We start from the raw sequence: 47,591 nt of genomic DNA on the forward strand, positions 1-47,591 counted from the left end.
AAAAATGAAAGACCTGCAATGTCAAAGAAAAGTGACTTAACCAAAAACTTTAAAAAGTTCTTGCTATCCTTTTCTTCACCAAAATATCTCATTCTCAGTCCAATATTTATCACACCACCAAATCCAATTAAGTTGTTAAAGGAATTTACAGTGATAGATCTTTTTATTATGTATTCTTTATCTCTATCTAATTTTAAAAAATTATTCAAGAGAATATCATAAAAAATCATTGGTAAAAAGGCAACAAATCCCAATACTGCCATTGCAAAAATTTTTATTATAGAAATTTCATAAAAAATATTTGAAACCTCTTCAAAAGAAATTTCCTTTCTCAGTTTTGTAAATTCAAGAATTACTAAAAGAATTACACCAAATAAAAATATTGGCTTAATTCCCTTAGCAAACTTTTTTAATTTGTCCATTACTTCACCTCTTTTTTCAAAAAATTAAGGACTACTTTGTTGTACTCGTCAGGGTTTGTCCTAGCAACTTTATGTCCGTGATTTTTAACTATATATAATTTAGATTTTTTTATTTTTTTCGCAATCTTGTAAAAATTTTTAAGGTATATTAGATCTCTTTCACCGGCAATAATTAAAACTGGAAAATCAAATTTTTTGTAGTCGCTATCTATAATTTTTATTTTATCAAAAATTAGTTTATAGACGGAAAAATAATTTCTAAGACCTGTAAAAATTTTGGATAAAATCTTTAAATTGTAATAAAAAATGTAACTTAAAATTCTTGGAATAAATTTCACCTGCGAAAAATCTTTATTGGGAGAATTTAAAACAAGTCTTTTAACTCTTTTTGGATAATTTTTCGCAAAGGTAAGGGCTAGATTTGCTCCATCAGAAAAACCCAAGATATTCGCACATTGAATTTTCAAATCATCTAATAAGTCTAACACATCCCTTGACAAGTCTTCTAAGTTTAAATTATAGCCCTTGTCGCTTTTGCCATGACCTCTAGTGTCCATGGCAATGACTTTATAATCCCTTTTAAACTCATTAATTTGCTTGTCAAAAAAACTAGAATCATTTCCATTTCCATGGAGAAGTAAAAGTGGTTCACCACTTCCCACAATTTTTGCAAAAATCTTTGCTCCATCGCGCATTATAAAAAACTTATTCAAATTCCTCACCTCCATTTATTTTAACACCTTTAAAGTATTTTATTCCCTTTTACACAAAAAAGATTATGCGAAAGATCTTTAATAAAGAGTTAAATATAAAATCATGAAATCAAGTTAGATATTACCAGTGATTTTCACCCAGTAATCTGTAATATCTTTAAAAGTTTTGCTATTATTTCTTCTGACAAAATCCATATCATATTTTACTATAGCAGAAAATCCAATTAAATCCCTTTAATTAGTATCATCTAAAATATTGTGATTAAAAAAGTTAGATATATCGTAAAAAAAAGAGCAAACTTTATAAGTCCGCTCTTTAAGTGTTTTTTAATTTTACTCAAATAATTTTTTAATTTGTAAGCAAAAATTATTCTTCAATAGCAATTTTTGATGCTCCATCAATTTTAATATTTAAGTCATAATATTTTGTAAGTGCTTTAATCATATAAACTGGATCCATTGCGCCAGCTGTTTCATAGTTTGAGTGCATTGCAAGTTGTGGAAGTCCAATGTCAACTGCGTGAAGTGAAACTTGTGTGTTAGATAAGTTTCCAAGAGTTGATCCGCCTTGCATATTGCTTCTATTTGCAAAGTGTTGAACTGGTACATCTACTAAAGCACAAATCTTTTTAAATACTGCTTGTGAAAAAGCATCTGATGTGTATTTTTGATTTGCAGCTTCTTTTATGACAATTCCCTTGTTTATGAAAGTTCTATTTTCATCATCAGTTAATTCTTTGTGATTTGGATGAACTGCGTGAGCATTGTCTGCACTTACTAAGAAAGATTTTGCCACAGCCTTGTGGTATTCTTCTTCGTCAAATCCAAGAGATGCGTTAAGTCTTTTTAATGTATCGTGAAGTAATGTACTCATTGCACCTTGTTTTGTATTTGAGCCAACTTCTTCGTTGTCAAAGCAACAATATACATTTACAGCCTTATCATTTGATCCTTGAATAAATGCTTTAAGTGAAGTGAAGGCACATTCTAAATCGTCAAGTTTAGGTGAAGATACAAATTCATCCTTGTATCCCCAAATTTTTCCTTCCTGCCTATTTACTAAAAATAAATCCTTAGAAATAATTTGATCAACATTTACTCCAAGTTCATCTGCAATCATTTTATCATAATCGCCCTTTTTCATTGCTCCTGTTGTAAATAATGGAAGCAAATCTACTTGTCTATTATAATTATAGCCCTTATTTACATCTCTATTCATGTGAATTGCTACATTTGGAATAATTAAAATATCTTTGTCGATGTATAAAAGTTTAGATACAATCTCATCTTTTTCTTCAACTAATACTCTTCCTGCTATTGTAAGAGGTTTGTCAAACCAAACGGAGTCAATTGGTCCACCATATACTTCGACATTTAATTTTATATAATCTTCTGGACCTTCAAGCTCTGGAATACTCTTTACTTTAAATGTTGGAGAATCAGAGTGAGAAGCTACTAGTTGGTAGTGATAATCTGAAAGGTCCTTACCTACTTTAAAAGCAATTACACTTGAACCATTTCTAGTTGTGTAATAATTTTTGCCCTTTTCAATGTTCCAGCTTTCGCCTTCCCTTAGTTCAATAAAGTTTTCTGCATCAAGATAAGATTTCACAGTATCAATTGTGTGGAACATACTTGCGCTTTTTCTAATAAATTCTAACAATTCCTTTGAAGTTTCTAAATAATTCATTCTTCCTCCTTTAAGAAATTAGCTAAGTTTTCTGTCTTCATTTGCTCTAATCTTTGGTAAAATTACTCCAAGTGCAACAAGTACAAGTGGTGTTATTACATTAAGTGCCATTTGCATTGGGTCATCTGAAATCATACCCAATATACAACAAGCTAATGTCACTATAAAGCACCAGAATCCGAAGAATAATGCAATGCCTTGGTTACGAGTAAAGAAGAAATCTCTTTTTACATCTTTTCTATTTTTTCTCAAGTAAATATATGCCAAAAATACCCATAGGTAACGAAGTGGCATTGTAATTGAATTAAGCTTTGTAAGTTGTCTCAATACAGTTGCAGCACCTGGTACAAGAATTTGTGCAAGAATAATAGAACCTGCAAGAACTATAATAAGTTTAATACCATTGATGTAAGCTCCGTATTTATTCTTCTTAAGAAGCTTTCTTGGTATATATTTGTTTGTTCTGTCATCGTCAAGTAGCATTCTTAGTGGTGCATCAATACTTACAACAAGTGTAGAGAATTGACCGATCATGTTACATAATGCGTAAATAATCATAATGGCATTGCCAACGCCATAATATTCTCCTAATTTTTGGAAAGCCCAATAAGCACCATTTGCTGCATAAGAGTCAAAAGTTGCTGGATCAGAATTAATTATAGCAGGGTCAAACATCATACCCATTGCAATAGTACCAAATATAGCTGAAATAACTACCATTACTGCCGCAAAAATCATTGACTTAGGAAATTCAGTTGAAGAATTTCCATCCATATGATTTACATAAGGACTCATTTTTTCAATTCCACCAACGGCAAATACAAGTATTGATAAACTTGTAAAATACTTCATATCAAATGTTGGAATTAAATTGTCAAGTGACCAGTCCATAGCTTGATAACCACCATTAGGATTAATTTTTGGTGCAGCGAACATCATTAAAATATAAAGAATTCCCATTACAAACATACTAGAACCAGCAATAGTTGCCAAGTTTTTAAGTGGATTAAGTCCCTTGCTGGCTACCCAACAAAATATTAAAAATACTGCTAGAGTTGCAAGTTGAACATACACAGTAGGTAATGAATCATAAACTTCTGCATTTTGGAAGAACATCCAACTCATTGCCTTTAGTCCACCAGAACCCTTAGAAGCAATGTATGTGATATGACATGCCCAATAAGTCCAACCTGCATAATAAGCTAACTTATCGCTTGAAGTTGCTCTAATCCATGAAGTAACTCCACCACCCTCGTCCTTGAAGGCTGAACCAAGTTCCCCTACCATTAGGGCATTAGGTATAAAGTAAAGTGCGAACATTAGGACCCATGAAAATATTACTTGAATTCCGTTAAAGAATACGAAACCGTTAACAACATTTCCAAAGCCCCATAAAGTGGAGAATGCCATAAATGACAGCATATACCACTTGATTTTCTTTTGTGAATCTTGCATTTTTTGTCTCCTCTCATATTATAATTGCATGATTAAGTTAATTATATCCAAAAAGAAATATGTAGTCTAGTATATTTAAAGAATATTGAAAACATTTTTACATTTAAATAAACTTCAATATCTGTTTAAATCAATTCTTGTATGAAGTTTAGGATGTAGTTAAATACATAACTATTTCAATTTATTGTGTGAAGTAAATGCTTTTATTTTAAAATTATTTTTAATAATTTTTAATTAAAAAATACAATTTTATTTTTAACTTGTTTTTAATTAAGATAAAATAATTATAAGTTTCCTTCTATGTATGTGCATATATAAAACAAAAATAAAATCCCCGAGAACTCGAGGATTTTGTAATTATTATGTTTAAAATTATTCTAAAATTTCTTCTGCAACTTCTTTTAATAGTGCAATTTTTTTCCATTGATCTTCTTCTGTCAATGTATTTCCTTCTTCTGTTGATGAAAAGCCACATTGTGGTGAAATACATATATTTTCTAGTGGTATATATTGTGATGCTTCTTTTATTCTTTCCTTTAATTTTTCTTTGTCTTCAAGTTCTGGTCTTTTGCTTGTTACTATGCCAAGGACTACCTTCTTGCCTTCTGGAATTTTAGAAAGTGCTTTAAAATCGCCACTTCTTTCGTCATCGTATTCAAGGTAGAAGGCAGATACATTTTCTCTTGCAAGTACATAATCAGCTACTGCATCGTAGCCTCCCTTAAAGTGATAGGATGATTTGTAATTTCCCTTGCAAATATGAGTTGTAATATTTAATCCCTCTGGTGCATTTTCTATTGCTCTATTGTTTATTTCTAGATAAATTTTCTTTAAGTCCTCAATATTCTTGCCGTCAGATTCGTAAATTTTTGTGGCGTCTTCGTCTACTAATGCACCCCATGTACAATCGTCAATTTGTAAATTTCTGCAACCCAATTCATAAATTTCGTGGAAAAATTCTCCGTAAGCTCTAGCCACATCTTCTACAAATTTATTTTCATCTTCGTAAACTTCTCCGCTGCCTATTTGCTTATAAACAGTTCTTAGAAGTTGTGCAGGGGCTGGAATTGTTTGTTTTGCTAAAGTATTTTCATCTTCAAAGCCTTTTATGAATTTATAATGCTCTAAGAAAGGGTGATTTTTTCCGCCAATTTTTCCTACTATTTTTACTCCTTCTGGTCTTAATGTTTCGCCATGGAAGTGAATTAGCTCATCTTCTTTTAAAATATATTTTTCAATTCCTTCTAGTCCCCAAAAGAAATCGTAGTGCCACCAGCTTCTCCTAAATTCTCCATCAGATATAATTTTTAATCCAGCTTCTTTTTCTTTTCTAACTAGTTTTTCAATTTCTCTGTCTTCAACTTCTTTAAGTTCTTGGGAATTTATTTCTCCCTTTTTAAATTTTTCTCTTGCTATTTTTAGTTCAACTGGTCTTAAAAAAGATCCTACTACATCGTACTTACTTGGTGCTAAAATTTTTGTCATTTTCTTTCTCCTTTTCAATCCATCTTGAGAATGTATAAAAAAAGTCCTTACTGTTTTAAAAAAACAATAAGGACGAAATTTTCCGCGTTACCACCTATTTTGCATAAATGCCACTCTCAAGTACCAACATACTCTATCTCTATAACGGGAGCTCCCGTAAAAGTCTAATATCGACTAATCCCATCAGAGGCCATGTTCATCTTTCTTTTCCTTTGCCCCTTTCACCAAACGGGGTTCTCTGTAAAATTCTAAGTAAGATTACTCTTCTCTTCAAATGGTTTATTTTTTATTTTTAACTATGTTAGCATCTTTAATTTTTTCTGTCAAGATTTAATTTAATTTTTTTAAAATTTCTTCAACTCTTTCACGAAGATTGTATAAATTTTCTCTTATCTCTTTTATTTCTCTATTCACTCGAAGGTCTGTAAATATATTGTCAAAAATTATATCTACAAAAAAGTCGTAGTATGTATCGCTTATTTCCTCGTCTAAATTTAATCTTAAATCGCCAAGTTCCTTTTTTGCAATTTCTAATTTTTCTCGAATAATTTCTAAACCTTTATTGATGTCCTTTATTTTTGATCTTTTTACAAATCCCACTATGCCGGAATCTGCAAAAATGTCAAACATACTCCACCTGCTTGCACTTTCTGTGTTTTTTATAACTTCATCAATTTCATTTCTTAAATCCAAAAGTGCATCCCTAGCTTCATTTATTTCTTTAAAATCCGACATAATTCCTCCTATTTTGGATCTTCTATTTCATTTGTTTCTTTAGAAATAACTGCTCTATCTCCAGGATTTAAAACAGTGTCGCCCCTTGGCACAATTATATCTCCACTTGGAGTTTGCACCATAATTATAAGCTCATGCTTATCTATGTGAAGGTCTTTTACTCTTTTTCCTGCCCATTTGTGCGTTTCAGAAATTTTTATTTCTAATAGATCCTGACCTGTTGAATCAAAGTAAGCTTCGCCACCTAACACAACTACATCTCCCTCTCTGAGATAGGTGTTGCCCCTTGGTACAATGCTCTTTTTATCTCTTTCGATTTTTGCAATAATTATATTAAAAGCTATTTCTATCTCTGATATTTTTTTATTTACCCATGGAGAATTTTTTGCAACATAGGTTTTTATAAATTCAAGATCTGTTTTATCTGAATAATAGTTAAATGTCCTTAAAACTGAGTCGTCGGGATCATACATGTCCAGCTTCTTAGTTGCAAAGGGCAGCGCTGTTCCCTGTATTAAAAGTGAAAATATACAAATCACAAAAACTATGTGGAAAATGTCAATGGAAATATTTAATCCAGAGTTCACAACCATTATAGCAAAGGCAATGGCTGCTGCTCCTCTAAGTCCTGCAATGGAAATTAATGTCAACTGATTTTTCTTCATTTTGAAGGGTGCCATTAGTCCAAAAACTGAAAGTGGTCTTGCTACAAGCAACATAAATATTGTAATTATAAATCCAATTGGAATTGCCTTTATTATTAAATGTATGTCAGATAAAAGTCCCAATAAAAAGAACATGGCAATTTGAAATATTGTTGAAAGCCCATCGTAGAAAAAAACTACATCTCTTTTTCTTCTAAATTCGTGGTTTCCAATGTAAATTCCAAGGATGTATAGTGCTAAATATCCATTGCCACCAACAAGTGATGTTAGAGAATAAGTCCCCAACATCATCGTTGCTATAAAAACTGAGAATAGACCTTCTTCGTCAAGGGATAATATTTTTATAATCTTTATAAAAATAAATCCAAGTAAAAATCCACCAAGAACTCCAAGGACAACTTGTTGCAAAATAATTATTGGAACTGAAACACTATAACCAGATAAAATTGACAAAAACACCATTGTCATTGTGTATGCAGTAGGGTCGTTAGAGCCACTTTCAATTTCGAGAAGTGATGCCGTGGAATATTTTAAGTTTAAATTCTTTGAAACTAAAATATTTGATACAGAAGCGTAATCTGTTGAAGCAACAACTGAACCAAGTAGCATTGATTCCAAAAAATTAATTTTTAAAATGTAGTGGCAAAAAAGTCCAGTTAATATTGCAGTTGCAAAAACTCCCAAGGTAGCAAGACTTATAGCCTCTTTAGCAGTAGGACGACCCATTGTCCAATTTGTTCCAAAACCACCGTAAAAAATTATTATCATAAGTGAAATAGTGGCAATATTTTCTGCAACTTTATAATTGTTAAAATCATATCCCAGTGCTGAAAATAAAACTCCAAGTGCCAAGAATAAAAGCAGTGCGGGAAGACCTGACCTATTTGAAATTTTTGTGGCGATTATCGCCAATAATAGTACCAATGTTATAAGTAATAGATTCATAATTCTCCTCTTTTTTAAAAAAGGAACTGCCTATGACAGTTCCATATATTTTAATTATAACATATTTAGCTAATTAAAGTTGAAAAATAATCCACTTTAGATTTTATTTGCAGATTTAAATATAAAAAACAAAATTCCCGTCAAAGCATAAAATCCTATTAAAATAAAAAACAATGCTCTATTTTTATTGATACCTGCCATTAAAAGAGTTAACAATACTATCACGATTGCGAGAATAATTTGTACCATTCTTAAGCTCTCGTTTATCGCTCCTGCACTTGTCTTTATATATTGATTTGCTAAAACTGAAATCATTATAAGTGTTACTAAAAAAATTAGAATCTTTTCTAGAATTTTTAAAATTTTATCTTTTTTCATTTTCACTCACATAAGCTTTAATGCCTTCTTTTAAAATTTTCATGCTTTTTTTAAGAGCATCTGTATTTAATATAAAAGCAAGTCTTATCATTTGCTTTCCGTCTTCTTTGTTTTTAAAAAATCCCTTTGCTGGTGCAAATACGAGAGTTTCTCCGTCAATATCAAAATTTTCAATCATCCAAATTGCAAATTTTTCTGTGTCGTCAACGGGAAGTTTTGGCATTACATAAAAAGCTCCCTTTGGTTTTTTTACTTTTACTCCTGGAATACTAATTAATTCTTCGTAAATTACATCGCGCCTTTTTTGATATTCTTTATTTACTTCTTCAAAATAACTTTTGTCAATTTCATATAACTTTGCAGCAGCCATTTGTTCAATAGTTGAAGCAGCAAGCCTGCAGTTGCAAAGTTTATTTATTCCATCGTTAAAAGCTTTGTTTTTTGATGCAATTGAACCAATTCTTGCACCACAAGCGCCAAATCTTTTTGAAATTGAATCGATTAAAATTAAGTTTTCTTCTATTCCTTCCACTTCTCCAAAGGATTTATAAGTATTGCCATCGTAGACAAACTCTCTATACACTTCATCTGCTATAATGAATAAATCATATTTTTTTGCAAGATTAACTATTCTAGTAATTTCTTCTTCAGAATAAAGCGCTCCTGTTGGATTAGTTGGGTTTGAAAGTAAAATTGCCACAGTCTTGTCTGTAATATGCTTTTCAATTTCCTCTTCTTCAGGAAGCGCAAAACCCTTGTCTGGATCAGTTTTAAAAGCATCTAACTCAACGCCAAGTTGCTCAAAAACTGTCATATAGTTTGTGTAGAAGGGGTCAGTTGTAAGAACGCTAGCTCCCTCATCAGCAATAACTTGAAAGGTAAATAAAATAGCTTCACTTGCTCCATTTGTAATGTAAATATCGTCTGCATCAAAATTTATATTTCTATTTTTATAATAATTTGCAGTTGCCTCTCTTAATTCACGAAGTCCTTGTGCATGAGCATAGGGAAGTGGTCCCTTTCTAAATTGGTGGAATGTATCATAATAAATATCTGGCACGTCAATATCCGGTGCACCAATGTTAAGTTCATAAAGTTTTTTACCCTCTTTTTTAGCCTTGTCAACATAGGGTGTAAGCTTTCTTATTGCAGAATACTCTACCTCTTCAATTCTCTTTGATAATTTCATCTTTTCTCCCTTCATTGCCATCTAAGGTCCGGTCCAAAAAATCTAATTGGCACAAATTTTTGAAAAACTCGCGAAAAAACTCTATCAGTATAAGTTTCTGAAAGTTCTTTAGGCGATAAATTTGTAGAAATTAAAGTTTTTCTTCCTCGCAAAAGTCTTGTATTAATAATGTTAAAAATCTCTGAAGTTGTAAAGGAATTTACAAGTTCAATCCCAAGGTCATCTACGATTAAAAGATCGGACTCAAAGTACAAATTGTACCTATCATCATCTATATTCTTAAACTTTCTATTTTCAATTGTATTTAAAATTTCATAGGCTGTCTGATAAATGACTATTGCGTCTTTATTTATAAGTTCAGAAGCTATGCAATTGAGTAAAAAGGTCTTGCCCTGACCTGTTGGCCCCCATAAAAGTAAATTTACATCATTTTTTTCATCAAAATTATTTATAAAACTTTTTGAAATGGCAAGGATATTTTTCATATTTTCTCTTGGCGACATGTTAAATTCTTCATAAACTTTTTCAGAAAAAACATTCAAATCAAATTTATCGAAATTTTCTTTGTCAAGCATATAGGAAATTGAGCTCATGTCGTATAGTTCAGATACAATTAATTTCTTTAAGCAGTGGCATTTCTCATTGTCTTCGTTGATTCCTGTATCATGACAATCCTTGCAAGTGTATATCTCTTCTAGGTAATCTCTAGGATAACCCATTTTTTCTAAAAACTCCATCTTTTTAAGTTTTAATTTATAAATTTTTTCTGACTGCTCTATGGATTTATCTTGATTTGGATTTTTTATCTGTTCAATGGAAGCCCTTAGAGCAATATCTCTAATAAGTCCGTCGATTTCTCTCACTTCTGGAATTTTTTTGTAAATTTCTTCCACTCTTTTTTCATGAGTTTCAATATTTTTCTTTCTCAAGTTTTCGTAATAATTACTTATCTTTGCCGTGAGTTCCATAATCAACACCTAATTTTTTAAAACCTTCACGCTGTTTTCGCATTGCAACATCAACTAATTCATCTTCTGAATATTTATCTGTAATTTGCTTAAAATTATGAAAAGCAGTTGGTTTTCTCTTTTTCTTCTTTTGGTCCTTTTCTTCAATCTCTTCAACTGAATTAATGTTAAGTTCCTTCCATTTTCTCAAAATAGCGTCAACATAATTTACATTTGGCTTAGAAATTTTTGAAGTTCTATTGCAAGCGGCGAGGATTAAATCCTTTGAAAAATTAAATTCATCAAACCAAGAATTAATAATATTAAAATCAGCTTGAGAAAATTTTTTGTCCACTCCAATATACCTCATGACCTTTTTATATCTATAATATTTTACATCGTGTTCAATGTAAGATTTTTCAACATCTTCCATGGTCCTAATATTCTCACGGGACCAATTTCTTACAACTTTTTCAGCATAGGAAACACTGTAAATTCCCTTAATTTCCGTTGTATAAAAAAATGCCTCTTCGATTAAATCAGCTGGCATATTGTATGATGTAATCCAATTAATAATATCAATTTTTTTCATTGGAGCAATAGGTTCTCTCATCAAAAATTCTACTCGAGTAAGTAAATTTGCATAAACGGGATTCTCTACGATTTCCGAGTAACCCTTGTCCTTCTTTTTTTCTTCTTTCAAATTGTAAACATTTTTAATATAAAGTTCCTTTAAATTAACAAACTTTATCTTTTCATTTTCTATTTCAACTATGCCCATCTTCTGCCAATATTGCCAAGCTCTATTGACATCAGATTCCAGTATGCCAAGGTAATCGGCGAGTTTTTCATTAGTCAAGTCTTCTCTATTTTCCTTTGCAAATTTGTATCCGAGGATATAAACTTTAACAAATTCACCATTGGCACCTGGCATAAAATCATTTATAAAAATATTTTCTATGGAAGTTTCTCCAAGGTCATATTTATTTTTTTCAAGTAAAAACATATCTCACCAATCTCTTTCAAGGTCTAGTTCCATTTTTATGGCGTAATAAAAAGTTCTATTAAAAATAATTTTAAAGGATTTGCTGTTATTTTTAAAATCCAAATTATTTTCCTCATATTTTCCATTAGTAAAGCGCATAAGGAACTCATACTTTTTTGTAAATCCAAGGCTATTGTAAACTTTTTTTGCTCTTTTGTTGTAATCTGCTACAAATAAAATTATCTTTTTAAAATTTCTACTCTTTAGATAATCTAAAAATATTTTTAGGATTTTTTTGCCAATGCCCTTATTTACATAATTTGGGTCAAGCACTATTCCAAGTTCTCCTCTTTTTAAAAAAATATTAATATTTTTTAAAGACAAGTAGCCAATTACTTTTTCTTCTAAAAGAATTACATAATACTCTGAAAAAGGTCTCTTAGTCTTCCAATTAAACCAAGCAATAATATTTTCTTCTCCATCTTCAATAAAATTGTATTCTAAAAACAAAATTGAATTATGTTTTCCCCAATTTCTAAAAGTAAAAACATCCTCTACTTCCATTTTTCTAAAACTAAGAGCTGAAAAATTTTCCATAAGAGCCTCCGTACAAGTTATTATATACTATTTTATAATCTCTATAAAGATTTATCGCTTATTAAATATTAATTTTGTAATTTACATAATCTTTTACAGTGTTTAAATATATTTTATTTTTTTCAATTTATGTTAAAATAAAGTAAGGTTAGTAAAAAAAAATTATACAATTCGTAACAGGGAGAATCTTTATGAAAAAAAATGAAAATTTAGATGAAATAGATATCGAAATTTTAGAGCTTTTAAGAAAAAATGGAAGAATGAGTCATGAAGATATTTCAAAACAGTTAAATCTTACAAGACCTGCAATCCACAGAAGAATATACAAAATGGAAGATGCTGGTTTTATTAAGGGATATAAAGTCTTAGTTGATTGGCAAAAAATTGGCTACAATGTAGACACTTATGTCCTTGCAAAAGTTAATACAAATAACTTTCAAAATTTAATTTCTAAAATAATGGAAATAAAAGATGAAAAATTTAAAATTTTTGAATGTTATAGAGTTACAGGCGAACATTGCATTATGTTAAGAATAAAAACTGTAAATACTTCCGACCTCACAAGGTTTTATGATATGATTTTAAAGATAGATGGAATACTTGATACAAAAACTCTATTAATTCTCTATTCAGAAAAGGGAAGCAACGAAATTTTCACAAGAATTGATAAAAAATAATAAAGGATGGTTTTATGGAAGAGAAGATACTCGTAGTAGACGACGAATCTGCAATTTCTGAAATTATAAAATTTAATTTCGAAAAAGAAGGATATATAATTGACACTGCCGACAATGGCAAAAGTGCAATTGAACTTGCAGGCGAGAACAATTACGGTTTAATTCTACTTGACATTATGATGCCAAAATTAAATGGGTTTGAGGCCCTTAGAGAAATAAGAAAATTTTCTGATGTACCTGTTATTATGCTAACAGCTAGAGAGGATGAAGTTGATAAAGTCCTTGGGCTTGAGCTTGGTGCAGATGATTATGTGGTTAAACCTTTCTCTATGAGAGAACTCCTTGCAAGAGTAAAGGCAGTTCTAAGACGCTTTGATTCACAAGAAAAAAAGGAAGAAGATACAAAAGTCTTAAAGGTAATGGACCTTGAGATCGACTTAAATAAATATCAAGTTAAGAGAAATGGTGAAAACATCGAACTCACTCTTCGCGAATTTGAACTTTTAAAATATTTAGCTTCACATCCCGGTATAGTTTTTTCAAGAGAAGAACTCCTTGAAGAAGTTTGGGAATATGAATATTATGGAGATATAAGAACAGTTGATGTAACTGTAAGAAGACTCCGTGAAAAAATCGAAGATGAAAACAAAGATTTTAAATACATCAAGACTAAAAGGGGAGTTGGATATTTATTTGCAGCAGATAGTGGAGAATCCTAATGAGCCACTCTATTAAATCGAGATTTATTTTAATTTACGTTGTACTTGTTTTAATCTCCATGTTTATCGCTTCTACCTTTATAATAGATAGACTTGAAAATGTGCAGATAGAAACTGCAACTACTGCCATGGTAAAAACCATGGACACACTTGCAACTACAACTTCAGCTTTTTTTAGAGATAATAATTATAAAACACTACCCCAGCTTGATGCAACCCTAAAAGACTGGGGTATTTCCAGTGAAGAATCTGCTTACATTATTTCTTCTGAAGAAGCCCCAAAAATACTCGCAAGCACAAAAAATATTTCATCCGATGATTTAAAGGATGCCTATAACTATAAATTTATTGAGCCAAAACTTGTAATGGATGCATTAAAGGGTAAAACTCGCGAAAAAATTGTTGAATATAAAAACGAAGGCAGCGTTGAAAAGCATATTGCAAGACCAATTTTATCTGGCGACGGAAAAATTCTTGCAATTATTTATATGACGAGAAATTTAAATTCTATTTATTCTGTAATAGAAGACTCAAAAGTAATAATTACTTATGCAACTATTATTTCTCTTATCACCACATCAATTTTGGGATATTTTATTGCAAACTCTATTACAGACCCAATTCGTGCTCTCACAAAAAAGGCAAGAGCCATGGCAAAGGGAAATTTTAACCAAAGTGTTGAAGTAAAAAGCGACGACGAAATTGGCGAATTAGGTATGATGTTTAACTTTTTAACAAAGGAACTTCGCGAAACCATAGAAAAAATGGACCTTGAAAAGTCAAAGCTAAACACAATTTTTAATTACATGGCTGAAGGTGTAATTGCCATTGACAGAAATAATAAATTGATCCACGCAAACTCTATTGCCAAGAAAATTTTAAATATTTCTGAAAAAGACTTTAACCGTGAAATAAATTTAAAGAGTATAAATCTTTACAATATCGACTACAAAAATGAAGATACTTTAAAGGGCGAAGAGCTTACAAAAATTTCGGACACTTTCTACAAAATTAAGTATGCCCCTTATAAATCCGATGCCCTTATAAACTCTGGACTAATAATTGTACTCCAAGATGTAAATAAGGAACACTTGCTTGATATTATGCGCAAGGAATTTGTGGCAAATGTAAGTCATGAATTAAAAACTCCAATTACTACAATTAAATCTTACACAGAAACTCTTTTGGATAGCGACCTAGACTCTGATTCTGAAAAGAAATTTTTAAAAGTAATCGACAGAGAAAATTCAAGAATGTCTAGGATTGTTACAGATCTTTTATCTCTATCAAATATAGACTACAACAAGGACAATTTGAATTTAGTAAAATTTGATACCTATGAATTTATTGACGAAGCTATTGAATCTCAATCACTACTTATCACGCAAAAGCATCACAAAATCGAATTCGACATTGCCATGGACATAAAGGACATTTACGCCGACAGAAATGGTGCTGACCAAATTCTTACAAATATTATTTCCAACGCCTGCAAGTACACTCCAGACTTTGGAAAAATTTCAATATTTGCAAAAAATGTTGGAGATTTTGTTGAAATAAAAGTCTCAGACAATGGCATTGGCATACCAAAGGAAGATCTTCCACGAATTACAGAAAGATTTTACCGCGTGGAAAAGGGCAGAAGTAGAGAAATGGGCGGCACAGGACTTGGACTATCTATTGCCAACGAAATGATAAACTCCCTTGGTGGAAATTTAAAAGTAGAATCAGTTTTTGGAGAAGGCACAACAATTACTCTACTCTTTAAAACAGGTGAAAAAGATGAAGAAATTTCATAGATATTTATCCACTTTTGCAATAATATTTTTAATACTCCTACTGGTTTTCCAATCAAAAAACCTTTGGCTATCCTTTGACACGAGAGACGAAAATAAAAAAACAGTTGGAGATGTAAATGAATTTTTAAAAGAAATCTTAACTCCACAAAGAATTATTGCAAACTTAGGTGATAGAGAACATTACATGACTACGGACCTTTCTGAATATTGGAAAAAAACTGCCCAAAATATTTCTGAAAAACTACAAAAGGCAACTTCTGAAAATTTAAAATTAATTGATACTGAAGAATATTTGAATCTGCAAAAGAAAAAATCCATTGTCTTTAAATTTAATTCACCGTTATCTGGATCAGTTTTTGTAAATTTAATTGGCGACAACAGAAATAGCAACGACATAAACCTTAGTGTAGACTCCATATATATATCTAATCTTGGAGAAATTTACATCTCTGGTAGCAAAAACTTTTATAAATTATTGGATATTAAAGTAGATTTCTCCATAGACGACATTATAGCTGAAGTTAAGGAGAAGGGAATTCGCTCTGTAAATTTTTATGAAGCTTATGGAATTAAAAAGGATATTTACATTCCTAATGAAGACTATGTTTCTCTTCAAAAGGTTTCCTACATATCTGGACTTTATAATCTTGAAGAAGATAAAAAATCAACTCTTGCCGAAAGATTTTTGAACGTACCCATTGATTATATTAGAGAAATCACTGTTGATGGCAAAAATACTTATATCTACGAAAACGAGTACCTCTCACTTTCTTATGATGGCATAATAGAATACTCTCTGGAATCACTTTTTGATGTAAAATCGAGAGATTTAAATAAATCCCTTAATAGAGCAGTGGAATTTATTGCACAAAAAACCGGAATTAGCAATGGAATTTATCTTGAAAAAATTGAACCTTGTGACTACAACGGTAATCTTGGATACAGGTTTTATTTTAACCTAAAGGACGGACAAATTCCTCTTGTACTTCCTTCAAAGAAACATAGCTTTATCGAAATTGATGTATATTCTGAATTTGTAAAAAATTATAGAGAGTATTACATTAGGAAGGATAACAACCCAATTTATAAAAAAGAAAAAATTTATCTTAAAGAAATTCATAGAATTATAAATCAAAATAGAAATCTATTTAATAATAATTCAACTATGGATATTTTAAATTCAATAGAGAATTTGAATTTAGTTTATTTAAGCTTTAGTGATGTCGAGGCAACTGAACCAATGCTTGCCTACGAAATTATCTATATGGGCAATATTTATTATTTTAACACAGCAACTGGAAAGTTAATGATGGTTAGGTAGTATTATGGATTGGAAAAAAATTAAAAAAATTTTAATAATAGCACTATTAGTTGCCAATGCAACTTTGTTTTTCTATACAAATTATACAAATTTCAGACTAAGAAATGAATCTACAACAAGGGATTTTGTAAGAGAAGTAACCAAACTTTTAGCTGAAAAAAATATTAATCTAGATACAAAAATCCCAAGGAAAACTAAAAAACTTCCATCAGTTTTGGTTTCCTTTGAAACTTCAACAGAAGAAGACATCAACGATAGATACTTTAATGGAAAGGGTCAAATTGCAAGGCCAAGTACAGATCTTGCAGAGATTTCTTGTGGCAGCGAATATATAAATCTCGTTAACGGAAGACGAGCCTTCTACGAAAATAGAACTAAGGAAAATAAATATAAAATTGACAGTTTAGAAGAAGCCCAAAATATTGCCCAAAAATTTTTATTAGACAAAAAATACGACACAAGGGATATTTATCTAAGTTATTACAAAATTGATGGCGATAAATACATTTTAAATTACACAAAAATTTTCGACAGCATACCAGTAGAAAGTTCCTACACAAATTTTGTCATAGACTCGCGAGGTGTAATGTCAATGGATAGACTTTGGCTAAATGTAATGGATAAATCTGACCAAAAAATATATCTAGCACCTGCACCACGTGCACTCTTGACACTATTAAATAAGGTGGATTATTACAACAAGACCATAGAAAAAATTATCCCTTGCTTTTATTTTAATCCCGAAGACCAGGGCTATATTGAAGACATAACTCGTGCAGTAAATGGTCGTGCAATCCCAGCTTGGAAAGTAGAATTTGCTGACGGAGAATACACAGTCCTATCCAATTACTAAGCTTAACAAATAAATGGCGCTGTGTTAGAATAAGCTTGGAGGTTTTTATGAAATTTTGCTCATTGGCAAGTGGCTCTAGTGGCAACTGCCAATATATTGAATATAAAAATACAAAAATTATTATAGATGCTGGACTTTCAGGCAAAAAAATCGAAGACAACTTAGAAAAAATTGGAGTAAAGGCAAGCGAAATCGATGCAATTTTAGTTACTCACGAGCACATTGACCACATAAAATCTGTGGGAGTTTTGTCGAGAAGACATAATATAAAAGTTTTTTCCAATATGATGACTCTCGATGGAATGCTTCCTATTGTGAAAAAGCTTGACCCAAAAAACACTTTTATCTTTGAAAATGGAAAGAGCTTTACCTTTAAAGACTTAGAAATTATGCCTATTTCTACTTTTCACGACTGTGCAAGTGGTTGTGGTTTTGTGGTAACTGGCGACAAAAAAATTTCGCTTCTCACAGACACAGGTTGGGTAAACGCAGATGCAATGGAAAAAATGGACGGTTCTGACCTTTTTTATCTTGAATCAAATCACGATGTTGATATGTTAATAAACGGAACTTATCCTTATCCCACAAAACAAAGAATTTTGTCTACAAAGGGACATCTTTCCAATGAAAATGCAGCAGAAGTCCTATCAATGATGTTAAAGAAGAAAAAAGAAAAAATTTTATTGGGACACCTTTCATCTGACAACAATTTGCCAGAATTAGCACTAAAGACAGTTAAGGATTTGCTCTCAGCCGAACATAAAGAAAATAATGTAGACTACACAATAGATGTTGCACCAAGATTTTTGCCATCGGAAGTGTTTGAACTTTAAAGGGAGGAAAATTTGAATATACTAGTTACTAATGACGACGGAATTAACGCCGAAGGTATAGAAGTCCTAGCAAAGGCACTTATTAAAGAGGGACACAAAATTACAATCGCAGCACCAAATGTTGAAAATTCAGGAAAATCCCATGCAATAACTTTTAAAAGTCCACTAATTGTACAAGATACAAAATTAGAAGGACTTGAAGATGTAAGAAGCCTTTGCGTATATGGCACACCAGCTGATTGTGTAAGAGCGGCAGTACATCTTTTAGACGAAAAATTCGACTACTGTTTCTCTGGGATTAACTCTGGATTTAACACAGCCACAAATGTACTCTACTCAGGCACAGTTTCTGCAGCCATCGAAGCAAATTTATTTAACATACCGGCAATTGCAGTATCAGCTCAATGGGTTAAGGGTCATTCAAAATTTGAAACAGCAGCAAAAGTTGCAATGGATGTTTTTAATAAGCTTGAAGATTTTAAAAAGTTGCAAGTTTTAAATATTAATGTTCCCTATCTCGATTACGAAGAATTAAAGGGAATAGAGGTCTGCAAAGTTGGTGCCGATGTCATGAGCATATATGACATATCAGAAGACGGAGAAGGTTACAACATGAAGCTAAGGGGCTTTCCAAAGGAAAATAGCACCAATGATTCAGATGTATATTTTCTTGGACAAAACTATGCCACAGTAAGTCCACTTTTATACGATGTTACAAACTTAACTCTAATAAATGAATTAAAGGAAATTTTAAAATAAATTCTAGGAGAAAATCGTGAACTACAAATTTACCCTAATATTTTTAATAATTTTAATTTTTGGAATATTTTTAAGAACTATAATGTAAGCTATGCACCTAAAAAGTCCTTGTGACTTTTTTTTATTTTTGCTATGCTTTAATAAAGAGGTGGATTGAAATGAAAAGATTTAACTTAGTACTTTTTATTGCTGTGATTTTTATTTTTTCAGCTTGTCAAAAAAAGGAAAAGACAATATACGATTTTAAAACCGATTTTGTTGGCGACAACTCAAAAGTTTCCCAAATAATTAATATGCAAGCATATCCAAAAAATTTTCAAACAAGTGAAATAAAAATTTTATCAGAAAAAGAACCCTATGGCTTAAAAGTCTTCTGTAAAAATTATAAAAATTTAGAGAAAAAAGATTTGTTTAAAAATGTAGCCACAACTCTTGCCCTAATAAAAAACTTAGACAATTTATATTATGTAGATGAAAATGAAAGAGAAATCTTTACATATAATCGAAAAGAAGTAGAAGAAAATCTAAAAAAAGAAAATACAAGTCTAGAAAAAATATCAGAAAGCAGAGAAAACTTAGAAAATTTTATAAATAATTAAAAGGGGAGACTACAATTAGTTTCCCCTTCTTTAAGATTTACCAAAGCTATGCCAAAATATTTAGCATAGTTTTTTACATAATTTTTTGTCTTCTAATTTTTATTTATCTGAATTTGTAAAAATTTGTGTAGGCTCGTCTGCTCCACCAATCATTTGTACATCTCCATCTCTAGTCATTTTTTTCCACTCATCTTCGGAAATCTTTCTATTGATTAATTTTTCCATTTGAGTTTTTGTCAATCCTTGGTCTTCCTTTGCAATAGTCTTATTTGTAAAAAAACCTGCAAAAAATGATAGACAAACAAGAAGAATAGTTAAACCTTTTTTCAAAACTTCACCCCCTTATGAAATTCTAACTAGCCGTAATGATTAAACCTTTACTCCATCTTATAATATTATACATAGCTTTTCTTATACCTTTGTAAATTTAAAAATATCATATATTTTCATCTTAAAAATATACTATTGCTTTATTTGTGTCAAGTATTAAATTTTATTTCCCATTAAAAAAGAGGAAAACTTTTAAGTCTTCCTCTAACTTTTATTTAAACACCTATTAAAACTGTTGCAATTTCAAAATATACAAATAATACTAGGGTATCTACTATTGTTGTGATAAGTGGTCCAGCCATAATAGTTGGGTCGATTTTCAATTTTTCTGCAATTAAGGGAAGTATTCCGCCAATTATCTTTGACAAAACTATGGTAGTAAGCAGTGTAGCTGATACTGTTAGAGTTACGCCAATATCCACAGTGTCTAAAATTGACATCCTAATTATATTTACTACTACTAAAATTAATCCCACAATGAGTCCAATGCGAAATTCTTTAAACATTACTTGTAAAAATTCTTTAAACTCAACTTCACCTGTGTAAATTCCACGAATTATTGTAGTGGATGATTGTGTTCCTGCATTTCCACCAGAGTCCATTAACATTGGAATATAAGCTGCAAGTGCAACACTTGATGCTAAAAGTGCTTCATATCTTTTTATTATAAAACTTGTAAAAGTTGCTGTTACAAGACAAATTATAAGCCACATAGTTCTATCCTTTGCAAGCCTAAATACAGATTTGTCCCAATAATGTTCTGGTGATGATTCGCTAATACCGTGGATATTCCCCAAGTCTTCTTCATATTCGTCATGCATTACGTCAATTGCCCATTCAACTGGTACAATACCTACAAGTCTTCCTTCAGAATCCGTTACTGGAATTTCTGATAGGTCGTATTTATGTGCAAGTTTTGCTACAACTTCTTGGTCATCTGTTGCATAGACGCTAGAGTTTATTGGGTGCATAAATTCTTCAATATTTTTATTTTTGTTACGAAGTAAGTCTGCCAAGTTTACATAGCCAATTAGCACAAGGGACTCATTTGTAACCCAAACTTGTTCCAATCTATCTGCGTCTAAGTCTGAATGAATAATTTTTTCTAGGGCCTGTGTTGGAGTTGCTGTCTTTTTTACAAAGATAAATCCAACGGACATAATTGAACCAACAGATTCCTGAGGATAGCCCAAAAGTTCATTTATAACTGGTCTTCTCTCTTCTTCTATAAAGTGGTTCATGAGCTTTCTAACCATATTAGCTGGCAATTCTTGCAATGTGTCTACAAGTTCATCTTCTTCCAAATCTTTCATAAGAGATAATATTTTATCTTGGGAAAGGGAACCTATTATTTCAACTTTTTTATCTCCTGGCAATAGGGAAAAGGCGTCTGCCAAGAGGTCTTTGTTTAAAAGTTTTATCCAAATGGCGACATCTTCCTTTGGAAGGTCCTCTAGTTGTTCTGCGATATCGACAGGATCCATTTTATTGATGGTATCTTGTGTCTTTAATAATTCTTCTCTATTGTATTTTTTCATAAAGCCTCCTTAATTTTTATGACTTTTTTGCATAAAAAAAGCCGCTGTCTAAGCGGTAAAGAGGCATGATTAAATAGACTTATGAATTTATAAGCCTTCTGAATTTCTCCTTTATCGCATAGACTAATACATTTTTCCAGGGTCGACTGGTATCCATGTAAACACCTCCATATAAAATTATTTTAACATAAAGGAGATTTTAAATCTATTTTAAGAGAAAATTTTACAAAAAATATACTAAAAACTAGATTATTTATTCTTTATAATGAAGTATAAAACAATTATTGGTGCAAAAATATAAACTACGGGCAGAACTACCTTTGAAAATAACATGTAATCAATGTTTTCTATTTTCTTTGCCACAAATTTATAGGCTTGGGAAAAGGCGATTGTTCCAATTATCATATAAATAGTCAAAATTATTTGGGGGAAGTCTTTAGGGTCAAGTTTTAAAAATTCTTCCATAAGTAAATAATAGGCTGCAAAAAATATTATTCCTAGAAAACATAAAACTATATAAAAGAAGAAACTAAAAACTTCTTTTTTTATTATTTCATTATTGCCTAATTTATTTTTTGATTCTTTTTCTCCTTCGCAAATAAAATATGACATATCAACACCATAAATTTTAGAAAGTTCTTTTAAATTTTCCATAGTCGGCGATGCCTTATCATTTTCCCACTTTGAAATTGCTTGTCTAGTTACAAAAATTTTATTAGCTAAATCTTCTTGTGATAAATTTAATTCTCTTCTTTTGTCTTTAATTTTTTGTCCATACATTTATGTATATCTCTTTGTGATTTTTTCAATTCTAGGTTTTCTATTTAATTTATTATTAGCTATTTTCTAAAATTTTTGTATATAGTTATGAAAATATTTCTTATGTATTTTTACTTTTTATTATTTTTTCTATACTCTTTTGGACTAATTCCATAAGCATCTTTAAAGGCTTTAGAAAAATATGAGTACTCATTAAAACCAACTTCAAGAGAAATATCATAAATAGATTTGTCAGAATTTTTTATTAATTTTTCTGCCTTCTTTATTCTAATGTCAATTAAATATTTTGAAAAATTCATTCCAATTTCTTTTTTAAAGCTTCTGGAAAAATAACTCCTACTATAACCTGCGACCATAGATATTTCATCAAGACTTATGTCTTTCATATAATATTTTTCTATATAAGCCTTGGCATTATTCATGGCAAGCTCTAGTTCGTCTTCTCTTTCAAGTCCAGAGCTAATGAGATCAAGTGTGTTTTCAATAGACTTTTTTACGTCCTCTATGTTGTTTGAATCAACTATGGTTTCTATGCTTTTTACTGTTATTAGAGAAAGATCCGATTGTAATTTTCCCCTGCTAAAATAGTTTATTACTTCAACAAGAAGTCTAATTATATTAGATTTTACATATTCTTGAGTCATATTCCTTGATACCATATCTTGCAAAACTTCATCAACAATTTCGTAGGACCCAGCCCTATCTTGAAAACCAATTTTTATTAATAACTCAAAAATCTTCTTGTCTATCTGCGACTTATATTTTTGGTCAACGTGAATATCCCTTGGATTAGGTCTTAAAATCTTGCCTCGTCCTTTGTTAAAAATATTTTCAAGTGAGTTAAATGATTCTTCATAACCTCTTACTAGATCTTTGTTACTTCTACAATAAGAGCTTATTCCAATGCTCACAGTGTTAGATATGTTATCTTTTAGTTCACAAATAATTTTTTCTGCAAGTTCTTGACTCATGATATAAGCATCTTTTTCGTTTTTATCTTGGCAATCTAAAAAAATTATTATTTTATCAGTTCCTGTAAGAGTTGTAGAAATAGTTTTGTAGTCCTTTATTATTTCTCTTGTATAATCCAAAAGCTTTCTTTTGATAATATATCTATAATGGTTATCGCGATTTCTACAAATTTTCCAAAAATCATCATACATAATTGTCAGTACATAATTTGTATTTAAGTCTAGCTCATATTGACTAAAGGTGGACATAAATAATTTTGCCCTCGATAGGTCACCATAAATCAAGTTATGTATGTACTCTTTTGTAATTATGTCATATAAAAGTAAGTTTTCTTCCAATTTTGATTCCTTTCTGTAAAATAATATATCTAATAATCTGGTAAATCACTTTATCACAATTACATTATAAAGCAAAAACTTTAAAATCCAAAGCAATATATTCCATGTATTACGTTCTGGGAAAATCTTATTATGTAGTTAACAAAGGAGGAAAATCTATGAATGAAAAAATAATACGTAGAGAAGAGAAGCTTTACAAGGATCCGAAATTACTGTTAAAGTTTATAATTCTCAGTGCAATTGGAATCTTTGTCTTTTTTATACCAATAAAGGTCAATGGTTCTTCCACAATTCCACTGGAATATGTAATTTCATTATTTATAAACAACTTACCTAAAGTTGCTACAGCTTATGCTTTCATTATTATAATGATTGGAGCATTTAGGCCCTTTGTCAAGGGAACTTGGAAGGCTGATAAGGTAACAGTTATATTTTCCATCACAAAATTAATAGGAGCCTTTTTCACACTTTACTTATTCTCTGGCTATGCACCAGAAGCAGTGGCAAGAAACGATCACGGTCCCTTCTTATTTAATTCATTAGCTATTCAGGTGGGTACACTTATTCCTGTTTCTGCAATTTTTATAACTTTCTTGATGGACTATGGATTTATTGATTTTATAGGAAACTTTTTAAGACCTATAATGAGAACTGTTTGGAAAACTCCTGGCAGAACAGCCGTTATTGCAGTAGCTGCCTTTATGGGATCAACTGCTGTTGGAGTTATGATGACTGATGATTTATACAGAGAAAGAAAATACACTCAAAGAGAAGCCGTAGCAGTAGTAACTGGTTTTACTACAGTTGCCATATCTTTTTTAATAGTTATTGCTAATACAACTGACCTCATGGCTTATTGGGGAGAATATGTTTTTGTATCTTTATTTGTTACCTTTGCCCTAAGTGCAATCACAGTTAGAATTCCACCAATTTCTACTACACCAAATAGAAATTACAAAGACATGGAAGGCTATCCTGAAGAAAAGCTTGAAGGAAATTTATTCACAGCATCGCTAAACGAAGGTCTTACACTTTGCAAAGAAGCTGGACCAGTTATCCCAAGAACTATAAAAAATGTTTTGGATTCCTTTAACCTAGCTTTTGAAGTTTTACCAAACTTTATGTCAATTGGTTTAATAGCTCTAATTATTGCAAACTACACTGAGGTCTTTGACTACTTTGGATATGTTTTATATCCACTAACACTTTTACTTAGAATACCTGAGCCACTATTATCTGCAAAAGCTGCTATGTTAGGACTTGCTGAAATGTTTTTACCAGTAATGGTCATCACAAAAGCTCCTCTAGTTACAAGATTTATAATCTCTGTAATGAGTGTCGCTCAAGTAATTATGTTTTCAACTACAATCCCTACAATTGTAGCATCTGAAATCGAAGTTTCTATTAAGGATTTAGTAATAATATGGTTTGAAAGAACTGTATTTTGTTTCTTAATCACAACACCTATCGCATATTTAGTAATAAAATAAAACTTTAAAGGAGAGAATTATGTTTTACGAACCTAAAAAAAATAATCATGGTCTTAAAAAAAATCCATTTAAATCATGTACAGTACCTAGAGCAATTGGCTGGATTTCTACAAAAAATCCTGATGGAACAGATAATATTGCGCCATATTCACAGTTTACTAACTTAACTTTTGACCCACCACTAGTATTATTTTCAGCTAATCAAAATGTTTTTGACGATAGAAAAAATACTGTAAAAAATATTGAAAGAACTGGTGAATTTGTTTACAACATGGTTTCAGAAGATCTTGCAGAAGCAATGAACAAATCATCAATTGCAGAATTACCTAAAGGATTTAAAGATAAGTTTGAATACTGTGGGCTTGAAAAAGTTAGTTCAGAAATTGTTGATGTAGCAAGAGTTAAGGCTTCACCCGTTCAATACGAAATTAAATATGTTCAAACATTAAGACTTCCAGGTATCGACAAAATTAACACAATTGATATTATAATTGGAGAAGTTGTTGGAATTCATATTAAAGACAGATTTATAACAGAAGAAGACAAGGTTGATGTAACAAAAATTAGACCAGTTGCAAGACTTGGTTACTTTGACTTCACTGTTGTAGATAATTCTTTCACTATGGACACTCCAAAAATTGATCCAGCAAAACAAGCTCTTGTTGACAAAGGACTTGAGGGTATTGCTGGAAAATAATTTAATATTTTTTTATAAATGAAAATTAATAAGGCGTGGTATATTTAATGCTACGCCATTTTTAATAAATTGATAAATCTAGTTTTTCTGATAAGTATTCTAGCATTCTAACGCCACTGTAAGAGTTGCCATGTTTATCAAGCCTTGGTGCGTATACTGCAAGTCCTGTTTTATTTCTTGAAGCAGTAACTATTCCTCCACCCACTCCAGATTTAGCAGGTAGTCCAACTCTTATTGCAAAATCTCCTGAATAGTCATAAGTTCCGCAAGTTGCCATAAGTGCTCTTAAAACTTCTGATTCTTTCTTTGTAACAATTTCTCTACCCTCGAGATCCATTCCATTGTTAGAAATTACATAAGACATATGTGCTAAGTTTTCAGTATTTACAAGAATTGAACATGATTTAAAATATGTATCTAATACTTCTTCGACCTTTGTATCGCTTGGCAAAATTTCCTTAGCTAGCATTAAATAAATTAGCGTCCTGTTAGTAAAGGAAGATTCTTTTTCTGATTGGGCAATTTCTCTGCTATAATCAACTTTTTCTCCTAGAAATTCTCCCGCTTTTTCAAGTATTACATCAAAAGTTTTTTCTCTATAAACATTATATAAAATAGCTACTATAATAATTGCACCAGCATTTATGAAGGGATTAACTGGAATTCTTTTTTCTGAAAGTTCTAGTTCTATAACAGAATTAAAAGGTTTTGCAGATGGTCTTACGCCAACATATTTTTTAAGCTCTGATAATCTATAATTTTTCATTGCAAGTGCGTATAAAATTACTTTTACAATAGATTGGATTGAATATTTGACTTTAAAGTCGCCTACACTAAAAAGCTCTCCATCTTCAATTTTTGAAATTGCAATCTTATTGGGGTCAACTTTTGCAAGCTCAGGAATATAATTTGCAACAGCTCCTTCATGCAAATATTTTCTGCCTATATTAAGAGCTTCTTCTAAAACTTCTTCTGTAAAAATCATTATTCTCACGCCTTTAATTTTATTTGGGATTGTTTTCCCGGTCATAATAGGTTACCATATCACAAAATTTTTTTCAATCTATTTCTAAAACTATATCCTTAAAATTACATACTATTTTATATTTACAAAAACTGCTAAAGGACCTAAAAGCACCTTAGGTCCTAACATCATAACAATTTTTTATTTAACAAAAATTTTGTAATCACAATATCCTCTTTCATCCATTTCTTCATAGGGAATAAATTCAAGTGCTGCACCATTTATGCAATACCTAAGTCCACCTTTATCTACTGGACCGTCATCAAATACATGACCAAGATGTGAATCCGAAGATTTTGATTTAACTTCAGTACGAATCATTCCAAAGGAAGTATCTTTTATTTCATCTAAATAATTTGAAACAATGGGACGAGAAAAAGAAGGCCATCCGCAACCTGCGTCGAATTTGTCAGTTGATGAAAAAAGAGGTTTCTTTGAAAGTTTATCGACATAAATTCCCCTTCTATATTCTTTATTAAGTTCACTAGTAAAAGGTCTTTCAGTGCCTGCCTTTTCCATTACATCATAGGAGATATCGTCTAAAAATTCCCTTTTGTTTTTCTCAACAAATTTTCTATCATCGTCTATTATTGGGTCTTCAGCTAAATTTAAATTTACATGGCAATATCCATTAGGATTTTTATCTAAATAATCTTGATGATAATCCTCTGCTTTAACAAAATTTTTTATAGGAGAGATTTCAACAGCAACTTTTCCTATTTTTTCTTCCTCATATTCTATAAAATCTTTTACAATTTCTTTAGAATTAGTATCTTCTTCATCCCAATAAATTCCAGTGCGATATTGTCTTCCAATGTCATTACCTTGTCTATTTATAGATTTTGGATTTATAATCCTAAAATAATGTAAAAGAATCTCAGTTAAAGAAATTCTAGAGAAATCATAATAAATTTTTACAGTTTCTGCGTGATCTGTCCTTGATACAATTTCATAATTAGTTTCATCGCTGTCGCCATTTGCATATCCTACAACAGTTTTAACAATTCCCTTTATTTTTTTTAAATAGGCTTCTGTTCCCCAAAAACATCCGCCTGCTAAATATATAACTTTAATATTTTTCATAAAATCACCAGTAATACTATACCCAAATTTTATAAAATCAATTTCTAAACAATAATAATTATTATTTATTAAATAAATTTTAATAAATACTTTAATATATTTCTTTTTAAATTGATAAACTATGTATTAAGTGATAATTTATATCAATTTATGATTTGTTTTATTTTATGAAATTTTAAGCTTTAATAAAAATCTTTGACATATTTTCAAATAATAAATCCCATAAACTTTTTAATAATATAATTTTACTGATTTTAATTATAAAATTTAGCTAATTTTCATATCTTAATCTTAAACAAAATCAAAACTTAATAATTAGGAGGAATTATGAAGAAAAATTTTAAAATGTCCTTAGCTGTTGTTCTCATGTCTTCAGCTTTACTTGTTGCTTGTAATAAAAACAACTCAAGCAATTCGACAGATAATGCAAGTCCAAAGGAAAACAACACTAAGGTAGAACAAAATGTAACTGCCAAGAATGGTGAAGAGAAATCTCAAGATGTTGCTCTTTCTGATTGGTCTGGTGAATGGAATAGTATTGCAAATTATATTGACGACGCAGGTTTAAAGGGAGCCTACGAGGAAGTTGCTAAGAGAGATAATATTACAGAAGAGCAAGCTAAGAAAAATTTTGCTGACCATGTTGCTGTTGATTTCGGTGCAATGAAAGTTGATGAGGATAGCATTACATTTTTCTCTAAACCTGGTGGAGAAGAAATAGAAAAAGCTAATTTCAAATATGTTGACAAACATCCTATGGAACATGGCGGAAAAACACTTTATTGGTATGAATTTTCTTCTAATGGAAAATATCCTACAATTTTAATGATGCCTGTCCATGGCGAAGACCATATGCCACACTTCCACTTGAGAGTAGGCGGAACTGCAGAAGAAATGTTAGCAAAAGACACCTGGTATCCTACTTTTGTAAGTCCAACAGTTACAATAGATCAAGTTTACGAAGAAGTTGCTGAATAATATTTTATCTTTTTCTTATCCTCGATTTTTATCGGGGATATTTTTCTGAGAGGAGTAATATGTCAAAAATAATAAAAATTATGTTGGTAATTCTATTGGCATCTTCTTTAATTTCTTGCGAAAAAGAAAAAAATACAATAGATAAGCCTATAATCTACACTTCTTTTTATCCAGTTTATAGTCTTACTAAAAGTGTAGTTGGCGATACTGTTGACCTTAAAATGTTTATGCCAAAAAATCAAGATCCTCATTTATGGGAACCTACTCCTAAAAAAATTAAAGAATTATCTAAGGCAGATCTTTTAATAATAAATGGAGCAAACTTAGAACATTGGTCAGATTCTATTTCAAAAACTCTTCCAAATTTAGATATTCTAAACTTGGCAAGTGGTGTAAATCTTATTTCTTATAAAGGTGCTGCAGCAATCGGCGACTTTCAATACATGGTTATGGGTGATTTCGATACAGAAACTTACTCCTTTGATTTTGGACACACTCACGAAGAAAATATGAGAATTGCATTTTTATATTGCGACAAAAAGTATTCTGAAAGGGAACTCGTTAAAATTGGAAGAAAATTAATGGAAAATACTGGCGAAGATATTCCACAAAAACACTTAATTAACGTAGAGAATAGAAAAGTCTATAAGCTGGAGATGGGGCATGAACATGGCGAAATTTATTACAAGTTGCCTAAAAAAGGTGAGTGGATAATGTTTAGCGACAGAGTTTCCACAGACTTACTTTCATATAAAATGCTTGACCTACATGGCAATGACCTCAATTTAAAGGTCTTGCGAGACACTTCCACTACTAATGAGGATAAAATAACCTATGATCCTCATTCATGGATGAGCATTAGAAATGCAAAAAGATATGTCAATGATATTGAATACAAAATGAGCCAATTATATACTGAAAATAAAAACATTTATAGAAAGAATGCTTCAAAAACTTTGAGAGAGCTCACAGCTTTAGACTATAAATATAGAGATCTCTTTAAAAATACAAAGAGAAAAGAATTTATAGTAAGTCATTTTGCTTTTGCATACTTGGCAAAAGACTTTGATTTAATTCAATATCCATTACAAGGACTCACAAACGCAGATTCTCCAAGCATTAAAAAGCTTATAAAGGTCATTGAAGATTCTAAGTCTAGACATATTAATACTATTTTCTATGAATATGGAATGCCCAAAAATGGAGCAGATATTATTGCAGAAGAAATTGATGCCGATTTAAAGGGGCTTATTTCTATGGAATATATAAATAAAGATATTGAAAATGACATTGGCAAAGATTATATTGACATGATTGAATACAATTTAAAAACTATTTATGATTCATTGAGGTGATATATGAAGGCAATAGAAATAAAAAATGCCTGCTTTTCCTATGATAGAGATCCTATATTGGTTGATTTGAATTTAATTGTTAAAAATAAAGAAAAAATCACTATCATCGGTGGAAATGGCGTTGGAAAAACAACTTTAATAAAAATAATTGTGGGTGAACTTAAACTTGACAGTGGCAGCATTAAAATTTTTGAGGAAGATTTTAATACTGATTTACTAAAAAGAATTGGCTATGTGCCACAATCGCAAAAGGAAAATTTATATACTTTTCCAATTACCGTTAAGGAACTTGTAACCTTGCAGTTATACGACAGTCTTGGCATGTTTAAAATACCGAGAAAAGAACATTACCTCAAGACTATGAATTTATTAAAAAAAATGAACTTAGAAAAATATGCTGACTATCCCATAAGAGAATTATCAGGTGGACTTAGACAAAGGGTAGTAATAACTCGCGCTCTTATGAATGATCCCGATATTTTAATATTTGACGAACCAACTTCTGGCGTCGACGAAAATTCCAAGGCACAGTTTGCAAAAACTATTGAAGAATTAAACGAAAAATTTGACGTTTCAATAATTTTAATAACACATGAATTGGACTGGATAAAGAATAATTTAAAAATGGACTCTATTTATGAACTAAAAAAGGGAGGTCTTGTAGATGTTACAATATAGCTTTATGATTAGAACTCTTTTAGTATCAGTTATGATTTCCATAATAATACCACTTATTGGAATAGTAATAGTAAATCGTGGCACTGCCATGATTGGAGATGCCCTTTCCCACGTATCTCTGGCAGGAGTTGCTATTGGTCTTATTTTTTCTATTAATCCACTAATAGGTGCAATAATAGCTTGTATTATAGGTGCCTTTTCAATTGAAAAAATAAGAAAAAAATTTCCTCAGTTCGGCGATATGGCAACTGCTATTATAACTTCAGTAGGTCTTGGACTTGCAGCAGTGCTTTCAGATTTTTCTCCTGGAGGAAATAGCTTTGATGCTTATTTATTTGGAAGCATTGCATCTGTTTCTAATGTTGATGTAGTAATAGTCCTTATAACCTTTATTTTTGTAGTTGCAATATCTTTTGTTTATTATTTTGGACTCTTGAGCATAGCTGTAGATAAACAACTTGCAAAGATGAGTGGAGTTAATGTAGAAAGAATAAATGCAATTTTCACCTTCCTTTCTGCAATTACTATTGCACTTTCATCAAAGATAATTGGTGCACTTATGGTAACATCGCTAATAGTTTTACCTGTGGCATCCTCACTTTTAATAAGTAGAAGCTATAAAAAAACTTTTTTAAATACCATAGTCTTGGGAATTGTCTACACTCTTTTAGGCGTAACTCTTTCTTATTACTTTGATGTAAAACCAGGTGGTTCAATTGTAATAATTGCATCCTTAGGAATGTTAATATGTCTACTTATTTCAAAAATTAATCATAAAAATAATTCTAAAATTTTTTCAAAAATTCAAAATACTGATATCTGTAAAGTTTAACTTTGCAGATATTTTTTTATGAAAATTAAATACAATAATTTTAATTGCTATTTACCAAAATCATTGTACTTTATTAAAACATTGACACTATGATATTCTGGTGGTAATTTATATTTATAAATTCTCTTTAAATTTGTATTTATACATAAGGAAAACATTTTATAAAGAGAAATTTTTATAAGGAGGTTGCTATGAAAAATAGTAAGAAAAAATTATTAGTGGCAGGTCTTGCCTCTACACTAGTTATGTCTATGGCAATACCAACTTTTGCTTGCACAGGAATTATTGTAGGAAAGGACCTTACAGCTGACGGATCTTTTATCTTTGGTAGAACTGAAGATTACCAAAGAAATAGAACTATGCGACTTGTAACTCATCCTCGTGGAGAATTTAAAAAGGGCAGCAAATTAGTTGACGTAAACAACGGATTTGAATACATACACCCTGAAGATTCATTAAAATTCTTCTCTACTCCAGATTCAAGTGTTAAACCAAAGGATATGGAACAAGGAGTATACGATGCTGCTGGTTATAACGAAGCTGGTGTTGGTATTTTCTGTACAGTTTCTGCTGATCCATCTGAAGAAATTGAAAAAACTGATCCTTTTATTAAAAATGGCGTAAATGAAGCAAGCATGACTACATTTTTACTTGCACACGCAAAATCTGCTAAGGGAGCAATTGAACTTTTAGCTGATACAATTGACAAACAAGGTGCTTCCATGGGAGATATAGTTGCTTTTGGTGACCAAAATGAAGTTTGGTACATGGAAATTTATTCTGGACATCAATATGTTGCAATTAAATACCCTGCAGATAAATTCAGTATTTTCCCTAACGATTTTTGGCTAGGTGGAGTTGACCTTAAAGATAAGGAAAATGTAATTGCTTCCAAAGATATTGTAAAAATTGCAAAGGATGCAAAGACTTATAAAGAAACTGAAGAGGGTTTAATGGACATGGCTGGATCTTACGGACCAAAGGAAATTTCTGATACAAGCCGTTCAAGAATTTGGTCAGGCATTCACGACTTAGATCCAAATTCTAAAATTCCTTACGACGCTAAGAGATTTGACCTATTAAACGATCTTTCTAAAGATTCAGAAAAAATTACAATTGATCATGCTCTAAACGTATTTAGAAATAGATTTGAAGGAACAGATTATATTCCATCAGATAATAAGGCTGAAAGAAAAGCAAATCCAAAGACTCATAAAAGACCAATTGGCAGCATTAACACAATGCAAGCTCACATTTTCCAAATCAAAGATGGTTATCCAAAGGATGCTCCTGGCATTATGTGGATGACTCTTGGAAGTCCTCTAAATATTCCTTGGATTCCAATTTTCCCAGACATAAATGACTCAACTGATGAAGCTAAAAATAATTCTGCAACTTATGATGCAAACTCATATTACTGGGTTGGATCATCTGTAAATGATTTAGTTTCAGGAAATAGAGAAGAACTTGGTGAACCTACTCGCAAGAAAATAAATGAATTCGAAGAAAAAGTTAAAAAAGAACTTCCAGAAGTTGAAAAGGAATGGATCGCTCTTTATGCAAAGGATAAAGAAAAAGCAGCTGAATTTTCTACTGCAAAGACAATGGAATGGGAAAAAGAAGTATTTGAACTTGAAAAATCACTTCAAAGCGAACTTTCTAAAGTTTCAAAGGCTGACTTAATCGATCACTGGGCAAGAAAACCAATAATCGAAGCTATAAACAAAAAATTAATGGTTGGCACATCTGATCTTTACTTCTCTCCAAACGAAAAAATTTCTCGTGGAGAATTTATTACAATTTTAGGTAGACTTGGCAAAGTTGATACCGAAAAATATACTGAAATTAAAGATAAAAATATCGAAGCAGGAAAATTCTATACTGAGTACATGAACTGGGCAGTTTCTAATAACCTCCTTCCAAAAACTTCAAAGGCAATAGCTTCTGAAAAAATCACTCGTGAAGAAATGGCACATATTTTAGCATCTTATCTAAAATTAACAGGCGACGACACTTCAACTCTTAAATTAGTTAATTTTGCTGACGAAAAAGAAATTTCTGATTGGGCTTATGAAGATATTCAATTCTTAGCAAATAAAGGAATTTTAACGGGAACTTCAGAAAATAAATTCTCTCCAAAGGCAAATCTTACAAGAGCAGAAGTTGCTCAAATTATTTCTAAACTTTCTAAATAAATTTATGTTTAAATAAAATTTAATTATCTATTAAAAAAATCCTAGAAAATTCTAGGATTTTTGCATATATAAAAATTTACAAACTAAAATTAATTTCTAAACCTATTGGCAAAATTTTTCTCTATTTAAAAGAGCATCTAAAGGGTCTGTCTGCTTTTATAGAACTCATGTCTTTAACTTCATCTATCCACTTGCCTAACTAATATCCTTTTATCACTTTCTTTTACTTACTATTTCATACACTGAAATTTCTGCAAAACAAAGGGCAGCCTAAGCCGCCCTATTATTTAATCATTTTTTTCATCAAAGTCTTTATATTTTAATAAAATTTCCATAAACTGTTTACCAGTAATGGTTTCTTCTTCAAGCAAGAACTCGGCAAGTTCCTTCATTGCATCTCTGTTGTCGGCAATTAGTTTTCTTGCTTCCTCTTGTGCGCTTTTTACGATTTTTACAATTAAATCGTCAATTTCCTTACGAGTTTCTTCAGAGCAATTCATATTTCCTGAATCACCCATATATCTCGAACCATTTTCTTGGAACTTAACCATTCCAAATTCGTCAGCCATGCCATATTGAGTTATCATTGCCCTTGCAGTATCTGTCGCCTTTTCGATGTCATTTGCAGCACCAGTTGATACTTCATTAAAGATTACTTCTTCTGCCGCACGACCACCACATAAAGTTGTAATATGATTTATGAGGTCTTCTCTCGTGTATAGATTCTTTTCGTCCTTTGGAACCTGCATTGTATAACCAAGTGCACCAGAAGTCCTTGGGATGATTGTAATTTTTTCCACAGGCTCAGATCCAGTTTGAAGTGCCGCCACAAGTGCGTGGCCAATTTCGTGATATGATACTCTCTTTTTTTCTTCTGGAGATAAAATATCCTGCTTTCTTTGTGCACCTGCAATTACAACTTCAATGGACTCTTGGATGTCCTCTTGTTTAACTTTATCTCGGCCCATTCTAACTGCACGTAGGGCAGCTTCATTTAAAATATTTGCAAGTTGAGCTCCAGAAGCACCTGCTGTTGATCTAGCAATTAGTGAATAGTCTATATCCTCTTCCATTTGATATCTTTTTGCGTGAACTTTTAATATTTCAATTCTATCTTTAAGAGTAGGAAGTTCAACTCGAATTTGTCTGTCAAATCTGCCTGGTCTTAAAAGTGCAGGGTCTAAAATTTCTGGTCTATTAGTAGCAGCAAGCATTACAATTCCAATATTGCCATCAAATCCATCCATTTCAGTCAAAAGTTGGTTAAGAGTTTGCTCTCTTTCATCATTTCCAGAAATTCCAGCAGCATCTCTCTTTTTTCCAATTGTGTCGATTTCGTCGATAAAAATAATACAAGGTGCATTTTTCTTTGCTTCGTCAAAAAGTTCTCTAACTTTTGCAGCTCCTCGTCCTACAAACATTTCTACAAATTCTGAACCTGCGATAGAGAAAAAGGGCACATGACTTTCTCCGGCTACTGCTCTTGCAAGTAATGTCTTACCTGTTCCAGGAGGTCCAACTAAAAGTGCTCCCTTAGGGCATTTCGCGCCAATCTTTGTGTACTTGCCAGGGTTTTTTAAGTAATCCACAATTTCTACAAGAGATTCCTCTGCTTCCTCCTGACCTGCAACATCGTCAAAGTTTACTGTTTCTCCATTAGGCTCGTACTTTTCAATTTTCTTTCCTCCGCCAAAAATTCCGCCAGCTCCACTTGTCATACCTTGCATTCTCTTTGCAAAAGCTCTTTGTAAAAAGAAAAATAATAGAATTGGAATTCCCCAAGTCATTATAAAGGACATAAATAAACTTGGCTTTTCAGGAATTTCTGAAGAATAATTTACATTTTTTTCTTCTAGATCCTTTACTATGTTTGGATCTTCCATTTTTCCCGTTTTATAAACTTTTTTATCGCCCTTTAAAGTGAAAAGAATTTGGTCTTGTTTAAAGTTAACATCGTCTATTTTTCCTTCACTTAAATTTTTTCTAAAATCGGAATAATCTGCATTCTCCATGCTATTTTGAGAAAGCATGGGAAGAATTAACCAATTAAGTGCAAAAACTACCAATATTACAATTAAATAATATCTAAGCAAATTATACTGGGGTCTTTTATTTTTATTGTCTTTATCATCCATTAATTTAACCTCCTGGTTTATTGCGATATGTAGAAAATTTTTAATTAAAAAGCCGGACACAAAATCCGGCTAAAATTTATTTCTTATCAAAGGTCATCTTCAATTACAGAAGATTTTGAATATGCAGATGGTTTTGCTTCAAAAAAGTCTGTTTTTATTTGGTTTGGATCAGAATATTCACTAACCCACTTCATTGATTCAGGTTCTTCAATATTTTCATCAAAAAGATTTCCAAAACCTAAGTTTCTTGAACGCAAATTGCCAAGATACATTATATAATCTTCGATCATTTTTTCATTTAGACCTCTAATATCATCGCCTATAACATATTTACCCCAAGATATTTCTTCTTCAACACCTTTTTTAAGCATTGTTTTATATTTTTTTATGTTTTCATCTGTAAATATTTCTGAATTTTCCTTTTTCATTTCCAAAATAATACTTCTGAAGAGCCAAAGATGTGTGTTCTCGTCTCTATTGATGTATCTAATTTCAGAAACTGTGCCAGGCATTTTTCCCATTCTTCCGAGATTGTAGAAGAAAGAAAAACCTGAATAAAAATAAATTCCTTCCAAAATATAATTTGCAATTAATGCTTTCATAAAATTATCTAAATTTTCATCTTCATAAAAATCTTGATATTGGTCGCCAATAAATTTATTTCTCTTTAAAAGAACTTCATCGTCTTTATATTGGTACAAAATTTTCTCTCTCTCTTCTGGAGAGCAAATTGTATCCAAAATATAAGAATATGATTGAGAGTGAATAGACTCTTGATAACCTTGGATTGAAAGGCATAAATTTATTTCATTTGCAGTTACATAGGATTGAAGCTTAGGAATTTGTGCAGTTTGAAGAGAATCTAAATATATCAAAAAAGACAAAATTTTGTCATAGGCAGTCTTTTCGTGCACATCTAAAATCCTATAATCTTTCACATCTTGAGAAAGATTTATTTCCTCTGGAATCCAAAAATTATTCATAGCTTGGCGATACCAGTCGCTAGTCCAACTATACTTCAAATTGTTAAAATCATTTAAGTTTGTAGTGTTACCATTAATAATTCTTCTCTTATATGTTTCAATATCTCCCTTTTCGTTAAAGAGTCCTCTTTTTGAAAGTTTCATATTTCCTCCTAATTCTAAATTATGATGCGCAATAATCGCAGTCTTCAACTTCTAAAGACTTGCTTCTAACATAATAAACTGACTTTATTTTTTCCTTTGCAGCCTTGATATAAAGGTTTAAAATCTTTCTCATAGTAAAGTCCGTAGTAATATAAAAATTAATTGACTGACCTTGGTCAATATGTCTTTGCCTTATTGCTGCAGCTTCAATTACAAGATTTTGGTCTAGCTCGTGAGCATTTTCATATAGCCAAAAATTTTGTGGTGTTAAATCTGGTGCAACTCTAGGCAAAATTGAACCCTTTTTTTCTTCTAAGAAATATCTATTCATTACAGGGTCAACACCTGCAGTAGTTGCAGAAATTATAGAAGTAGAACCCGTTGGTGCAATTGCCATTATATATCCATTTCTAAGTCCATTTTTATTTACATCTTCGCGAAGTTTTTGCCACTTTTCATCCTTATAATCTCTTAAATCAAAATAATTTCCATTTTGCCAATCTGAACCTTCAAAGAAATCATAGGATCCCTTTTCCTTTGCAAGTTCCATAGAAGCAGTTATTGCGTGGTAATTTATCCTTTCATAGACATCATCAGCCCACTTCAAGTGATCTTCAATGTCAGAAAAGGCCATGCCAGCTTTTACAAGAGCATGATGGTAACCACTTGTTCCAAGTCCAATGGATCTATACTTTCTATTTGTTACTTTTGCGTAGGGAACTGGATAATAATTTAGATCTATTACATTATCAAGTGCTCTAACTGTAGTTTTTACAATGTCTTTTAACTCTTCATCATCTTGTAAGTCGATATTTCCAAGTACAAGAGATGCAAGATTACATACTACAAAATCTCCAGGTTTAGTTTTTGTAACTATTACTTCATCTCCGTCTTCAGTTTCTATTTTAGTTTCAAGAGTTTCTATTGCAGACATATTTTGCATAATTTCTGTGCAAAGATTTGAAGAATAAATCATTCCAACATGCTTATTTGGATTCATTTCATTTACATTATCTCTATAAAAGGCAAAGGGAGTTCCAGTTTCTGTTAGAGATTTAATAATAAGTCTAACTAAATCCTTGACGCTCATTTCACGTCTTGAAATATTTTCGTCAGAAACGCACTCTCTATATTTTTCTTCCCACTCTTTTCCATAATAATCTTCAAGAGAATAACCCTTTTTTTCAAGAATTTCATGAGGATCAAACATATACCAAGTTGCGTTAATGTCTTTTTCCGCCAATTCAAAAAATAAGTTTGGATAACAAATAGCAGGGAAAATATCGTGAGCCTTCATTCTATCGTCGCCATTATTTGTTCTAAGTTGCAAAAATTCTGGGATGTCTTTGTGCCAAGCATCAAGATAACATGACACTGAACCTTGTCGAACACCAAGTTGATCAACTGCAACAGCAGTATCATTTGCAAGCTTAATCCATCTAATAACTCCGCCAGCAACGCCTTTAAAGCCTCTTATGTCAGAACCTGTTGCACGAACCTTTCCAAAATAAAGACCCATTCCGCCACCATGTTTGGATATTTGTGCAAAGTTATCAATTGAGCGATATATTCCCTTTAAAGTATCAGGAACTGTGTCTATAAAGCAAGATGAAAGCTGATTGTAAGGCTTTCTAGCATTTGACATAGTTGGCGTTGCAACTGTTACCTTTAAAGTAGAATAAATATCATAAAACTTTTTCGCCCAATAAATTTTATTTTTTTCAGGTATTGCAAGGTGCATTGCAATGCCCATGAACATTTCCTGTATGCTTTCTACAAATCTTCCGTCGTGACTTCTTATTACATATCTCTTTATTAAAAGATCTAGACCAGAATAATTTAAAAGCTTATTTCTAGAATTATCTATATAATTTTCTAACTCTAAAATTTCATCGCGGGAATAATTTTCTAAAATGTATTTTCCATAGAGGTTCCTTTCAGTTAAAAATACAATTTTTTCGTAAAAATTATTTATGTTAAAATCCTCTAAATTTTTTGCTATTTTCTTTTCCAAATCGTAATTCAAAAATAATGCTGCAATAAATTCCCACTTAGGCGAATCTTTGTCTGTTAGCTCACTTGCGGCTTTTATAATTTCAGAAAGATAGGCATCTTCACTTTGGCCTTTCTTTACAAAAGATTCGAACTTATTGTACAAGTTTTCAAGTTCATATTTTTTTTGGTCATAATTTTTTCTCACGAATTTTAAAATCTTTAGGACTTTTTCATCTTTTATGAAATTTCCAAATTTTTCTAAAATTTGTCTTTCTTCAGAGTGTCTATTTCTATAAAGAATGTATGCCTTGACAACTTCGATTTCCTTTTCATCAATTAGCTTTAACTCAACTAAATCCTGAATTTCCTCAACAGTGGGTGGATTCTTTGAATCATAGTTTCTTATAAGTTTATCCTTAATATCAAGAGCATAATTATTTATAACATTGTCGTCGTACTTTTTACCGACAGAATCAAAGGCCTTTTCTATTGCATTTTTAATCTTCAAATGATCGAAAGTTGCCTCTCTCTTGTCTCTTTTTAATATTTTCATGAATCCCCCATATAGTATATTATTTTAATATTTCTTTTTAAATACTACTATATATTATCACAAACCAAATATTATAAGTAGACCCTTATTAAATAAAAATAACTTTAGATTTTTGTTCATATGAATTTTTTAAAAATTTTACTATAGACTTTTAAAAGTATTATCTAAATACATAAAAATCCCAAGCTCAAGGGCTTGGGATAATTTGTCTAATTATTTAATTACTGAAAATAAAACTTTAGCTGCTTCTTCTGCAGTTTTTTCTGTTTTTTCAACAATCTTCTCATCTTTAACTTCTTTATTTTCTTTCTTTTCAGCTACTTCTTCTTTAGAATCTTTTCCTAAAATTTCTTCCATTTCCTTTTTAATTTGGTCTTGGTATTTTTTTAGAAGTTCTGGATTTTTATCAAGATCTTCTTTTGCTGCAAGAACTTTTTCTAATTCTTCACCCTTGTAGCTATCTTTAAGCATCTTTACAATTTCTTCATCTTTTTGACCAGATGATTTCATAGAAGCAATCATTTTATAATTATCTTCTTTTTCAATTTCTGCTAATTTATCTGCAAGTTCTTTTTCTGTGATGTTAAAAATATCAACTATTGGCATTCCTTCGTTTGCATCGTATTTAACTTTATAACCAAAAGCTTCGGATACAAATCTTACTGGAATATAAGTTTTGTCATTGATAATAGTTGCTGGTGAATCAAGTTTGACTTCTTTTCCATTTACAAGAGCCTTATTTGCTCCAACTGTAAGAATAACTTTATCATTATCTTTAGTTACAGTTACAGTTTTATCTTTTCCGTTCCAATCAACTTTAGCGCCAATTTTTTCATAGAAAGTACGAGCTGCAAGCATAGTTCTATCATTTATAATCTTTGGAAGAGCATCTGCATCTTCAAAAGTAATGTCTTCGCCATTTACTCTTACAGTAACTACATCCATTTTTGGCATTACTAAACTCGTGTATTCTTCTAAAGTTAATTTTTTAACTGAAGTAGGGAAGTTAATTTTTACATTTTCATCTTTAATTGTTTCAACATTTCCCTTAACAGAAACTTTTATAGAATCAGCAAAATTAAAGTTAACACCAATTTCTTGTGTATATTTATTTTCTCCGAAAGTGCTCTTTTCAGAAATGCTAGATCCCTTAACAGTTTCTTTAATTTCATTAGCAGCTTTCTTTAAATCTTCTGCTTTGTAATTTTTATTAAGTTCTTTGAAATCTTTCTTTTCTTCATCAGTTACTGGAATACCAGCTTTATCAATAATTGTAAGTAAATTAGTTGAAACAGCATCCCAATTCTTCATAACTCCATCAGATGCCTTAATAAATTCATCGATGATTTGATCACTAGTTGCATTTAAAGTATAAGTATTTCCTTCAACTTTGTAGTCAATTCCTTGTTTTACGTCTTTAAAAGCAATATTCATTAACTTTAACAAATCAGTCTTAAATTCTTCAGAACTAAAATATTTTGTGGCTTTTGGAGAAAGACCATTTGCTTCGTCGGCAAATGAGATATAGTCTTCCTTGATGTCCTTTAATCCATTTCCAGCAATAGCAAAGATATCCTTTGATATAATAACTTCGTTGCCATTAACAAAGATATCCATTTTAATATTGTTAGGGAAGTCCTTGTTTAGACCTGTCAAATCTTCTTCTGACTTAGCTTGTTTAGCGACTACTTCTTTGAACTTTGAAAAGTCCATATTCATTAAAACATGAGCCTTGTCTTTTCCAATTTGTTCACCAGTCATTGTAACAGGGAAATTAATTTTAATTGTTTCTTTACTTTCAGGGTCCTTAACTTCTATATTATAGTCAAATTTTCCTGAAACCTTTGCTCCCTTCCAGTTTCCAACTTTTTCAGCTGCATCTAGGTAAGATGTAGTGTTTGCACTACAAGCACCAAGCGTAATTGCAGCTACTAATACAAGTAAAATAGTTAAAATTTTCTTTTTCATTATATACCTCCTATTTGTTTTGATTTTACTATGAATGAAAAGCTTTTGCAAATTAAAATATATTATATTTTTAGAATAACACTTTCATGATAATCTTTTAATTTACTTCAATTAAATATTTTCAGCTTTGATTTAAAGTTACTTTGAATTATTAAATTTTCAAAATCTTTTCAAAACATAAGTATTTTTAAGTGTATATATCTTATATTTACACTATAATTTATTTCTATCTATTTGTCAAGAATTTTTATAATTTTATTAAAAAGTTTTTTGAAATTGTTTTTATATTTAAGAACTCAAAAGATTAAAACAAAAAAAGACTCCTTTCGAGTCTCTTTAATATAAATGTTCAATTGTTATGTAACTATAGCTCTATATCTCTTAAATTAAGCATTCAACCTTTAGCAATAAGCTACTTTCAAATGAGATACTTTGCTACCTTTCCCTTGCGGGATAAATTAAAAATCTTCATTGGAATCACCTTTTCTTAGTTACCAATTTATTTTCATCAGCTAGCTTAATTATAGTATAGAGCATGAAAGTAATTTTGTCAATGTTTTCCTAAAAATTTTTTATCTTTTTTAAATTTACCTTTTGCTCGTCAATTTTTCCTTGATTTAAGGCATTGTTTACTTCAGTAACTACTTGATTTGCAGAGTTTAAAGAGCCAATTTTAACAATATAATTTTTGGAATCCTCTTTTCCCTTTATTATTATTTCATCATCTTTTGACTTAGAAATAGATTTCATCTTATCATAAGAGAAGTAATAATTTCCTATAACTAATCCTTGTTCATAGGATCCAACTACAGTTCCAAGGACATCATTGCCTTCTCTAAAGGAACGCTTCTTTGAAATTTCGTATATATCTGTTTCCTTTTCATCCTTTTTAAGAAATTTTCCATTTTGAAGATTGAATAAGAATAATAAAAATAATCCAATTATAACAAATGGACTTGCCAAATAATTTATTATTTTTACATTTCTCAAATATATTTGTTGTAAAAAATATATATTTACAAAAATCAAAAACCCTATATAAACAATTACATTGATAAAATAAGTTCTCTTTCTAATTTTTAATCCCGGCAGTTTTAAAATTTTGTTGAATTTTGACATAAAATCCGCTGTTGTCATTAAAAATAAGTAGTTTATAATTCCCCAAAATACAGAATACATAAAGCTTCCTTGACCTAACTCACTTTTTAGTCCTGAAACATGAAATCCAAATGGTATTATTATGGAAATTGCAAGAATTAAATTTTGTAATTTCTTATTCATTTCTACTCCCTTCTAAGTAAAATAATCTATAATGAGATTATTTTTCGTCGTATTTATTTAATTCGTATTTTTCTATTACAGATATTATTTTATCTGCATAATTAGGATCTGTTGCATATCCGCCTTCTTGAATATATTTTGCTGCTTCTTTGTAGTCTTTAGCAGTTTTAACCTTTTTGTATCTATTTGCCCTTGTAAGAAGTTTTGCGTAATGATTAAAGGAATCTCTTTTTGAAGAATATTTCTTAAAATTCTCCATGTACCTTCCACTTTCACCTTCCACATATTCTTCTGTTTCAAAAACTATGCCATCATCCTTTTTAACTGCTTTTATTCCAAAATAATTATTATACTCCTGTGAAAGCTGGGACTTTCCCCAATTGCTTTCAAGAATTGACTGTGCAATCATAACTGATGGAAAAAGCTTGTTTTTCTTTGCAATTCTTACCGCTAAATCTGCAGTCTCAGCAATATAAGTTTGTCTATAATTTAGTTCTTCCAAAGCTCTTTTTTCTGATGCTCTATTTATTAAAAAACTCATTACAAAAATAATGCCAAGAAAGATTAAAATAATCGTGAGACATCCACAACCAACTTTTTTAATTTTCATTTTTCACTTCTTCATAAAGTTTGCTTATTTTTTTATTTAATATTGGGTGAAAATAATTTGGAATTAGTTCATTCAAAGATTCCAAAACAAATTCACGCTCTGCAATATATGGATGTGGCACTATTAATTCGTCTGTAAAGTGAATTTCTCTATCTATTAATAAAATATCTAGATCAATTGTCCTTTCGCCCCATTTTTCATGTCTTACTCTTCCCAAATCAATTTCTATTTTTTGCAAAATATGAAGAAGGTCTAAGGGATCCTCGTAGGAATTTACCTTTACAACTGTATTTAAAAAGTCTCCCTGATCAGTTTTTCCCCAAGCTTTTGTTTCGATTATATTTGCTTTTTCTTTAATTTTAAGACCAGAATCTTCCATCATTTTAATGGCACTATTAATATACCCTTCTCTGTCGCCAAGGTTTGTACCAATTCCAATATAATAATTTCTTCTCTTTTTAGTGCATCTAACTGAAGCAGTGTCCAAGGGTAAATTTATTGGTGCCCATGGCTTTTTTATAGTTAAATCGACAGACTCTGCAATTTCATAATTTTCGAAAATAAATTTTGTTAATTTATAGGCAAGTGTCTCGATTAAATCTTCAGTTTCACTTGCAAATAGATCATATAACTCATGGGATAACTTTCCATAATCTATGGATTCATCCAAGTTTTTTTCTATTGCACATTTTCTAAAGCTAAGTCCTATCTCTGCACTTATTAAAAATTTTTGTCCAAGTTTTTTTTCTTCTCCAAAAAGTCCATGATTTGCATAAACTTCAAGATCATTTATCTTTATGAAATCCATAATTCTCCCATCAATATATTATTTCGTGATTTTTCTTTTGGAAACTCCAATTGCATTGTTCATAAGCAGGACATCTAAAACAAGGTCTTGATAATTTGTCTGCTCTATAAAAAATATTAAAAAATTCATCTTCTGATTTTTCTTTTTTCCTGTGGTAACTTATACAGTTTAAAATTCTTTCTTTATCTTCCTTAGAAAAATTTGTTAGTTTTAAAATTTCTTTTGCAATTGTAACTGATGCTAAGGCATGATTTATTCCTTCTTTTATTTCAAAAATACGACCTAAATCGTGCAACAGTGCAGTGGCATAAATCATATCTTTACAAACATCTACATTTTCCTCTAATTTTAAAATATAGCAAATTCTAGCGACTGATATAAAATGTTCGTAATTGTGTCTGCAAAAGAATCTATCACTTTCAAGATATTCAAGTTCCTTTAAATAGTCCTTATAAATTTTACTCTTTACAATTGTATTTGTTTCTTTTAAATATATATCTTCCATTAGAATTTAATTAATCTAAAAGCTTCTTGCTTTTGTTTTTCATCAGTTTCAAAAACTCCTCTAGAAACAGAAGTAACAGTTTTTGACCCTGGTTTTTTAACACCTCTCATATTCATGCACATATGCTCAGCCTCAATTACAACTAAAACTCCCTTTGGTTCAAGGTATTTCATCATTGCATCAGCTATTTCAATGCTAAGTCTTTCTTGTAATTGTGGTTTTTTTGCATAAGTTTCCACAGTCCTTGCTAATTTAGAAAGACCTGCAACTTTTTGATCTGGAATATATGCAATATGTGCTTTGCCATAGAAAGGTAGAAAGTGATGTTCGCACATCGAGAAAAAGTTTATATCTTTTACTACTACTATATTGTCCTCAGTAATTTCAAAAGTTTTTGATAAATGTTCTTCGGCAGTTTTACCTATACCTGCAAAAACTTCCTCATACATTCTTGCAATTCTAGCAGGAGTTTCAATTAAACCTTCTCTATTTTTATCTTCTCCTATGGCTTCGATTATCATTTCTACAGCTTTTTCTATTTTTTGTTTATCCATTATAATCTCCTCATAAATTTATTTGTAAAATTTATAAATTTTATTATAACACATTAGCGTTTATATTAATAATTAATACCGATAAATTGGCGATTATAATCTTATTAAAGATGTGCATTTCTCTTTAATTTACAATTTATTTATAATTTGATACAATATTTGCCGAGGTGTAAGATGAAGAAATTACTTCTATACTTATCTATTGCCATTATATTTTTAACATCGCCAATAAGTGCAATGGCTGAAAACAATCAGGCAGTAGAAAATTCAAGTTTAAATACAAATGAAAATTTGAATAATAACGGATCAAGTCAAGTTACAGATCCCTTAGCAATTAGAAATCAAAACTTTTTAGTACCGACAAAACAAGGTGTACAAAAAGCAAATCAATATGAAGCAGATAAAATAAAAAAATTAGAAGATGTTCCCCTAGAAGGACTTACAAAATCCTATCTACTTGGAGATTATAAATCAGGAAAGATTATAGAAGGCTATAACTTAGATGAAGTTCGTGCAATGGCATCAACTTCAAAATTAGTTTCTATATTCGTAGTGCTAGATAAAATAGAAGATGGAACAATTTCTTTAAATGACGAAGTAAAAATTGACCACGAAGTAGCATCACTTATGGGGTCTTCTTTCAAATTAAAAGAAGGCGACAATGTAAGCGTAGAAAAATTAATAGAGGCCTCTATGGTAGTATCTGGTAATGATGCTATAACAGCACTTGCAAAATATGTTGGAGGCACAACTGATGGTTTTGTAAAAATGATGAACAAAAAATGTGAGGATCTTGGACTAAAAAATGCCCTAATGGTCAACCCAACAGGACTTACAAATTATGAAATCACAGACTACAATAAGATGACCACTAGAGAAATGTTTAAACTAGCATCAGAACTATTAAAATACCACCCTGAGATTTTAAAATATACAACTATTGAAAAATTGGAAGAACCTGAAAGAAATTTTATCGAATATAACACAAACCCCGTACTTGGAATTGTGCCAGAAGTTGACGGACTAAAAACTGGATACACAAATGCAGCAGGAAGATGCGTAATTTTAACAGGACTTAAAAAAGGTGTAGACGAAAAATCTAAGGACATGAGGTTAATTTGTATTACAACTGGTTCCAATTCTGACTTTGAAAGATTTGTAGCTTGCAAAAGACTTATAACAAAAGGTTTTGAAGACTATGGTTATAACGACATAGGTGATACAAAAAAGGAAGTTAGAACCATAGAAGTTCTCAACTCTCAAGACGAAAATATCCCAGTTTACCAAAAGGAAGTGGGATATTTTCTCTCAAAAACTGACGAAAAATTTAAAGAAGTTGTAAGCATAGACGAAAACTTAAAAGCTCCTATTGAAAGAGGCTCCTCCGTCGGAAAAATTAGCTTTTACAAAGACGACAACTTAATTTATACAACAGATTTAATAGTTAAAGACAAAGTTTATGAAAGAGGAATTTTTAATAAATTCAAAAGAGTTTTTGAAGAAATATTTGTAAATATAGATAAAGCTGCTTAAAATTTTGAAAAATAAGCTTTTTAGTAATAAGGAATTTGTTAAAATTTTTAAATAAAAAATAATTTGACCTAAATTGCAATATCAAATTGAACTAACTCTCCCAAAGTATCAATAAGTCCTAAATTATTCAACTCTTCCACAAAAACCTCTAAAGGTGTTCGGTATTTTAAGATTTTCCTTGGTAAATTATTCATCCAATTCATTATTTTTATATAGTGGTCTTCACAATAGTCTAATAGTGATTTCCCCTTTGGCAGGAATCTTCTTATTAGACTATTGTGTTTTTCATTACTTCCTCTTTCTTGCGGGTTATTAGGATGGCAATAATATACATCACCAACATATTTTCTTTCTAGTTCTGTTAAACTAGCAAATTCTAATCCATTATCACTTGTTATACTTCTAAATATCGATGTGGAATCTTCTAATTTGCCAAGTAAGTTTTCTAAACTAGCATTAACTAATT

Annotated in this window: 43 protein-coding genes, 1 pseudogene and 1 other annotated feature; of the genes and pseudogenes, 16 read left to right on the forward strand and 28 right to left on the reverse strand. The window is 30.7% G+C overall.

The features are described from left to right. The 12 genes and pseudogenes from MR285_RS00625 to MR285_RS00680 all read right to left on the reverse strand — a co-directional run. Positions 1 to 422: pseudogene (locus MR285_RS00625) on the reverse strand (lysylphosphatidylglycerol synthetase family protein); the annotation flags it as partial. Further along, positions 422 to 1,144 carry an alpha/beta hydrolase gene (locus MR285_RS00630; protein ID WP_293557229.1) on the reverse strand — a complete coding sequence of 241 codons (723 nt, stop codon included), beginning with the start codon at positions 1,142 to 1,144 and terminating at the stop codon, positions 422 to 424. The gene MR285_RS00630 and the pseudogene MR285_RS00625, both read right to left, overlap by 1 nt. Before the next feature lie 358 nt (positions 1,145 to 1,502). Beyond that, positions 1,503 to 2,825, reverse strand: a complete 1,323-nt coding sequence (locus MR285_RS00635) for a M18 family aminopeptidase (RefSeq protein ID WP_293557187.1) — start codon at positions 2,823 to 2,825, stop codon at positions 1,503 to 1,505. A gap of 18 nt (positions 2,826 to 2,843) precedes the next feature. Continuing rightward, positions 2,844 to 4,280, reverse strand: coding sequence for an amino acid permease (locus MR285_RS00640; RefSeq protein ID WP_293557188.1), 1,437 nt, complete (start codon positions 4,278 to 4,280; stop codon positions 2,844 to 2,846). A gap of 372 nt (positions 4,281 to 4,652) precedes the next feature. Further along, complete coding sequence (locus MR285_RS00645; protein WP_293557189.1) at positions 4,653 to 5,765, reverse strand: 5-methyltetrahydropteroyltriglutamate--homocysteine S-methyltransferase; 1,113 nt, start codon at positions 5,763 to 5,765, stop codon at positions 4,653 to 4,655. A 65-nt stretch (positions 5,766 to 5,830) separates the two neighbouring features. Next, positions 5,831 to 6,048, reverse strand: a binding site (T-box leader). A 47-nt stretch (positions 6,049 to 6,095) separates the two neighbouring features. Beyond that, entirely contained in the window at positions 6,096 to 6,500 is a 405-nt protein-coding gene (locus MR285_RS00650) for a hypothetical protein (RefSeq protein WP_293557190.1), read from the reverse strand. Positions 6,501 to 6,508: 8 nt separating this feature from the next. Continuing rightward, complete coding sequence (locus MR285_RS00655) at positions 6,509 to 8,110, reverse strand: potassium/proton antiporter (RefSeq protein WP_293557191.1); 1,602 nt, start codon at positions 8,108 to 8,110, stop codon at positions 6,509 to 6,511. 96 nt (positions 8,111 to 8,206) lie between these two features. Further along, positions 8,207 to 8,488: a hypothetical protein gene (locus tag MR285_RS00660; RefSeq protein ID WP_293557192.1), complete on the reverse strand. Its 282-nt coding sequence runs from the start codon at positions 8,486 to 8,488 to the stop codon at positions 8,207 to 8,209. Further along, on the reverse strand, positions 8,475 to 9,677 hold the full coding sequence (locus tag MR285_RS00665) for a pyridoxal phosphate-dependent aminotransferase (RefSeq protein WP_293557193.1): 1,203 nt from the start codon (positions 9,675 to 9,677) through the stop codon (positions 8,475 to 8,477). The genes MR285_RS00660 and MR285_RS00665 overlap by 14 nt, the downstream gene beginning before the upstream one ends. 11 nt (positions 9,678 to 9,688) lie before the next feature. Beyond that, entirely contained in the window at positions 9,689 to 10,645 is a 957-nt protein-coding gene (locus MR285_RS00670; protein ID WP_293557194.1) for an ATP-binding protein, read from the reverse strand. Continuing rightward, positions 10,620 to 11,630 (reverse strand): DnaD domain protein, encoded by a 1,011-nt coding sequence (locus MR285_RS00675; RefSeq protein WP_293557195.1) that lies wholly within the window; start codon positions 11,628 to 11,630, stop codon positions 10,620 to 10,622. The genes MR285_RS00670 and MR285_RS00675 overlap by 26 nt, the downstream gene beginning before the upstream one ends. Before the next feature lie 3 nt (positions 11,631 to 11,633). Continuing rightward, positions 11,634 to 12,206: a GNAT family N-acetyltransferase gene (locus MR285_RS00680; RefSeq protein WP_293557196.1), complete on the reverse strand. Its 573-nt coding sequence runs from the start codon at positions 12,204 to 12,206 to the stop codon at positions 11,634 to 11,636. A 191-nt stretch (positions 12,207 to 12,397) separates the two neighbouring features. Here MR285_RS00680 and MR285_RS00685 point away from each other — a divergent pair, with 191 nt between their 5' ends. The 8 genes from MR285_RS00685 to MR285_RS00720 all read left to right on the forward strand — a co-directional run bounded on the left by MR285_RS00685 (position 12,398) and on the right by MR285_RS00720 (position 19,766). Then, positions 12,398 to 12,883, forward strand: coding sequence for an Lrp/AsnC family transcriptional regulator (locus MR285_RS00685; protein ID WP_293557197.1), 486 nt, complete (start codon positions 12,398 to 12,400; stop codon positions 12,881 to 12,883). Positions 12,884 to 12,897: 14 nt separating this feature from the next. Then, positions 12,898 to 13,602, forward strand: coding sequence for a response regulator transcription factor (locus MR285_RS00690; protein ID WP_293557198.1), 705 nt, complete (start codon positions 12,898 to 12,900; stop codon positions 13,600 to 13,602). Next, positions 13,602 to 15,401, forward strand: a complete 1,800-nt coding sequence (locus MR285_RS00695) for an ATP-binding protein (protein ID WP_293557199.1) — start codon at positions 13,602 to 13,604, stop codon at positions 15,399 to 15,401. Before MR285_RS00690 ends, MR285_RS00695 begins: the two co-directional genes overlap by 1 nt. Next, positions 15,385 to 16,722 (forward strand): hypothetical protein, encoded by a 1,338-nt coding sequence (locus MR285_RS00700; protein WP_293557200.1) that lies wholly within the window; start codon positions 15,385 to 15,387, stop codon positions 16,720 to 16,722. Before MR285_RS00695 ends, MR285_RS00700 begins: the two co-directional genes overlap by 17 nt. Before the next feature lie 4 nt (positions 16,723 to 16,726). Next, positions 16,727 to 17,575, forward strand: a complete 849-nt coding sequence (locus tag MR285_RS00705; RefSeq protein WP_293557201.1) for a two-component system regulatory protein YycI — start codon at positions 16,727 to 16,729, stop codon at positions 17,573 to 17,575. A 47-nt stretch (positions 17,576 to 17,622) separates the two neighbouring features. Next, a complete protein-coding gene (locus MR285_RS00710) occupies positions 17,623 to 18,408 on the forward strand; it encodes an MBL fold metallo-hydrolase (protein ID WP_293557202.1) in 786 nt (261 codons plus the stop codon). Positions 18,409 to 18,420: 12 nt separating this feature from the next. Further along, the gene (surE, locus tag MR285_RS00715) at positions 18,421 to 19,167 is read left to right on the forward strand and encodes a 5'/3'-nucleotidase SurE (protein ID WP_293557203.1); all 747 of its coding nucleotides are present in this window, start codon (positions 18,421 to 18,423) and stop codon (positions 19,165 to 19,167) included. A gap of 158 nt (positions 19,168 to 19,325) precedes the next feature. Beyond that, complete coding sequence (locus MR285_RS00720; protein WP_293557204.1) at positions 19,326 to 19,766, forward strand: DUF4825 domain-containing protein; 441 nt, start codon at positions 19,326 to 19,328, stop codon at positions 19,764 to 19,766. Between the two features lie 99 nt (positions 19,767 to 19,865). Here MR285_RS00720 and MR285_RS00725 read toward each other — a convergent pair whose 3' ends face one another. From MR285_RS00725 to MR285_RS00740, 4 genes are all read right to left on the reverse strand, one after another. Then, the gene (locus MR285_RS00725; protein WP_293557205.1) at positions 19,866 to 20,096 is read right to left on the reverse strand and encodes a hypothetical protein; all 231 of its coding nucleotides are present in this window, start codon (positions 20,094 to 20,096) and stop codon (positions 19,866 to 19,868) included. Positions 20,097 to 20,311: 215 nt separating this feature from the next. Then, on the reverse strand, positions 20,312 to 21,634 hold the full coding sequence (gene mgtE, locus MR285_RS00730) for a magnesium transporter (protein WP_293557206.1): 1,323 nt from the start codon (positions 21,632 to 21,634) through the stop codon (positions 20,312 to 20,314). A gap of 249 nt (positions 21,635 to 21,883) precedes the next feature. After that, complete coding sequence (locus tag MR285_RS00735; protein ID WP_293557207.1) at positions 21,884 to 22,414, reverse strand: helix-turn-helix transcriptional regulator; 531 nt, start codon at positions 22,412 to 22,414, stop codon at positions 21,884 to 21,886. Between the two features lie 110 nt (positions 22,415 to 22,524). After that, positions 22,525 to 23,724 (reverse strand): helix-turn-helix domain-containing protein, encoded by a 1,200-nt coding sequence (locus MR285_RS00740; protein ID WP_293557208.1) that lies wholly within the window; start codon positions 23,722 to 23,724, stop codon positions 22,525 to 22,527. 158 nt (positions 23,725 to 23,882) lie between these two features. Here MR285_RS00740 and MR285_RS00745 point away from each other — a divergent pair, with 158 nt between their 5' ends. Then, positions 23,883 to 25,214: a YjiH family protein gene (locus tag MR285_RS00745; protein ID WP_293557209.1), complete on the forward strand. Its 1,332-nt coding sequence runs from the start codon at positions 23,883 to 23,885 to the stop codon at positions 25,212 to 25,214. Between the two features lie 19 nt (positions 25,215 to 25,233). Continuing rightward, a complete protein-coding gene (locus tag MR285_RS00750) occupies positions 25,234 to 25,911 on the forward strand; it encodes a flavin reductase family protein (protein ID WP_293557210.1) in 678 nt (225 codons plus the stop codon). Between the two features lie 61 nt (positions 25,912 to 25,972). Here MR285_RS00750 and glsA read toward each other — a convergent pair whose 3' ends face one another. After that, the gene (gene glsA / locus MR285_RS00755) at positions 25,973 to 26,941 is read right to left on the reverse strand and encodes a glutaminase A (RefSeq protein ID WP_293557211.1); all 969 of its coding nucleotides are present in this window, start codon (positions 26,939 to 26,941) and stop codon (positions 25,973 to 25,975) included. A gap of 135 nt (positions 26,942 to 27,076) precedes the next feature. Next, on the reverse strand, positions 27,077 to 28,018 hold the full coding sequence (gene msrB, locus MR285_RS00760) for a peptide-methionine (R)-S-oxide reductase MsrB (RefSeq protein WP_293557212.1): 942 nt from the start codon (positions 28,016 to 28,018) through the stop codon (positions 27,077 to 27,079). Between the two features lie 327 nt (positions 28,019 to 28,345). On the opposite strand from msrB, the gene MR285_RS00765 reads away from it, so the two are divergent. From MR285_RS00765 to MR285_RS00785, 5 genes are all read left to right on the forward strand, one after another. Further along, positions 28,346 to 28,996: a ZinT/AdcA family metal-binding protein gene (locus MR285_RS00765; RefSeq protein WP_293557213.1), complete on the forward strand. Its 651-nt coding sequence runs from the start codon at positions 28,346 to 28,348 to the stop codon at positions 28,994 to 28,996. Positions 28,997 to 29,055: 59 nt separating this feature from the next. After that, on the forward strand, positions 29,056 to 30,351 hold the full coding sequence (locus MR285_RS00770; RefSeq protein WP_293557214.1) for a zinc ABC transporter substrate-binding protein: 1,296 nt from the start codon (positions 29,056 to 29,058) through the stop codon (positions 30,349 to 30,351). A 3-nt stretch (positions 30,352 to 30,354) separates the two neighbouring features. Then, positions 30,355 to 31,029, forward strand: a complete 675-nt coding sequence (locus MR285_RS00775) for an ATP-binding cassette domain-containing protein (protein WP_293557215.1) — start codon at positions 30,355 to 30,357, stop codon at positions 31,027 to 31,029. Then, positions 31,016 to 31,861 carry a metal ABC transporter permease gene (locus MR285_RS00780; RefSeq protein ID WP_293557216.1) on the forward strand — a complete coding sequence of 282 codons (846 nt, stop codon included), beginning with the start codon at positions 31,016 to 31,018 and terminating at the stop codon, positions 31,859 to 31,861. Before MR285_RS00775 ends, MR285_RS00780 begins: the two co-directional genes overlap by 14 nt. A gap of 191 nt (positions 31,862 to 32,052) precedes the next feature. Continuing rightward, entirely contained in the window at positions 32,053 to 34,056 is a 2,004-nt protein-coding gene (locus tag MR285_RS00785) for a C69 family dipeptidase (RefSeq protein WP_293557217.1), read from the forward strand. 287 nt (positions 34,057 to 34,343) lie between these two features. Here MR285_RS00785 and ftsH read toward each other — a convergent pair whose 3' ends face one another. The 9 genes from ftsH to folE form a co-directional block, all read right to left on the reverse strand. Next, positions 34,344 to 36,191, reverse strand: a complete 1,848-nt coding sequence (gene ftsH, locus MR285_RS00790) for an ATP-dependent zinc metalloprotease FtsH (RefSeq protein ID WP_293557218.1) — start codon at positions 36,189 to 36,191, stop codon at positions 34,344 to 34,346. 86 nt (positions 36,192 to 36,277) lie between these two features. Next, positions 36,278 to 37,318 carry a ribonucleotide-diphosphate reductase subunit beta gene (locus MR285_RS00795; RefSeq protein ID WP_293557219.1) on the reverse strand — a complete coding sequence of 347 codons (1,041 nt, stop codon included), beginning with the start codon at positions 37,316 to 37,318 and terminating at the stop codon, positions 36,278 to 36,280. Positions 37,319 to 37,337: 19 nt separating this feature from the next. Then, on the reverse strand, positions 37,338 to 39,866 hold the full coding sequence (locus tag MR285_RS00800) for a ribonucleoside-diphosphate reductase subunit alpha (RefSeq protein ID WP_293557220.1): 2,529 nt from the start codon (positions 39,864 to 39,866) through the stop codon (positions 37,338 to 37,340). A 213-nt stretch (positions 39,867 to 40,079) separates the two neighbouring features. Further along, on the reverse strand, positions 40,080 to 41,834 hold the full coding sequence (locus MR285_RS00805) for a stalk domain-containing protein (RefSeq protein WP_293557221.1): 1,755 nt from the start codon (positions 41,832 to 41,834) through the stop codon (positions 40,080 to 40,082). Between the two features lie 561 nt (positions 41,835 to 42,395). Continuing rightward, positions 42,396 to 43,115, reverse strand: a complete 720-nt coding sequence (locus MR285_RS00810) for a hypothetical protein (RefSeq protein WP_293557222.1) — start codon at positions 43,113 to 43,115, stop codon at positions 42,396 to 42,398. A 37-nt stretch (positions 43,116 to 43,152) separates the two neighbouring features. Then, positions 43,153 to 43,725 carry a glycoside hydrolase family 73 protein gene (locus MR285_RS00815; RefSeq protein ID WP_293557223.1) on the reverse strand — a complete coding sequence of 191 codons (573 nt, stop codon included), beginning with the start codon at positions 43,723 to 43,725 and terminating at the stop codon, positions 43,153 to 43,155. Then, a complete protein-coding gene (folK, locus tag MR285_RS00820; protein ID WP_293557224.1) occupies positions 43,715 to 44,533 on the reverse strand; it encodes a 2-amino-4-hydroxy-6-hydroxymethyldihydropteridine diphosphokinase in 819 nt (272 codons plus the stop codon). Before folK ends, MR285_RS00815 begins: the two co-directional genes overlap by 11 nt. A gap of 10 nt (positions 44,534 to 44,543) precedes the next feature. Next, the gene (locus MR285_RS00825; protein ID WP_293557225.1) at positions 44,544 to 45,038 is read right to left on the reverse strand and encodes an HD domain-containing protein; all 495 of its coding nucleotides are present in this window, start codon (positions 45,036 to 45,038) and stop codon (positions 44,544 to 44,546) included. Next, positions 45,038 to 45,592: a GTP cyclohydrolase I FolE gene (gene folE / locus MR285_RS00830; protein ID WP_293557226.1), complete on the reverse strand. Its 555-nt coding sequence runs from the start codon at positions 45,590 to 45,592 to the stop codon at positions 45,038 to 45,040. Before folE ends, MR285_RS00825 begins: the two co-directional genes overlap by 1 nt. A 174-nt stretch (positions 45,593 to 45,766) precedes the next feature. On the opposite strand from folE, the gene MR285_RS00835 reads away from it, so the two are divergent. Further along, positions 45,767 to 47,125: a D-alanyl-D-alanine carboxypeptidase family protein gene (locus tag MR285_RS00835; RefSeq protein WP_293557227.1), complete on the forward strand. Its 1,359-nt coding sequence runs from the start codon at positions 45,767 to 45,769 to the stop codon at positions 47,123 to 47,125. Between the two features lie 68 nt (positions 47,126 to 47,193). Here the strand turns inward: MR285_RS00835 and MR285_RS00840 are convergent. Further along, positions 47,194 to 47,591 (reverse strand): IS30 family transposase (locus MR285_RS00840; protein WP_293557228.1); only part of this gene is annotated, 398 nt, incomplete at its 5' end.

This window comes from Peptoniphilus sp. (assembly GCF_022767005.1).
GTDB lineage: Bacteria > Bacillota > Clostridia > Tissierellales > Peptoniphilaceae > Peptoniphilus_A.

Bases quoted from the DNA above. Each gene is read 5' to 3' on its own strand.
- MR285_RS00710 (WP_293557202.1), top strand. From the start codon at position 17,623: ATGAAATTTTGCTCATTGGCAAGTGGCTCTAGTGGCAACTGCCAATAT.
- MR285_RS00660 (WP_293557192.1), bottom strand. From the start codon at position 8,488: ATGAAAAAAGATAAAATTTTAAAAATTCTAGAAAAGATTCTAATTTTT.
- mgtE (WP_293557206.1), bottom strand. From the start codon at position 21,634: ATGAAAAAATACAATAGAGAAGAATTATTAAAGACACAAGATACCATC.
- MR285_RS00775 (WP_293557215.1), top strand. From the start codon at position 30,355: ATGAAGGCAATAGAAATAAAAAATGCCTGCTTTTCCTATGATAGAGAT.
- MR285_RS00640 (WP_293557188.1), bottom strand. From the start codon at position 4,280: ATGCAAGATTCACAAAAGAAAATCAAGTGGTATATGCTGTCATTTATG.
- MR285_RS00695 (WP_293557199.1), top strand. From the start codon at position 13,602: ATGAGCCACTCTATTAAATCGAGATTTATTTTAATTTACGTTGTACTT.
- MR285_RS00675 (WP_293557195.1), bottom strand. From the start codon at position 11,630: ATGTTTTTACTTGAAAAAAATAAATATGACCTTGGAGAAACTTCCATA.
- MR285_RS00825 (WP_293557225.1), bottom strand. From the start codon at position 45,038: ATGGAAGATATATATTTAAAAGAAACAAATACAATTGTAAAGAGTAAA.
- ftsH (WP_293557218.1), bottom strand. From the start codon at position 36,191: ATGGATGATAAAGACAATAAAAATAAAAGACCCCAGTATAATTTGCTT.
- MR285_RS00690 (WP_293557198.1), top strand. From the start codon at position 12,898: ATGGAAGAGAAGATACTCGTAGTAGACGACGAATCTGCAATTTCTGAA.
- folK (WP_293557224.1), bottom strand. From the start codon at position 44,533: ATGGATTTCATAAAGATAAATGATCTTGAAGTTTATGCAAATCATGGA.
- MR285_RS00655 (WP_293557191.1), bottom strand. From the start codon at position 8,110: ATGAATCTATTACTTATAACATTGGTACTATTATTGGCGATAATCGCC.
- MR285_RS00780 (WP_293557216.1), top strand. From the start codon at position 31,016: ATGTTACAATATAGCTTTATGATTAGAACTCTTTTAGTATCAGTTATG.
- MR285_RS00750 (WP_293557210.1), top strand. From the start codon at position 25,234: ATGTTTTACGAACCTAAAAAAAATAATCATGGTCTTAAAAAAAATCCA.
- MR285_RS00805 (WP_293557221.1), bottom strand. From the start codon at position 41,834: ATGAAAAAGAAAATTTTAACTATTTTACTTGTATTAGTAGCTGCAATT.
- MR285_RS00720 (WP_293557204.1), top strand. From the start codon at position 19,326: ATGAAAAGATTTAACTTAGTACTTTTTATTGCTGTGATTTTTATTTTT.
- MR285_RS00745 (WP_293557209.1), top strand. From the start codon at position 23,883: ATGAATGAAAAAATAATACGTAGAGAAGAGAAGCTTTACAAGGATCCG.
- MR285_RS00685 (WP_293557197.1), top strand. From the start codon at position 12,398: ATGAAAAAAAATGAAAATTTAGATGAAATAGATATCGAAATTTTAGAG.
- MR285_RS00650 (WP_293557190.1), bottom strand. From the start codon at position 6,500: ATGTCGGATTTTAAAGAAATAAATGAAGCTAGGGATGCACTTTTGGAT.
- MR285_RS00765 (WP_293557213.1), top strand. From the start codon at position 28,346: ATGAAGAAAAATTTTAAAATGTCCTTAGCTGTTGTTCTCATGTCTTCA.
- MR285_RS00670 (WP_293557194.1), bottom strand. From the start codon at position 10,645: ATGGAACTCACGGCAAAGATAAGTAATTATTACGAAAACTTGAGAAAG.
- MR285_RS00680 (WP_293557196.1), bottom strand. From the start codon at position 12,206: ATGGAAAATTTTTCAGCTCTTAGTTTTAGAAAAATGGAAGTAGAGGAT.
- MR285_RS00795 (WP_293557219.1), bottom strand. From the start codon at position 37,318: ATGAAACTTTCAAAAAGAGGACTCTTTAACGAAAAGGGAGATATTGAA.
- MR285_RS00815 (WP_293557223.1), bottom strand. From the start codon at position 43,725: ATGAAAATTAAAAAAGTTGGTTGTGGATGTCTCACGATTATTTTAATC.
- MR285_RS00705 (WP_293557201.1), top strand. From the start codon at position 16,727: ATGGATTGGAAAAAAATTAAAAAAATTTTAATAATAGCACTATTAGTT.
- MR285_RS00810 (WP_293557222.1), bottom strand. From the start codon at position 43,115: ATGAATAAGAAATTACAAAATTTAATTCTTGCAATTTCCATAATAATA.
- msrB (WP_293557212.1), bottom strand. From the start codon at position 28,018: ATGAAAAATATTAAAGTTATATATTTAGCAGGCGGATGTTTTTGGGGA.
- MR285_RS00665 (WP_293557193.1), bottom strand. From the start codon at position 9,677: ATGAAATTATCAAAGAGAATTGAAGAGGTAGAGTATTCTGCAATAAGA.
- MR285_RS00635 (WP_293557187.1), bottom strand. From the start codon at position 2,825: ATGAATTATTTAGAAACTTCAAAGGAATTGTTAGAATTTATTAGAAAA.
- MR285_RS00735 (WP_293557207.1), bottom strand. From the start codon at position 22,414: ATGTATGGACAAAAAATTAAAGACAAAAGAAGAGAATTAAATTTATCA.
- MR285_RS00800 (WP_293557220.1), bottom strand. From the start codon at position 39,866: ATGAAAATATTAAAAAGAGACAAGAGAGAGGCAACTTTCGATCATTTG.
- MR285_RS00645 (WP_293557189.1), bottom strand. From the start codon at position 5,765: ATGACAAAAATTTTAGCACCAAGTAAGTACGATGTAGTAGGATCTTTT.
- glsA (WP_293557211.1), bottom strand. From the start codon at position 26,941: ATGACCGGGAAAACAATCCCAAATAAAATTAAAGGCGTGAGAATAATG.
- MR285_RS00770 (WP_293557214.1), top strand. From the start codon at position 29,056: ATGTCAAAAATAATAAAAATTATGTTGGTAATTCTATTGGCATCTTCT.
- MR285_RS00700 (WP_293557200.1), top strand. From the start codon at position 15,385: ATGAAGAAATTTCATAGATATTTATCCACTTTTGCAATAATATTTTTA.
- MR285_RS00835 (WP_293557227.1), top strand. From the start codon at position 45,767: ATGAAGAAATTACTTCTATACTTATCTATTGCCATTATATTTTTAACA.
- MR285_RS00785 (WP_293557217.1), top strand. From the start codon at position 32,053: ATGAAAAATAGTAAGAAAAAATTATTAGTGGCAGGTCTTGCCTCTACA.
- folE (WP_293557226.1), bottom strand. From the start codon at position 45,592: ATGGATAAACAAAAAATAGAAAAAGCTGTAGAAATGATAATCGAAGCC.